This window comes from Chryseobacterium sp. UYP7 (assembly GCF_056279225.1).
Map to the genome: position 1 here is coordinate 632,348 of NZ_JBWBQW010000002.1, position 57,671 is coordinate 690,018.

The window sequence follows — 57,671 nt, forward strand, 5'->3', positions numbered from 1 at the left end:
AAAATTACACCAACTCAGATTTCCGTGCTTTCCTACGTCAATACTATTATTGCCATATTCCTCGGCTGGCTTATCCTTAATGAAGAGGTTTCCGCCGTATTTATCACGGCAACAGTCCTTATCATCTGTGGCGTCTTCATTACCAATTACAAACCCGGAATGTTTAAAAGAACGTGAATCTCTATTATTTGGGCGCCTTGATCCTCTCGTCTTACGGACGAGATTACTTCCTCACGATTTAGAATCGGGATCCGTTCAAGCTGGGGCGCGACTTCGTTTTCTTTGCCACAATTTCCTTCAAAACAAAATTCATCACTTTTGCCAATAGATAGAAAAATACATTGCTAATTTTAAGGATCACGTTTTACATTGTACCTTTGTACCATGCAAATTCTAGATATTCTCATCATCGGCGCCGGACCCATCGGACTTAACTGTGCGCTCGAAGCCAGTAAAAATAACCTCACTTATTTGATCGTAGAAAAAGGAACCATTGTGAATTCACTTTACAATTATCCTTTATACATGCGTTTTTTCTCTACTGCGGAAAAGCTGGAAATTGCGGAGATCCCTTTTATATCAACTGCCCCGAAACCTGGCCGACAGGAAGCTTTAGAATATTATCAGGGAATTGCAAGGCAGAGAAAACTTAACATTAATCTTTATGAAAAAGTTTTAAACGTCACCAAAACCGACGGCGTTTTTGAGATCACCACGACCAAATCAAAATATTGGGCAAAAAACGTTATTGTATCCACAGGATTTTATGACATCCCAAATATGATGAATATTCCGGGGGAAACTTTACCCAAGGTAAAACATTACTACACCGAACCTTATCCCTACGCACAGCAAAAGATAGTCGTCGTGGGTTCCAGCAATTCCGCGGTTGATGCTGCTTTAGAAACGTATCGCAAAGGTGCGGAAGTCACCATGATCATTCGCCATTCCGAAATATCAAAAAGTGTAAAATATTGGGTAAAACCTGATATCGAAAACAGAATTGCTGAAGGAAACATCACGGCGCATTTTAATTCTGAACTCGTAGAAATCAGGGAAAACTCCGTCATTTTTAAAGATGAAAATGGCCAAATTCAAGAAATCGAAAACGATTTTGTTTTAGCGATGACCGGTTATCTTCCGGACTTTAATTTTCTGGAAAAGATCGGGATCGATCTGCAGGGAGAATGCCTGAACCCTTTCTACGATCCTCAAACCATGGAAACCAATATCCCAGATCTCTATTTAGCGGGAGTGGTTTGTGGCGGAAAAGACACGCACCTCTGGTTCATCGAAACCTCCAGAATTCATGCTGAAATAATTATAAAAAACATTCTTTCAACTTCGACAATTCAAAATTAAATCTTTAGCTAAAAATTCACCGTTAAGCTTGAGGAAGAAATTAAGAGCATTAAGCTTTCCTGCGGAAATTACTAGTTAAGAAATTCCTAGAAGCTTTTTTGGTCTTTTGAAAAACTTAAACCTTTGTAACTCCTGCCTGTCGGCAGACAAGTTTGTGGGTTAAAAATTAAAACTCCACCTTCACTCCAAGACTATAATTCCGTCGAGCTGCAGGATTATAAAAGCGGTTTCCAAAAGCATTAATATCATATCCCAAAACATAATCCGTATTATAGAGATTCTGGATTTGAAATTGTAAACTCATTTTTGCTTTGTCGAAATAAAAAGGATATCTAAATTGAATATTTCCGATCAAACTTTCCTTAGAAAACACGGAATTAGCATCATTTAAAGGCATTTTTGAAGTATAAAAATGAGAATAATCTACCGACAATTTTTGTAGGAAAACAAAATTCAACAAACTATTAATTGTGGTTGCCGGAACACCTGTCAACTCATTTCCAGAAAAATCATTCTCATCCTGACGATAATTTTGAAATTTAAAATCATAAAAACTTCCGGAAAATCTAAATTTAAAGCGACTGAAAAAATTATCTTTCAAATTGAAGCTTTTAGATTCTAAAAGAACTTCCAAACCTTTTTGTACCGTATTTCCCTGATTCACAAAAAATTCTTGTCCACTCTCGTTTTGCCTTCTCACAATGGCATCTTTCATTCTGAAATCAAAATAACTCGCTTCCAAAAAAATAATATTTCCAAATTGTTTTCTAACACCGACTTCTTTATTCCAGCCATATTCCGGAACAAGATCAACATTAAATTCCTGCGTCGAGGAACGGATCTCTTCATTTGTGGGAGCGGAATTTCCCTTGCCAATTTTTCCCCGCACAGAAAAACCTTTGCCGATCAAATAAGTCAAGCCAAAATTAGGAAGAAGCTGATCTTTAAATTTTACATTTCCGTCTTCCAGCGTTGGAAAGATCCTTTTCCATTCATAGGAATTTGAATTTAAACTGAGAGAAATATCGGTAAAAAGCTTTTCATTAAAATTAAGTTTCTGAGAAAGAAAATAGAATCCGGAAGTGTTTTTAAGCCGGTCGAAATTCTGCTGCTTACCTTCTACTCCTTTACTATTATCAAAATTCCGGATATCTATATTATTGACTGCTCCTTCAAAACCGGCTCTCAACTCCAAAGCGATCTTTTCCCAATTTTTCTGGTAATTTAAATGTGTTCGCAGGGCAAAATTACTTTCGAAACGATTTTCGAAATTGGTGATAAAAGGGTTTTCAAAATCCACGTATGAACCCTGAACTAAAACAAAATGAGAAAAATCTGGACTGATCTTAAAATCATGAGAAAGGCCCGCCAAGATCATTTTATTTCGGATTCCGGCATCTTGTTCCAGCGCGCCAGGAAGGGTTTTTGTCGGCAATCGAGATTGCTTCCTTTCATTTTCCATTTGTGCCAAAGTCAGTCCGCCCGGCGTTTCATAAGCCAGATCGGAAAGCAAAACAATGGCTTTCAATTCCGCATTTTTTGAATAGTGAAATTGATCTTTCAAAAAAACCTGTTTTCGCTGAACCGCAGACTGTTGCCGATAAGAATCGGACTGATAATAATTCTCGAAAATCTGAACAAAATGTTTTCCTACCTGTTTTGAAAAATCGACGCTTTGATTAAAAGTTCCATAGCTTCCAATTGAAATATTTGCAGATAAGTTTTCTGAGGTTCTTGTTTTTAAAAGTAGCGTTCCTCCAGTAACTGCGCCAAAATCGCCACTTTCCGGACCTTTGTAAATCTCGATTCGGTTAATTAATTCGGGAGAAATCAGATTGAAATAAGTATTGCCAGACGCATCTGACAAAATAAAATCATCCAGATACACTTTTACATTTCTGACGCCAAAAGGCGACCGCAAAGAACTTCCGCGTACCGAGATCCGATAACTTCCGGGGGAACGCTCTTCCATTCGGCTGCCGGGATTTTGATTGATGGATTCCAGCATTCTTTCCGCCGTATTGAGACTGAGCAGATTTTCTGAGATCACTGATGCAGATTTCGTCGACGTAATTAACTGAGATGGTTTTTTATAAGCGTCAATTTTTACTTCTGAGATCAGCGTGGCAGAATCTTTTTCCTGCGCAGAAATTAAAAATGAAACATTAAATAAAATTAAAACGTAAAATTTTCTCATCAAAAGAAACTCAGCTTGTTGGATAGAATGAAGTAATTAATAAAAAAATTTATCTTAAAACATTATTCGGAAATCACTTTAACCAAAGATTTGATCTGAATCAACTGATCTAAAAGTTCCTCCCGCGAATTCGCTAAAACATTAATATGTCCCATTTTTCGTCCGGGTTTTGTTTCCGTTTTTCCGTAGAGGTGAACGTAGGTATTTGGTAAATTTAAGACATCTTCTAAACCTTCATATTTTACTTTTCCGCTATAATTTTCTTCGCCGACCAAATTCAACATTCCGGAAAAGCCTAAACTTTCTGTATTCGCGAGTGGTAGATTTTTTAAGACGCGGTAAAACTGTTCGAACTGGGAATTTGCATTTCCTTCCTGGGATTGATGGCCGGAATTATGCAATCGCGGCGCTGTTTCATTCACCCAAACTTTTCCGTTTTTATCCAGAAATAATTCGATGGCAAATAAACCTTCAGAATTGGCAGCATTCATAAACTGTTCCGCGATATGATCAATTTGATCTTGAACGTCGGCTGAAATCTGAGCCGGACAAATATTAAAATCGAGCAAATTCAATTTCGGATCTGCAACCATTTCTGTTACGGGAAAAGATCTAATTTCGCCACGCTCATTTTTAGCAATGATTAAAGACAGTTCTTTATCAATGTCTACAAGAGTTTCCAGCACAGAAGGTTCATCCCATAAATTATTGAAATCATTTTCATCGCGGATGATCTGAACGCCTTTTCCATCATAACCGCCTGTATTTAATTTCTGCACAAACGGGAAATCCATAATGATCTCCTCTTCTTTGGACAAAATAATTTGAAACTCCGGCGTCGGAATTTGAAACTCATCATAAAACTGCTTCTGCAAAATTTTCTGCTGAATAATTTTAATGATATTAGAATTCGGAATTACTTTAACACCTTGCTTTTCGAGCGCTTCTAAACCTTCGACATTTACATGCTCAATTTCTATGGAAACTACGTCTTTGTCTTTTCCAAAATCAATTACCGCTTGCTTATCGTTGAAATTTCCTTCTGTAAAATAAGAAATATTCGCGCAAGAGCAGTCTTTGTTGGGATCGAGAACGAAAAATTCGTCATCATATTTTAATGCTTCCTGAATTAACATTCTTCCGAGTTGTCCGCCACCTAAAATTCCGATTTTCATTTTTTATTTTAATTTGCTGATTGCTAAATAACCGATATGGCTAAAATTATCTTGATCTTCTTTTTTCGTTATTTCTAAAGTGACAGAATATTTCTCCTTCATATTCAAAGGCAAAATATCATTTACTTTAAAAACATCATCAATATCAACACCCAGTTTATCATCAATATGACTCACCGCATCCGGAAACCCCATCTTTCTGTAAAAGTCGGTTTTTTTGACTCTTCTGATGATCTTCGCCAAGGATTTATCTACCATTAAAAACTGTTCGTGAAGCTCCTCGAACTTCCCTCTTTCATAACCGCCAAGATTAATAAAGAAAAGATGGTCTTCGGAAATGGCCATATTTTTGAGCGTGATTTTAATTTCGTAACCATCTACAAACCGGACTTCTTTATAACAGTCGATGTGGATTTTGCCTTTCGCTTCGGGCCAAAAACGTTTCATATCCGGCACCAGATCTTTCAAAGATTCTGCGATGCCGAAAAACACATCGTGTTGCTCAATATTTCTACCAGCTGGAGTTGCGCCAAGAATTACGTAAAATAATTTCATTTCTTAAAAGAAACAAAAATACGGTTTAAATAAATTCTATAAAATTTAAATGTTTGCTTTTTTTATCTGAAGAATTTTTGTGAATTGTTCAAAATTCTTAAATTTGTAAAATGTCGGAAATATTAATTCTGTTCTTCGGAGCTGTTTCTGCCGGATTACTCGGATCTTTAACCGGATTGGGAGGCGGCGTAGTCATTATTCCTTTACTCACCCTCGGCTTTGGCGTTCCAATGCATTATGCGATCGGAGCTTCTTTGATATCGGTGATCGGTACCTCTTCCGGTGCTGCTGCAGCTTTTGTGAAAGAAGGGTTTACGAATGTGCGGATCGGAATGTTTTTAGAAATTGCCACGACCACCGGCGCCATCGTTGGTGCGCTAATTTCCGGACTACTTAATCCCAATACGATCGGAATTATTTTCGCAAGTATTCTGATCCTTACCGTTATTTTAAATTTAAGAAAAAAACCGGACCATCAGGAAGAATTAATAGAAGGCAGTTTAGAACACCGACTTCAGCTTTACGGAACTTTCCCCGATAAAGGCGTGATGAAAGCTTACTCTGCACGAAATACTTTCTCCGGATTTTTTATGATGTCGTTCGCAGGAGTGATGTCGGGACTTTTGGGAATCGGATCTGGCGCTTTGAAAGTTTTAGCCATGGATAATCTAATGAAGCTTCCTTTTAAAGTTTCTACCACAACGAGTAATTTTATGATCGGTGTAACTGCGGTTGCGAGTTCATTGATCTACTTTCAGCGTGGCGAAATTATTCCGGTGATCGTTGCTCCGGTTTTAATTGGAGTGGTTTTGGGAAGTTTTATCGGTTCCAAGACACTAATGGTTTCTCAGACTAAAAAACTAAAAGTAGTTTTCGGCGTCGTGGTTTCTATACTTTCGATTTATATGATGTACAACGGACTTAACCATAATTTTAAATAATGAAAAGACATTTTACAGATCTGGATTTGAACCGTTCCGTAGGAAATCTCCTTCGGTTGGGCGTTATTTTGTCGGTGGTGACATCTTTTATTGGATTCGTTAAATTGTATTTTGAAGGTTTTGAAATGCCAAAAGATTACGCCTCGCTGGAGATTCCGGAAGGTACGATCTGGCAAACCTTTTTTAACTCTTTAATGAAATTAGAAGGAATGGCGATCATTCAACTTGGGATTTTACTGCTGATCCTTACGCCTTTGGTACGCCTAATTTTTGCGTTGGTCGGTTATATTAAAGAGAAAGATTATACTTACGTGATCGTTTCTTCGATCGTTCTGGGCATTATGCTGGTAAGTTTTCTGATGGGATTTGCGCATTAAATTCTAATAATCCACAATCTCAAATTTTCGGAACAGTAAAAGGTTCTTATACGTTTTGAAGTCTGAGGTAAGTATGCAAAAAGTTGTATTCTTAATTCCACAATGAAATTTCCTGCCTAATTTATCATACGTGGTCTTTTTTTCACACATGAGTCACATGAGTTATTTTTGCTTTAAAAGTGCACATGAGTTGATTCCTTTTATTGAAAGATTTACTTAAAAGAAATGTTTTTTAAGATGGCGTCGGCTTTTAATTCGGTTTCATTCCATTCTTTTGCGGGAGAACTGTCTGCGGTAACTCCTCCTCCAACATAAATTAGGGCGGCATTTAAGAAAAATTCTGCACAACGCAGATTTACGAAATACTGAATATCATTTTCCGTTTCTACGCGAATATATCCGGCGTAAAATTTGCGTGGATGAGTTTCAAAACGGTCTATTGCAGTTCTACAAAAATCTTTCGGAATTCCACAAACTGCAGGAGTTGGATGAAGTTCTGATATCAAATTTTCTACCTTTTCCCTATCAATTTGAATCTTGAAGTCTGTTCTTAGATGTTTGATGTTGCCGGAAAGATGATCATAAGTTTTGGACTGATCGATTTCATCCGAATACTTTTCTAAGATATTCTTAATAAAATCGGTCACCGGCTTTTGCTCTTCAATTTCTTTGGAAGTCCAGTCTTCACCCACAGGAATGGTTCCGGCCAGACTCATGGTCTCGAATTGCGATGTTTTTTTATGGAATTTTCCCAGCACTTCAGAAAAAGCGCCCATCCAACATTTGCCATTTTTAATAAAAACGTAAACAAAGGCGTTTGGGTAAGATTCGCAGAGATTTAAAAAAGTCTGAGATAAGCTGACTTCTGAACCGTTGTAATTAAGTAATTTCCGTCTGGAAATAACCAATTTTGAAAGCCGATGTTTTTTTACAAAATCAATAACTTCTGTCAGCTTTTTTTCATACTGAATTTGATTTTCAGTGCGGAATTCCATCAAACTGGAAGATAGCGAATCGGTGAAAATTTCATGTTTCAAAAATTCCTCCTTTGAAATTTCATTGATATTGCCCTTAAAATCTAAGATCTCGGATTTATCAAAAGAAAAAAATGAGACTGGATTTTGCGCTGAAGCATCATCAGTAGAACAAATATTTTCTGAAAAGGGAAATCTGAAATACAGCATTTTGGATTTATCTCGGAATAATATTATTCGTCATTGTGGTATGATTGATGAGTTCCCCTTTTTCATCGCGAATTTCTATTTCGGAAACGTGCATGGTTCTGCCTTTCCGAATAAATCTGGCGGTTCCGGTTACGAGTCCGCTTTTTTTACTTCTAAGATGATTGGAGTTAATATTGGTTCCAACGGGTGCAAACTTTTCGGTGTCCACATTTAAAACGGAAAGCGTTGATCCTAAAGTCTCGGCCAAAACACAGCTTGCACCACCATGCATAATGCCGTAAGGTTGGTGAACTTTTGACGTAACAGGCATCGTTGCCGTAAGCGAGTCATCGGTAACATCTGTAAAAATAATATCTAATGTTTTTCCTAAAGTTTCGGCGCCCCAGGTATTTAGTTTTTCTAAAATTTGTTCTTTATTCTCCATTATTTTCTGGTAAGATTAAGATTGATTTATATGCTAATAAATTTTCGGATTCCATTTTTCAGGATATTTTGGCGTGATCTTTTTGTAATACTCCTCCATTTCTGCCATGATATCTTCGAACGTTCGCGTTTCCAGATCCTCCACAGAAATTTTGTAGGCAAGATGAATCTGTTTATTTTTGAAATCTCCGGCGGAAACCACAATCGGAACTTTGGCAGCCAATGCCATGTGATAAAAACCTTTGCGCCATTTTGCAACGCGACTTCTGGTTCCTTCGGGCGTAATTACGAGACTGAAACTGTCTTTCGCAAATTCATCAACTACAAACTTTACGAGATCATTTTTTTGGGAACGGTCGATGCCAATTCCACCCAAAGCTTTTACAATAAATCCGTACCAGGCTTTTGTATGTTCATCTTTAATAATAACCTTCAACGGTTTTTCTAAAGACCAAAAGGCAAGATTTCCCAAAATATATTCTTCGTTGGAGGTATGTGGCGCTACAACCAGGATGCAACGGTCAAGATTATCGACATCGCCTTCTAATACGACTTTCCAGCCGATTATTTTCAGGATTAAATTTGCTATAATTTTTTTCATATTAAAATGGTGAGGATGAAGAAATTTTTCGACTGACCTTAAACAAAAAAGTACAACCAAAAGACTTGGTTATACTTTACAAATATATTGAAATTATTTTTGTCTAGATTAAGCTGCTGATGAAATCCATGATTTTCATTGCGATTTCGAATACGAACTGTACCATGATTTTATTTTTTAATTGTTAAATGATTAAGGTATTCTTTAACACAACGAAATTACTCTATTTTTTAATCAGAAAAGAATCGCTAATGTTAAATTTTCTTTAAAGTTTTAGGATGATGAACAAGCGAAAAGACCCTCACTCCAACTCTTCCAAAGATGGAAAATTAATTTTGGAATTACTGATCTTTTGCTCGTCCACTCTCATTACTTGGTTTTGATGGAAATTTCTTTTTTGCCGTTTTTAATGGAAATATCAACGTTTTTGAGATCTTTGAAATCAACATTCATCGAGTCGATCATTTTATTACCAACTTCTTTGGATACTTTTTTACCATTTACGATAATGGAATCTTTGTTTCCAGAATAGGCAACAATAGAATTTTTACCAATGTTCATTGACACTTTATCAGATCCGTTCCCATAATCGTCATCATCATTTTCAACCGTACCATCGCCATTTAAATCACCTTCCAGCTGAAGAACATTATCTCTCACTTTGAAAATTTTGGTCTGTTTTGGAACTACCAGTTCATAATTTACACGGTAATCACGGAAACGCTGATCGTAAGGATATTTCATAAAATTTGGAAGCAAGATCCTATTCCCCTGAATTTCTACAGGAATCTCGAGCTGAACCGGAATATTATAACCTTTACCTTCTTTTTTAATGATCAAATAAGGTGTTGTAATATCTGATTTTCTGGTCACATCAACTGATGGATAATCTTCTTCGTAAACCATTTTCTTGTCTGAGAACATATCGTCGTCGTACGCAGTAAAGTTCTGTGGAATCGTTACCTGTTTCATATCGACATATAAACTGTCGGAAGTTGTGTTGATCTCAACATTTTGAGTATCTTCTTTATCTCCTTTTAAGAAAGCTTCTTTTTTCGCCATACTTAAGCCAAAGAAAACACCAAGTGCCATTAAAGTGACAAATAAAGCGCCGATCACCCAGCCGATATTTCGTAATTTGGTCTTTGGAGAAAAGATTTTGATGCTTAGTAAGCTGAAAAGAATGGCCGGAATTAATGATCCAATAATAATGATTGCAGATAACACTTTGTATAATCCATCATCATCAAAATAGAATTTCATTTCGTTTGCACCCGGAAAGTTAGAATCTACACCAAACATTCCGAAGAGTACAAATACCCCAATAATGCTGCTGACTGCCATTAAGGCTAAAATTCCACCGACGAAATATTTGATCACATTCCAAACTCCGCTTCCGGCATTGTTAATATAGGGTTTGTTTTCTGTATAAATTTCTCCAACTCTTTGCGTAGATTCATTGGCAAACTGAACTAATTTGTTGGATTCATTTTTCAGGTTATCGAAATTCATAGGCTTTCCCTGCATTTTCAAAAAATCGGTAGCCGTTTCTGCTTTAGGTAAAACCGCCCACAGAATTACGTAGATCAAACCGATCAAAGTGGTAGAGATCGCGGCAGTAAATATTCCTAAAATCGCAATTCCTAACCAAATGGCGCGCATCGCACTTACATCCATCCCAACATAATGTGCTAAACCTGCACAAACACCGGCAATTTTTTGTTTTTCCGGATCACGGAACAATTGTTTTGCACCGCTGTAATTTGCAGAAGTACGCTGTTCTTTTTTTGCAGGTTTTTCGGAGAAGTAGGCTTCTTCCTGTTCCTCGATCTGTTCTGGTCTCCCGATCTGAGAGATCACTCTTTCAACATCAATATCATTGATCACTTCACGTTTCCCTAAAGAATCTTTGAAGATCTCGACCATTCTGATCTCGATATCGTGCATTACTTCTTCTGCCTCATTGGCATCTAAAGAGCTACGGAGTGCAGCAAGATAATCACTAAGTTTAATATATGCGTGTTCCTCGATAGTGAATGAGAAACCGGCAAGTCCTATTGAGAGTGTCTTGTTCATGGTATTAAGGATTTGGTTGGAACGAGCTTTCAGGTGCGTTCGTCGGGTTATTGTTTTTAGTTATTTGATTTACAGAGTCTGTTAACTCATTCCAGGTATTACGAAGTTCTGCAAGAAATAAATTGCCTTTGTCTGTAATCTGGTAATATTTTCTTGGCGGTCCTCCTGTAGATTCTTCCCATCGGTAAGAAAGGAATTCGCCGTTTTTTAATCTTGTGAGAAGCGGATAAAGAGTCCCTTCCACCACATCCAGTTTTCCTTTTTTAAGTTCATCGATCAAATCGGAAACATACATTTCGCGCTGTTCGATCAAACTCAAAATACAGAATTCCAGAATTCCTTTTCGCATCTGCGCTTTGGTGTTTTCTGTGTTCATTATTATTTGGGTTATTAATTAGTTTAATTACTAAAGTATGTTTTTGAGAAATTGATAATCATCGATTCATTACTCCTTCTCAATCTTACTATGCAAAGATATAAAATAAATTTAGTATTATGCAATACAAAGTAGTAAATATTTATAATATTTTTTAAGATAAGTCATTGTCATTGATCTCAAATTCAAAAAAAACGAGTATTAAAAGGTGTTTTGAACGAAGTGCTTTCGATAAAAATTTTCAAAAAAAATCCGCCTCATTACTGAGACGGATCTATATTTAATTATAAATATTATGAAAATATTACTTTTTAATTGCTTTGATGGATTTAACAGTACCATCTTTCATGTGAAGTGTCACGATGTAAAGGCCGGTATTTAAATTTGAAAGGTTAAGTTCTGCAGTTGCTTTCATAGTTTTAACCAGGCGCCCGGAAACATCGCTGATGGAGATTGATTGAACTCCTTCAATACTTGATATTTTCAACACATCATGAAAAGGATTCGGATAAATGCTGATCGCATCTTTCGTAACTCCAGATGTTCCAGCAGTAGCGCTGTTTACGTTCAAGGTATAATCTTCGATCTGCCCATAATCCGACTCTTCTGTACTGCAAGCATTTGCGAAAAATGCAAGATCAGGATTAAATTGAGGACCATTTGCTCCATAGAAAGAAGATTTTACTCTCATTCTGGTTTGTCCCAGTTTTGCATCGTCCGGAACTGAAACCGTTCCTGTAGCCGGAGTTCCAAAACCGTCTGATCCTAAAACAAAAATGAAATTTTCTGGCGTGGTGAAATATTTTTCACCTGCATCATTAAAATCACCATCTTGATTCCAGTCGATAAACACTGCAAAGAAATGTCGGAATGTGCCGCCATCTGTATTAGCATTTAAGGAAACAGGATAATCAGCTCCCGTTAAAACGGTTCCTACTTTATCTAAGAAATATTCGTGAGAAGGTGTTCCATCTATCGTTGCGGAGGTGGTATTATTGATCCCTGCAAATGTGACATTCGTTATTGGCTCTACTGCACCATAAGTTAAAGGCCCACAATACACTAAATCCCCGGTCGTGAAGGTAATTTCTGTACAACCTGTTGCAGAACCCGCTAAATTATAAGGTACAACCTTCGCATATAATTTCGTGTTTACGGGCAGAATCGACTGGTAAAAATTTGTACTTACAGTCGTGCCATTTAAAATATCATAAACACCGGCAGAAGTTCCGACATATAATTTATATCCGGATGCGTTTGTTACCGCTGGCCAGGTAAAATTTGCATTTGCAGGAACATTGGTCGCATTATTTACGGGGTTAGTAAATGTAGTACATACAGGAACTACAGTTGGAGCGGTGATGGAAAGGGTATAATCTTCAACCTGTCCGTTGCCGACATCTGAGCAAGGATCTGCTAGAGCATCAACCAAAGTAGTTGTCGAGCTATTGAAATTATACTTGATCCTCATTCTCTTATTTCCAACAGCAGTATTTTCCGGAACTTTAAGTGAGCCTGTTAAATTATTGGTAGCAGCTGCTCCCTGAACAAAAGGTTCTGTTGTAAAGTATCTTTCATTAGCATCATTAAAATCACCATCGTTATTCCAGTCGATAAAAACAGTCATGCCAAATCTGTTGGTTCCAGCTCCTTTTCCGGTAACCTTTAAAGGATATGTTAAACCTTGATTTAAAGTAATTACTGTACCCGTAAAATCTTCGTAAGCCGGCGAACCAACCACAGCCGATGATGTTTTAGTAATCCCACCTAAATTTACAGATGAAATTGGGTAAGTGGCATTAGGTGCAGTAGAGTTAATAGGACCACAATAATTAATGGTATTATTAGTCGTGAAAGAAATCGCTGTGCATCCTGAAGCGTCTCCGTTTAAGTTGCTTGGTATTATCTGTAAATAGTATGTTGTATTTGGCGCTAAAGCAATATCGGTACTCGTACCTACAATAGTAGTATTGATCACATTTGACGATCCTGCAGTAGTTCCTACTTTTAATTTAAAATTGACCGCAGTAGGTTCATCATTCCACGAAACTTTAAGATTTCCGGCAGAAACTGTAGTTCCGGCGACAGGACTAATGATCGTTGTACAAGATGGAGGATTAACTACACTCGCATCCTGATTTATAATGATGTCATCTACAGAAATAGATCCGTTATTGGTTCCGCTTTTTTCAAACCAAACTCCAATTCCATATATTTTGCCAGGCTGCAGAATTCCGTTAGGAATGTTTCCCGTTAAAGAAGAACAGGTTGTAATGGCGTCTGCTGCTAAATCGAGTTCCGTTCCAAAAGGAAAAACTGACCATAAACTGGTTTCAGTATCAAACTCAAAATACGCCAGACTAAGATAACCCGTAAGCGCAGATGATTTTTTGTAGCTTACACTTACATCGATCTGTTGTCCGTTACCACTTTGAGAAATCGTATTCAGGTCGACCATAAAACCAGTCTGCGGAATCGCATCGCTGATCATTAGTTGTCCACCATTCGCTCCGGTACACGCTGCAGAGGTTGTTCGGGAACCACCACCGAATTGTTTGTAAATTACGGCGGAGTAATTTGGGTCTTCAAAATTGCCGTTATAAGAATACTGGGCCTTTGCATTTATTCCAAATACCAGTAAACAAGCAAGTATAAAATTCTTCATAATATTTTTTGTTAAAGGCGCAAAACTAATAAATTTCTATAAGAGGAGATGCATAATTTAATAAAAATTAATCATAAAATCAAATTTTATTTCTCAATTTTACAAACCGAATAGCATTGAAAATCAGCAGCAAAGGTGTTTTCAAGGAATTTTGTAACCTTCATTTACAAATTATGGTCAAGAGTCGAAAATCGGGATAATTTTCTATTCTCTTCTCTCAGGATTTCCATCTTTTGCAGCAGGTGATGAATAATCTCCATACCGGGCAAATTCACCTCCAGATCGTAATGCCAGGTTGCGAACCGTTCGAAAGCCGGCAGTTCGTCATAAAGCAGATATTTCACCTCATTGTCCTGTTCGGTTTTCAGTAATCCAGATTCTTCTAAAGAATCGAAAAAAGTGATTTCAATATTATAAATTTTTACGAGTTCTTCGCGGGATATTCTTTCACTCATGTTCTTAGATCTTTTAATTGTTGAAATAATTCTTTCTCTTTCTCGGTTATGTTGGTAGGAATTTTAATAAGATAGGTCACAAAAAGATCCCCAAATTCACCTTCTTTTTTGTAAACAGGAAAACCTTTTCCTTTCAGCCGAACTTTAGTTCCGCTCTCGGTTTCGGGTTTTACTTTTAAATTCACCGTTCCGTCTAACGTCTTAATCGGAACTTCGCCGCCTAAAACAGCCGTGTAAAAATCAATTTCTACCTCAGAAGTCAAATTGTCTCCATTTCTTTTAAAATGAGCATCTTCTTTAATATTGAAAGTGATAAACAAATCGCCGCTTGGTCCGCCATTCACTCCTGGATTTCCGTGGCCTTTTAATTTAATTTTCTGCCCATCGGAAACACCGGCAGGAATTGTAATTCTTACTTTTTTCCCATTGATATCAAAAGTTTGCTGATGCGTTTTTGCAGCTTCTCTTAAGTGAAGGTTGAGTTCTGCCGAAACATCCTGACCTTTAAATTTCCCCGAAGCACTGCCTCTGGAACTTTGTCCAAATCCGGAATTTCCGCCTCCGCCGCCAAACATACTCTGAAAAAAGTCCGAAAAATCTGCACCTTCGCCGAAATCTGCACCACCGAAACCTCCGTAACCGCCGCCCTGTTGACCTTGGTATTGCCGTTGTTGCTGCTGTTGCGCTTTTTCATACTGTTCACCGTGTTTCCAGTTTTCTCCATATTTATCGTACTTCTCGCGATTTTCCGGATGACTTAAAACTTCGTTGGCTTCGTTGATCTCCTTGAATTTTTTTTCGGATTCTTTATCACCCGGATTCACATCTGGATGATATTTACGAGCCAGCTTTCGGTAAGCTTTTTTTATTTGATCGGGAGTAGATTTCTTATCAATTCCCAGAGATTTATAATAATCGATATAGGCCATAAAAAAAATGATTTATTCAAATTTAACAAAACAATTAAAGATTCTGTTTTAAAGTTATGTTAAATATTAAATCTCCTTTCTTTAAATCTGAATAAAAACGCTATTTTTATCTGGTTCAAAGTTCAAAAAACACCTTTAATACAACTACTGAATTTAAAATCTGATGAAAAATTTCCTTTTAATTTTAGCTTTAGTAACCTTGTTTCACTGCCAGAAAGAAAGTTCTGATAAAGCAACAACTTCCAGTAAAGATTCCAGTTTAAAAACTGTGGACTCTGCGAATATTGTTTCGGATCCGGTTAGGGTCGAAAGCAAAGACCAAGTTTTCAAAGAGCTTAACAGCCAAATTCTCGCCACTTTGAAAGATAAAAACTACAGAGAATTCGCCGCCTACATTCATCCGAAAAAAGGAATTAGTTTTGCGATGTATTCTTATTTAAATCCTCAAAAAGATAAACATTTCACGCGCAAAGATTTTTTGGACTACCTGAATAAAAATACACAATTTACCTGGGGCGAAAAAGACGGAACCGGCGACCTATATGTTTTACCTATTAAAGATTATCTGAAAGAATGGGTTTTTCAGAGAGATTTTACAGATGCGAAATTTTCTTTAAATCAATTTAAGGAGAAAGGAAACACCATCAATAACATCAAGAAAATTTATCCAAATTCACAAATTGTAGAAAATTATCTTCCCGGCACAGAAATTTACAGCGGTATGGACTGGAACTCTTTGATTTTTGTTTTTGATGAATTTGAGGTAAACTATTACCTTATCGCAGTCGTCAACAATTCCTGGACTACATAATGAAGTGGACCATCTTTCGAAATTATTTTTAAAAATTCCGTTTACCTTTGAATAAAAATAAATAAATGAAAGCCATTCTGAAAAATTATTCCGGAATTATTTTACTTCTGGGTGGAATTATGATCGGCAGCCTTGTAGGAATATTTTTTCCAAATGTTGTAAGTTACCTGAAGCCGCTCGGTGATGTTTTTCTGAATTTACTTTTTGTAAGTGTTGTTCCGCTCGTTTATTTTGCGGTTGCCAATTCCATTGCAAGCGTTGAAAAAGGCGGAAAATTCGGCAAGATTATCTTCTCTATGATTATCACTTTTCTTCTTTTCATTGTTATAGCGGCACTTTTCACCATAGCTGCGGTCTATTTATTCCCTACCGAAGCTTTACCTTCTACTTCTGCAGCAATTATCGACAGCGGTGCAAATGATACGTGGGGCGATAGAATTGTACGCTTTTTTACGGTCGGTGAATTCTCCGAATTATTCTCCAGAAAAAATATGCTCGCTTTATTGATCTTTGCTTTTCTCACGGGAACATCAGCACGAAAAGCGGGTGAAGCGGGCGAAGTTTTCCGAAACTTCTTAGCCTCCGGTTACGAAGTAATGAAGGAGCTTTTGCTTTTGGTTATGAAAGCCGCTCCCATTGGTTTAGGCGCTTATTTTGCTTTTCAGGTTGCCACAATTGGGCCGCAGCTTTTCGGGTTTTATGCGAAACCGCTTGGTTTATATTACACTTCGGGCATTGTTTATTTCTTCGTCTTCTTCACGATTTATGCTTTTTTAGCGAAAGGAAAGATCGGTGTTCAACAATTCTGGACAAACAATATTTACCCCAGTTTAACTGCAATTTCCACGTGCAGCAGTTTTGCTACGATGCCCGCAAATCTACAGGCTGCTGCCAAAATTGGAGTGCCGGATTCCATCGCAAATATTGTGATCCCAATTGGCAGCACACTTCACAAAAATGGCTCGTCGATGTCTTCTATCATTAAAATATACGTCGCGTTTCTGATCATTGGAAAGGATTTTTTTGATCCTATGAATTTACTTTTAGCTTTAGGAATTACTATTTTCGTTAGTATTGTTGCGGGCGGAATTCCAAATGGTGGATATATCGGTGAAATGTTGATGATCTCTGTTTATCAACTTCCACAGGAAGCAATTCCCGCAGTAATGATCATTGGAACGTTGGTGGATCCTTTAGCAACGGTGCTTAATGCGACGGGCGACACGGTTGCCGCAATGTTTGTAACGAAGATTTCCGGGGAAAAATTTAAACCACCGAAAGAGTTTGCTCCATAAATTTCAAAAAAAAAGGGCTTCCAAAATCGGAAGTCCTTTCTAATTAAAGTCGAAAATTTAAATCTTATTTGTAAACTTCAATCGTTTTATTAATCAAATCGATCTGCTTATTAATGGTTGGACTTGAAGGATTTGCTTTTAACACAATCATTTTTTTAGCCAAGCCTTCTTTCAGGATTTGAACGATCATCATTTTCGCTTGTGGATTACTCCCGATCTGACCTTTAACCTGCGTTAAAACTTTGGTCACATTTTCTGTCGCTTTTAAATTATCGGAGCTCATGATCCAGTTGAAGCCTTCTTCGGCAACCGTTCCCAGTTCTGGATTTTGAAACTTTAAGAAAGGATAAAATGCAGCAGTAGAAGCAATTGCAGACATTTGCTTTTCGATCTTATTTTTCACGATCGTCGGCATTAACTCGGCAATTAATTCATCACCGGCTCCTTCCAAATCAATCTTATCCGCCAAAGCAGCAACTCGGGAAGGATCAACTGCGGCGATTCCGGAAAGTGAATTCGCTTTTACAGAATTGGAAACGGCGTTCATTCCTTTTTCAAAAAGCGGCAAATATTTTTTATCTTTCGTTTTACCTAAAGCCGAAATTGCGGCACCCTGAACTAAAGTTTTAGGATCATTAGAAGCCATTTTTTCAACTTCAGCAAGAGCTGCTTTTGCGTGATCAGGTTTAGATAAATCGATTCCGCTCAAAGCTTTCATACGAATTCTAAAATTCGGATCTTTTAAAGCGGCCACTAAAGTTTTTAAAGAAGCTGGATTTTTCGCAACCGTTTCCGCTGCATTATCAACGGCTTTGTACCGGCTTAAAAACTCTTTGGAACCTGCATATTGCATGAAATATTGTTCCGGGGTTTTATCGTCTGTAAATTCTGCCACCAAAACTCCATCTGCATTAATATTCACCAATTCCGGATTTTTTGAAACTGAAAAAGTGAAATCATTTTTCTCTTTTGCATCTACCCAAACATTTTTTCTGGTAGGTTTTCCGTTTTCAAAAACATCCATCGCTAACGGAAACTGGAAATTTTTGCCGATCTGAGTTTGATTAACAGAAACAGTCACTTGCTTTTTTACAGGTTCATAAGTTGTAGTGTAGGAAATTTTCGGATGACCGCTATCGAAATACCACTGATTGAAGAACCAGTTCAGATCTTTCCCGGAGACTTTTTCTAAAGAAAGTCTTAACTGATGCGCTTCGCCTGTACCATATTCATTGGTTTTTAAATAATCCGTGAGTCCGCCGAAGAATGCGTCATCCCCTAAATAATTTCGCAGCATATTCAAAATGGAGCCGCCTTTATTGTAAGAAACACCATCGAACATATCTTCGCGCGAATGATAATTAAAGCGCACCAGATCTTTTGTAGGATTTGATGGATCCATGAAATATCCTTTCAAATTTTTCATTAAACCATAATCGGCGTAGTCTTTTCCGTATTTATGCTCGTTCCAGAGATATTCTGAATAGTTGGCAAAAGATTCATTAACGGTAAGATTGCTCCAGCTTTCGGCAGTGACTAAATCACCGAACCAGTGGTGAAACAATTCATGAGAAATCACGTCTTCCCATTTATTTTCGTCGATCAAGTCACCGGGTTTTTGTTGTGCAGATTCCTGGTGAAGCGTCGCAGTGGTGTTTTCCATGGCGCCAGAAACATAATCTCTACCGGTAATCTGCGAATATTTAGACCATGGATAATCGTAATTCAATCGTTTAGAAAAGAATTCGATCATCTCCGGAGTATTACCGAAAATCTGTTTTGCGTAAGGTTCATATTCTTTTTCTACGTAGTAATTAACCTCGATATTCCGCCATTTATCTTTTACGACAGCATAATCACCAATTCCCATAAAGAAGAGATAGGGCGCATGTTTTTTGTCCATTACCCAATGATCGGTTCGCAAATCTTTGCCTTCTTTTGTTGATGATTTCATGATACCGTTAGATAAAGTCACATATTTATCGGGAACGGTCATGTAAATTTCTTCGGTTGTTTTCTGGTTGGTTTTATCGATGGTCGGGAACCAAACCGAACTCGATTCCGTTTCACCCTGCGTCCAGATCTGCGTCGGTTTATCGGCATCTGTACCTTGTGCATTAATGAAGTAAAGTCCTTTTGCATCGGTAATTGCAGCGCTGCCTTTTTGAGTTACCTCGTTCGGACGTGCGGTATATTTGATGTAAACCGTATAATCCTGAGTCCTGTTATACGTTTTGTCGAGATTAATTTTGAGCATGTCGTTTTTATACTCATATTTCAAAGGGGTTTTGCTGCCGTTTTTATCCAGCGCCACTTCGTGAATCAACATGGCTTTGGCATTTAAAACCAAAGAATCGGTGGGATAAAAATAGGGTGAAACAGTAAGCCATTCTTCGCCGCCCATTTGCTCTTTCTGGTAATCGAAATTTACTTTTAGTTTGGTGTGTTTCAGTTCAGTCATTTTGGTGTGTGACGGTCTGTACACTTCCGTTCTGCCAGAAGTTTCAGTTTGTGCAAAAACATTTCCCGAGAACATGATCCCGAGTAAACTAATGGAGATAATTAGTTTTTTCATATTTATTTAAGTAATTTTTTAGTAAAATTTTCCAATGAAGAATCTATGATTTTTTATTAACAAAAGTTTCAAACAAGTCATTCACAAACGATTCATAGTCGCCAGTTTTTAGTTGTTCTTTACTTTTCGTCACGGCTTTTTTAAGATCACTGTCTTTATTATCTTCATCGATAATTTCGACCGATTTGATGCCTTTAATTTGAATTAAAAGCTCTGCGATCTTGCCTAGATCAGAATTTTCGTCGAGGTTGATTTTTAATGATTTCATTATGTGATTGGTAGAGAATTTAAAAGAAAAGTTACAAAAAAAAGTGAAGCATTAACTTCACTTTTATTTTTCATGCTCTGTTCACTTTCAGAAGGCTTTTTTTACGAATCAGTTGCAGCCCGGCTTGAACGGAGCTCTTTTTGTGGAGCAAAGCGAAACAAAAAAGCGAGAGTGGAAGACGGAAAAAGCTGCCCAAATAATAAATACTAATCTAAAATTAAATCGCAACAGGCGCCTTAATTCCCGGATCCGGAGCATAATTTTCTAAAATGAAATCTTCAAAATCGAAATCGAAAATATCTTTAATTTCTGGATTTAGTTTCATTGTTGGTAAAGATTTTGGCGTGCGGGAAAGTTGTTTATGAACCTGCTCAAAGTGATTGTTATAAATATGAACGTCCCCAAAAGTGTGCACATAATCGCCGACTTTTAAATCACAAACTTGCGCTACCATCATCAATAACAGAGCATAACTCGCAATATTAAAAGGCACGCCTAAAAATACATCAGCACTTCTTTGATAAAGTTGCAAAGACAATTTTCCATCGGCTACATAAAACTGAAACAAAGCGTGACAGGGTGCTAAAGCCATATCTGGAATTTCGGAAGCGTTCCAGGCGGAAACAATTAATCGGCGGGAATCTGGATTTTTTTTGATCTGGTCGATAACGTCGGTGATCTGATCGACAACTTTTCCGTTTGCCCCCGTCCAGCTTCGCCATTGAGCGCCATAAACCGGACCGAGATCGCCATTTTCATCTGCCCATTCATTCCAGATAGAAACGCCATTATCATTCAGATATTTAACATTGGTATCGCCTTTCAAAAACCAAAGCAGTTCATAAATAATGGACTTTAAATGAACTTTTTTGGTGGTGACCATGGGGAAACCTTCGGATAGATCGTAGCGCAACTGATATCCGAAAACGCTTCTTGTTCCGGTTCCGGTCCGGTCGGTTTTATCGGTTCCTTTGTCTAAAATATGTTGAAGAAGGTCGAGGTAGTTTTGCATTTTTTTTAAATGAGTAATTGGTAATCAGCAATAAGTACTATTGAAAATATATTTAGTGATTTACAAAAATAGTAATTTTTACCAAAGGTTCTGAATGATTTGTTTGGTGTTATTCAGCGAAATTTCTTCGCCTTTTTTCTTGCCGAATAATATTTTACCCAACGGACTTTCTGTAGAAATGACGAAAATTTTCTTTTCATCGAAAATGATCTCGCCGAGTGATACTGCAATATAAAAAAATCCTTTTTCGGTCTGCACCAAACTTCCTAAACCTATTGTTTGATGAAGACTGGTATTGAGAAAAGTCAAAGAATTTTTAGCCCGAACATTTTCATTCAGCTGAATCTGGAGATTATTGATTTCCTGCTGAACCATTTCGCGCGTCGTTTCATATTTGTCTCCCATCGAACTTTTGGTTTCGTTGTTGGAAGCGCGGGTTTCGGAAATCATTTTTTCTAAAACTGCAATCTTTTCTGACAATTTTGCCTGGATGATTTTGAGGATTTCGGATTTGTTCATTTACATGCTGTAATAAGTTTTGGCTAACCATAGTTTTGATTAAAAACGGGCTAAAGCCCATTCCTATTAATTGCTGATTGAAATTATGATAACAATTTCCTGCGTTTACAGTGCTTCGATCTTTCAAACAAAATCGCTATTTCTCAAAAACCGAATAATCGCCAGGTTTCATTTCGAAATTTTTGCCGGTAGAAAAATCACGTTTTGTTTGATTGAAAACATTTTTATATTTACCAGAAACATTTGCATCATTAATGTTGAAATTCACCGCATCCTTCGACATATTTAAAACAACTAAAACCTCATCTTTTCCATTTTTTCTTAAATAAGCTAAGATCTTATCGTCGGCAGAAGTTTGTAAAAGAAAAGTCGTAACCGCTGGATCGCCGCCACGCAAAGCAGGATTGGAAGATTTTAAATTCAACAACGTTTTATAGAACGGCGCCATTTTATTGTCACCATTCCAGTCGATGACATTTTTTTCAAAAAATTCCAGACGTTTCATATTAGGTAATTCCTGTCCAGAATACAAGAGCGGAATGCCATTCCAGGTTGCAGAAAAAACGGCTAAAGGTTTCGCAATAAGTCCATATTTCTCGTACTCGGTTCCGTTCCAGGTATTTTCGTCGTGATTGCTTGTGAACCAGGCACGCATTGAGGAATCTCCAATTGCAGAATATTTTTGAAGCAGATCTTTTAAGTCAGAAAGCGGCAGATTTTTTTTGTAGTAATCTTCGGTTTTGTGCATCCAGGTCCAGGAATAACTGGCATCAAAAACTTTTCCATATTCCGGATTATCGAGTTCATCAAATTCACCGATGAAGAACAGAGGTTTTATTTCTTCTACCTCGGGTCTTGCCTGTTCCCAGAAATCAACTTCGACCCAACTTGCCAAATCACAACGGAAACCATCGATATTGGTTTCTTTTACCCAAAACTTCATGGCATCGATCATCGCCTGTCTCATTGCCGGATTTTTATAATCCAATTCAATGATATCATCCATTCCGGAAGCGATATGAAACTTCCCATCTGCGTCGTGAAGGTAATATTCTGGATGAGAAACCGTCCATACATGATCCCAACCGGTGTGATTGGCAACCCAATCAATGATTACTTTGAAACCCATTTTGTGCGCTTCATCAACCATATGTTTAAAATCTTCCATATTCCCGAATTCAGGATTTATGGAAACATAATCGTGCGCTGCATACTGACTTCCCATACTTCCCTTTTTTACCTTTTGGGAAATGGGCGTTACGGGCATGAACCACAAAGTTTTTACTCCCATTTCTTTTAAACGCGGCATTTCTTTTTCGAAAGCGCGAAAGGTTCCTTCTTTGGTATATTGTCTTACGTTAACTTCGTAAATATTGGTATCGTGTTTCCACTCGCTGGAAGAATCGGTCATTTTTGAATTTTTTTGGGTCGTACAGGAAAGAATTCCCAAACTGATGAGGGTTAAAAGAAAAAGTTTTTTCATTCTGAATGATTTGTGACAAATATATTCATTTTTTATCTTAATTATTAAGAATCATCCTTTGAAAAACCTCACTTTCAGACCAAAAAAAACCTCTGAAATTCAGAGGCTGTATTTTTAAATATCTTCGTTGTCGCCTTCATCGCTGAAGTCGTCTCCAAAGCCATCGTCTTCATCGTCATCAAAACTTTCGTCATCTTCATCTGCAAAACTCGTTGCATTAAATTCGTCTTCAAAACTTCCGAATTCATCATCCATTAAAGGTATGGCTGCACTTTTCCCATTTTTCTTTACAGTTTTACTCGGTGCTTTCAAAGGCATGTTTCCGAAACGGAAAACGGTGATCGGATAATTTACAGCATGTTTCTCCTCAAGTTCTTCCACCTTCTCGCAGAAAAATTCCCAGAGATCCATAAATCCGTATTGAAACTGCAGTTTAGCACCGTCTTCTTCAAAAGCTTCTGTAAGATAAACATCGCTCATAATTTCGCCGTCGCCATCATCGCTCATATCTTCCATCGGCACCGTTTTTATAATGACGCCATCTTTATCAAGAATATTAAAAAGAGACAAATCATCGCCCATAAGACTAAATGCACTTTTGATTCCCAAGTGCAGATTCCAAAGAGTCTGCTTTGCTTTGATATCGATATCTCTGAAGATATCATCTTTAGCGTCTAAAATTACACGTATCTTATAAATCATTTTTCCTTTAAAATTTGGTATTGTTTTACTTAGATTTACTTGCGGGTACAAATATAAAACAATTGATTTTTCACAAAAAAGAATATGACCTCTTTTTTTCTGAAAAGTTTTGCTTACATTTTGCCGCCCTCTAAATGCTTTTTTCGAGCAGAAAACTAAACTTGGTCCCTTCCAGATATTTGCTTTCTACCATAATGTTTTGGCCATGCGCCTCCAGGATATGTTTTACGATGGCCAGACCAAGACCGGAGCCGCCGTCTTTTCGATTTCTGCTCGTTTCTACACGATAAAATCTTTCGAAAATTCTTGGTAAAACTTCAGGCTTAATTCCCATTCCATTATCGGTAACTTCAACCAGAACTTTATTTCGCAGGACATTTGTTTTGATGGTGATCTGCGCTTTATCCCGATTCGCATAATGAATCGCGTTGGAGATTAAATTGATCAAAACCTGGGAAATTTTATGCTTATCGGCATTTACAAAAATCTGTGCAGAAGAGGTTTGAAGTTGAACTTTGGAGTCTTTTCTCTGCGCCTCCAGATCCAGAAGATCAATAATCTCTTTGATCAGAATATTGATGTCGAAGTTTGTAATATTTAAAGTGATCTCGCCGGATTCGTACTGGTTGATCATATCCAGATCTTTTACGATCGTGAGCAGCCGTTCTACGGACTTATCGATTCTTTCTAAATATTTATCACGAACGGTAAGATCATCAACGCCGCCATCAATCAAAGTTTCTACATAACCCTGAATCGAGAAGAGAGGCGTTTTGAGTTCATGAGAAACATTGCCGATATATTCTTTCCGATAGGTTTCCATTCCTTTCATCGTGTCTAATTCGGTTGCATTTTTTTGACTGTATTGAGAGAACTTCTCTCCTAATTCCTGAAAATTTAAATCAGCATCATCTTCCTGACCAAATTCTTGTGGAAGAATGGTGGAAATTCGGCGGATCTGTTTTTTTCCATAAAAATTAAAAAGATAGTCGAGAATGATATAGTTGAGCCCAAAAATGATGACCACGCACCAGAAAAATGCGAGATAAAAAGTCTTTTCGTCGTGAACGATCCTGTCTTTCGTATAATCAAAAACCAACGCGATTATGGACATTGCGATGGTTAAAAAAACGGAGGCGAGTAAAGTTAGTTTGTGAAACCTCATCTCACAAATCTACACAACTAATTTATAACCGATCCCCTTTAAAGTTTGAATGGTATTGATACCAAGCTTTTCGCGCAGTCTTCGAATATGAACATCAATGGTTCGTTCACCAACGATGACATCATTTCCCCAAACTTTTTCGAGAATTTCGTCGCGTTTAAAAACTTTATCGGTATTGGAAGCGAGCAGATAAAGCAAGTCGAATTCTTTTTTCGGCAGCATAAATAATTGTCCGCCCTTTGAAACCCGGAAGTTATCTTTATCGATAATTAAATCACCGATCTCTATATTTTTTGAAGAATCTGAAACTTGAGAAGTCAATTGCAGAAGCGCATTAACTTTAGAAATTAAAACTTTCGGTTTAATGATCTTTACCACATAGTCGTTGGCGCCTGCCTGAAATCCAGCCAGCTGAGAAAACTCTTCGCTTCGGGCAGAAAGAAATACGATAAGCGTTTTTTGAAGTTCCTTGATCTTTCGCAGATCCTGACAGGTTTCAATCCCATCTTTTTCAGGCATCATTACATCTAAAAGGATCAAATCGGGAATGATCTGCCGGGCTTTTTCGATGCCTTCATTTCCGTTTGTAGCCGTAGAAACTTCGTAACCTTCCTTTTCTAAATTATAGGAAAGCATTTCCAAAATATCTTGTTCATCATCTATTAAAAGAATTTTTTTCTGTTTCATTGTAAGTTTTTACCTCTCAAAATTAATCAAATTTAACATTGAAAATCAGGGCAATTTAAATGTTCATAATTATTTAACACAGATGCCGATCTGTTCAAAATTTCTTAAACTAAAATTAAAACTGAGGCAACACCAAACCGTAACGCAATTTCGTCCTTTGCAAAGAAATAGAAATCTAACAAAGAAAGAAATGAAAATCAGAAAACTGAGCGTTGCGGTTTTATTCTTAATATCCTCCTCCAGTCTATATTACGGACAAGAAATAAAGAAGGATTCGGTACGGAACGAAAAGAAGATCGAAGGCATCGAATTAAGAGGTTCTTTAAAAAAAGGCTCTGAAAACAATATCATCAGTCTCCAGAGAAAATCTGTAGAAGTGATCGAACGGGTTGGTTCTGTTCAACTAGAAAAGCAGGGAATCAGCGACGCAGCAACTGCTGTTACGAAAGCTTCCGGAACACAGAAACAGGAAGGAAGCGGACAAATTATCATTCGTGGTTTGGGTGACCGATATAATGCGACAACATTGAACGGACTTCCGATCCCATCGGATAATCCGGAATTTAAAAATATTAATCTGGGCATCTTTAAAACTTCGATCATCGAATATATTTCTTTGGATAAAGTGTACAACCCGAAATTCTCCGGTGATTTTGGAGGCGCCAATATTAATATTGTTTCGAAAGAGCATTCCGGAAAACCTTACTTTAAAGTAGGCATCGGAAGCAGCGTTAATCTGCAAACTTTCGACAAAAATGATTTTAAGTTACAGGATGGCGGTCCGGGATTTTTCGGATATAAGGAATCGACTTTTAGAAAAGGAGATCCGAAAGTTCAGTATCCTTTCACGACAAGCTGGAATTTTAAAAACGCGGAAAACCCTTTCAATTCTAATATGGAGTTTGAAGGTGGCGCAAGACTCGGAAAATTTTCTGTTTTTGGATATGCCGGATTTGAGAATAACTACACCTACAGCGCAGGAAAAGAAGGGTTTTATGATTCTACCGGAGATGCGATCAAAGATCTGAATGTAGAAAGATACGTGTACAGCACAAATTCTACAGCTTTAGTAAATGTTGCCTATAAGATCAACTCCAAAAACAAGATTAGTTTAACTTCTAATTTCATTCATTCTTCGGATCAGGACGCAAGATTTTTCAAAGGATATATGCGGGAGATCGGAACGAATATCATTATTAACAGAGGCGATAACAAAATCACTTCTACCATGATTAATCAATTGTACGGAAACCATAAAGTAACCGACACCTGGACCGCAGATTGGGGCGTTAGTTACAACATGATGAACAGCAAAAGACCGGATCGTCTTCAGAACACCTTTGATGCAAATACTTTGAATCTTATCACCGGAAGCACGATCAATAACCACCGTTATTTCGATGAGCTTGTTGATAACACGGCAAACGGGTTTTTAAATATCACGAAGGAGATCAATAATCTGAAAATTAATTTCGGCTACAACGGATCTTACAAAGACCGACAGTTCGACAACACTACGATCGGACTGAACTTCGCGATTCAGGCGCCGGTAGATCCTAATAATGTTGATGCCTTTATTAATCCTTCCAACAACGGAATCATCCAATACAATACTTTCCGGAATGACAGTGAGCGATATGTTCCTTTTAATTACAGCTTCAAACAAAATATTCAGGCGGGATTTGTAAATCTTGATTATAAATTCAGTGACCGGTTTATCTTACAAGTAGGGGGAAGATTCGATTACGTGGATATGAAAAGCAATTGGGACGATGCTATTTTCGGAAAAGATAAAAGCAATAAAACGTACAATAAATTCTTACCTGCTTTGAATGCCAAATACAGCATTAATGACAGACAAAATTTAAGATTTTCTGCTTCAAAAACGTACACACTTCCACAGGCAAAAGAGTTGGTTCCAACCGGATATTATGATGTTACGACCAATGTTTACGGGAATCCCTTCCTTTTTCCCTCCGATAATTACAATATGGATCTAAAATGGGAGCTTTTCAGCAAACCGGGCGAAGTACTTTCAGTTACAGCATTTGGCAAGTACATCGAAAATCCGATCGCCAGAACAACTTATTCAACGGCGGCTTCCAGTGATATGACTTATTTCAATATCGCCAATTCGGGATATGTTGCAGGCGCGGAAATAGAATTCAGAAAAGATATTTACAAAACGGAAAACTCCAAACTCTATACTTTTCTGAATGCAACTTACATGAAATCTGAGCAAAAATTAAAATCTGAGGCAGAATTTGCGAAAGAAAATGGTGGCAAGATCGTGCAGTTTAATGGTCAAAAGACCGATGATATACAAGGTGTTGCTGATTTCTTAGCTAACGTAAACTTAGGTTACAATCAAAAACTTAACTCCAGCAATACCGTAGATTTCGTGGTTTCTTACTCTTATGTGGGGAAAAGCTTATTCTCTTTAGGAACAAATAAAGTCGGGAATTTTTACGAAAATCCTATCCATCTTTTAGATGCTAATCTGAAATTCAATTTCAACCAAATTGGGATCGGAATTAATGCAAAAAACCTCATCAACTCCGAAAATAAAATAGAACAGGTGATCAACAATGTTGGTTACACGCATCGCAGCTATACGCAAGGGCGACAAATCGGTTTGAACTTATCTTATAAATTTTAAAAATCTAATAAAAATTATCCTATGAAAAAGAATTTTTTAAATGCAGCATTTTGCTTAACATTACTGGCTTCGGCAACAGTTGCAGTATCCTGCAGTTCCAATGAAGATGATGTGGTAGAAGTTTCCTCATCAACCATCGACCCGGCGAACTTCAAAGGTTCTATCGCAACCGGTACAACCGTAACTTTGGATCCGACAAAAACGTACAAACTTAACGGGAAACTTTTGGTTGAAAACGGCGCAACATTAATTATTCCGGCAGGAACAAAAATCGTAGCAGAACAAGGAGCAAACTATCTGATCGTTGATCGTGGCGGAAAAATATTTGCGAACGGAACCGAGACAAATCCTGTAATTTTGGAAGGTGCACAGCATAATCAGGGTTACTGGGGCGGAATTGTAATTCTAGGAAACGCACCTTCTAACAGAAGTGCATCCGGAACTTCGTCATCAGAATTAGGTGATCTTGTTTATGGTGGTACCAATAAAATGGACAATTCTGGATCGCTAAAATATTTGGTAATCAAAGACAGTGGATTTAAATATAATCCAGATAAAGAATTTAACGGACTTTCTCTTTTCGGCGTGGGCAGCGGAACTACCGTTTCCTATGTATCGATCATCAACGGTGCAGATGATGGTGTAGAATTTTTCGGTGGAAACGTAAATGCAGATCACTTAGTGGTAATTGGTAATGGCGATGATTCTGTAGACTGGACGGAAGGATGGCAGGGAAGCGCAAACTATGTTTACGCGGCAAGAAGCAAAGAGTTTTTAAACGCTGCAGAACCTGGAAACAGAGGTGTAGAAGCGGATACTCAAGATAACGATCCCAATACCACCAATGGGAACGGCGTATCTAACCCAACGATCAGCAATATGACTTTGATCGGAAACACTAAAGGTTCAGAATCTCAGGGAATGAAGATCAGAGCAGGATCTAACGGAAAGTTTGACAATGTGGTGATCGCCAATTTCGCAACCGGACTTGACTTTGAAACAGACCGAACTCAAAACTGGTTCTTAGCCGGAAATTACATGACGAATTTTAAATTTGTAAATGTTCCTACCCTTTGGAAAGCAAAAGCAACTGCCGCAATGCCGACTCCAAATCTTTCAGGAGTATTTAGTGTAAATGATGCCGCAATAGGTGCCGGTAACGGAACTGCGCTACCAACTTGGGCAAAAACTTGGTCTGGCTACACGACTTATGATGTTGCCGATGCAGGAAACTAAGCAGTAAAATATCAAAATAAATTTTTCATTAAACAAACCATTTTTATTGATGGTTTGTTTTTTTATTCCTCATCTTCATATTGAAGCAAATAGTAGGAAAAACTAAAATCCTCCAATTCTTCATCTGCGTCTTCTAAAGTCACCAACAGATCCTCGAAAATTTCAAGCTGTTCTACACTCAAATTTACAAATTCGATATGCAGCGGAAGTTCTGTAAATCCGGTAATAGAATCGTAAAGTGCATCTAAATTGTCACCAAACGTTTCCGGCAAGTTCATTTTTTCTTTTAATTGCGTATAAAAATCTTCGTAGTCCCCAAGATCTGTAAAGTCGATGTATATTGTTTTCATAGTTTGAATGTTTGGTGTTGGATGTTGGATGTTGGATGTTGTTTAAGGAAAATCTAAGTTTTATTAGGGTTTAAAACAATATTCACTTTGCTCTTTTTACTTTTTCCCTGGCTCTTCTTCCCTTTTTCCTGGCTCTTTCTTCCTCTCCTTACTTCTTCTCAAAAGTCTTATAATGATCTTTGGTTAAAAACACCTCGCCATTTTGGGTGTAAACGATTCGGTCTGCATTTCGGTTACCGCAGTTATAATTGACGTCGGCTTCATAATACTGTTCTTTTTCGGGAAGTTGTTTTTCTCTGTTGCTAAAATGGTCGCCGCCAATTGCTTTTCCGGGTAAAACGTCGCAAAGATTTCCTTTAGTGGGAACCCAGCCACTTTTCTTCGCTTCAGATTTTGTTATATAGTAATCGGGTAAATGTCGGGTAGCTTTCACGTAATTGATGACTTTATCTTCATTGGTCAGTTCATCAATATTCTCCGGATTTTTCGAAGTAGAAGGATTTGAAGTTGCTTCTTTGCCATCGTTTGATTGATTATTTGAAGCAACTTCTGTAGTTTGAGTTTCATTATTTTTTTTCTCCAGTTTATAATTTTGAAAAAAATACATGACGAGGAAAGCAGTCAACAATCCAATGATAAAAAAAAGTCCGAGTTTGATATTTTGTCTGTTCATAGTTTAGTTGGTAGTTGGTACTTAATAATTTCCGATTAAATAAAATCTTAATTCACCATTTACTTGGCTCTTTTTACTTTTTACTTGGCTCCTTATTCCCGCCATTCTTCCGGGATATCGCAAACCGGAATGGGCTGAATTTTATGTTGAGCTGCTTTGTTCATTCGACTGAAGATCTTGAAAACCTCCAGATCTCTTCCGGAATAATCGGCTTCTGATTTGCTGCCCCATTCTTTCTGAATTTTCTCCAGTTCCGGATAAGTCGCGCCGATCTGCTGTTCATCCGTCCGTTCCGTATCCCATAAACCGTCGGTTGGAATGGCATTTTGAATAGATTCTACAAGATCCAGTGATTTTGCCAAAGCGTAAACTTCCGTTTTGTACAAATCGGCAATCGGGGAAACATCTACTCCACCGTCGCCATATTTCGTGTAAAAACCGACCCCAAAATCTTCCACTTTATTTCCGGTTCCACACACCAGTAGTCCGTTGATTTGTCCGTAATAATATAAAGTCAGCATGCGTAATCGAGATCTGGTGTTTGCAAAAGCCAGTTTTTCTGCCGGAAATTCTGCATCGCTAACATCGAAGGTTTTATAGAGTTCTTCAAAAGCCGGTGTTAAATTGACAGATGTTGCTTCGACATTCGGGAAACGCGATTTCAAATGATTCATATGTTCCCAGGCACGGTTTACTTCCTCTTCTTTTTGCCGAATTGGCATTTCGATAAGTAGCGTTTTTAATCCGGTCATTGCACAAAGCGTGGAAACTACTGCAGAATCAACACCACCGGAAACTCCGATAACGTACCCTTTTACATGTGCGTTTTCGGCATAATCTTTCAGCCAGGAAACTATTTTTTCTGTTATTTTTTCTGTTTGCATTTAATTTTTACTAAAGTTATTTTTATCCAGTTCGTACCAATAACAGGTTGCATTGTCTAATTCATCGATGAAGATTCCTTTGCACTCAAAACCTAATTTATCTTTTAATATCTTATTAGAATCAATATTCTTAATGTCAGCACAGGCATAAATTCTATCTAAATTCATCTTGTTGAAACCATATTCTAAAACTGCAATTGCCGATTCTGTTGCAAATCCTTTTCCCCAGGATTCGGGTAGAAAGCGATAGCCTAATTCATAAACATTTTTGAAACCATTCAGAGGTTCAGTCAATAATTTTAAACCACTCCAACCAATTAAAAGATCAGATTCTTTTTCGATCACCGCCCATCTTGCAATACCATTTTCGGAGTACTGTTTTCTGATTTTCCGGATGGTATCGACGGATTCTTCTAATTTTTTGACTGGTTGAACGCCAATATATTTCATCACTTCCGGATTACTGTCGAGCAGAAAAATTCGGTCTACATCATCAGAAATAATTTCTCTTAAAATAAGTCTTGGTGTTTGGATGAAGATTTTTGCCATTAATTTTCCTTATTTTTGCATTTCTTAAATCTGATGTAAAAATAATGAAGTTTTTTAGATATTTAACAGTCACAGCGATTTTCCTTCTCGGATTCATTTCCTGTAAAAAATCCACCGAAAATCTTTGGAAAGTGGAGATCACAAATCCCGCTCAAAAAGTAGAAGTGGTTGATATTTCTAAAGAATTTTATGCTGTTAATGTTCCTTTAGAAAATTTTAAGAAGCAATATCCCTGGTTTCAGGGCACGGTTTCTAACGAAGATTATGCGATAAGAAGAACGGATCCCGAGGAAACGAAAATTTATAAAGAAGCTATCGCAAAAATTGATATTCCAAAACTGAATACCGAACTCACCGATCTGTTTTCGCATATTAAATATTATTTTCCCAATTTTAAAGAACCCAAAGTTTTTCTTTATTCCTCGGTCTTACAAGGCGTAATGGAACCCATTTTTTATCAGCCAAAAGAAAACATGATCTTTATTGATATTACGGGTTTCATGGGTGAAAACAATCCGAACTACAAAGGTTTAGAGCAGTATTTCCAGAACTCTATGAATCCAACCAATATTGTACCGAAAGTTTCTCAGATCATGGCTGAAAATTTTGTAGAACCCAATACTGATCATCAAAAATTTATCGATGAACTGGTTTACAATGGAAAAATAATGACGCTGCAGGATGCTTTCCTTCCGGACTTTCCGGATTATCTGAAAATGAATTATACTCAGAAACAGTACGATTGGGCAAAAGAAAACGAAGTAAATATCTGGAATTTCTTTGTAGAAAACAATCTGGTTTTTAGTGATGATATTCGGTTGAATGAGCGGTTCATTAAACCCGGACCTTTTTCAAAATTCTACACCGAGATTGATAATGAATCTTCGCCGCAAGTTGGAATTTTCGAGGGTTGGCAAATCTGCAGAAAATTCTTTCAGGAAAAACCTGAGGTGAAACTTTTGGATTTCTTAAAACTGAACGCACAGGAAATCTTTAATCAAAGCAATTACAAACCGAAAAATTAATTGAAAATCTAAATTTTGGAAAGCAAAACACTTTCCAGCCCGACTTGAGCGGATACCGATGTAAAATCGGGAGGGAGCGGAAGGCGGAAATGCTGGCCAAAAAAAAATTAAAAATATTATGAAAAAGACTCAAATTACAATAGACATCGAACTGGATGAGAATCATGTTCCGGAAAAAATGATGTGGAATGCGCAGGATGGCGGCATTGAAAAAGAAGAAACCAAAGCAACTATGATCTCCGTGTGGGATGATAAAAAAATGGAAGCTTTAAGAATTGATCTCTGGACAAAAGAAATGCCTGTAGATCAAATGAAAATGTTTATTCACCAGATCTTTGTTTCTTTAGGAAGTACTTATGAAAGAGCGACGGGCGAAGAAGATGTTGCGGCCTGGATCGTAGAAATGGCGGAAGAATTTGCGACCAGATCAGCAATCAGAATGTAATTCAATTACACCAAATCAGACCAAAAAAAACGTCGTTCCCAATTGGAAACGACGTTTACTTTTATATTAAATTCAATTTATTTCTTCATGAATTTAATGCTTTTGCTTCCTTTTTCGGTTTTTACATTGATGATGTAAATTCCTTTTTTCAGGTTCGCAACATTAACTTCTTTCTGAGTTCCTTTGGTCGTCATTTTTCCAGACATTTCTATGATCTCGTAAGAAACGTTGTTTGCAGAAGTAATGATCTTCAGGTAAGAATTCGCATTAGTTGGACTCACCTGAATATCTACATTATTTGATTTTACGTCGGCTGCGGCCAATAAAGGTTGTGTATTTAAATACGGATAACCATCGTTAATCGCAGGATCAACAGACCAAACTCCAGCAGAATTACCGGCGTTTAAAGTTGTTTTAAAAGCATCCGTTTTCATTTCTGAAGTTGGATGCCCCGTAATATCCAGCGTTAATGGCGCTCCCATATAAGCTCCAACCGCGTCGTAAGGTGCATTTGTAGAATCAAAATGCGCATTAGCAACCGTAAGATTCCCCACGGTTCCTACAAATCCACCTGTTGTTGCAAGTAAATTTACCGTTCCTGTAGAATATACATTTTTGAAATTTCCGGTACTTTGCGCAGAACCGTAAAAACCACCAACCTGTTCAGCACTGGCCGTTACATTGGAGCGACTGTAAGAATCTTCAATTCTATTTACTGTTGCAGGTCCAAAAGCGAACGTTACAAATCCCGAAAATCCACCGATGATGTATTGTCCTGAAACAGTACCCTCACAATATGATTTTGAAATTAGTGAGTTATTCCAGGATGTTCCTGCAAATCCACCCACTTGATTTACGCCGACAACGCTGCCCGAAGCGGAACAGTTCGTTACTTCCGAATTGGTAAGAACACCACCCGTAAATCCACCTACATTGTAAGAGGTTAATACAAGATCTACATTTTTAACATGGCAGTTTTCAGCTTTACTGTTCGTTGAAATATTTCCGATAAATCCACCGGAAGTATCGCTTCCGTAAATTTGAGACCCGTCCAGCGTTAAATTTTTAACGGTTGCTGTAATGAACTGCCCAAATAATCCTAACCAATCGCCGCCTGGTCTGTTAATCTGCAGTTGACTGATCGTTTTAAAATTACCATCTACATTTCCTGAAAATGGATTGTTGTTGTTGTAACCAATTGGATCCCAGAGGTGTGCAGATAGGTCGATATCGGCCATCACTTTAAAATTCTTGCCGATCATTTTATTTCCGGCTTTCACCAATTTCGCAAGTCCTGCCAATTCTTCGGCGGTAGAGATCTGAAAATTAACATCGGTAGCATTGTACCAGCTTGTATCTGCAAAATCGCTCCAGTTTGTTGTTGGAAATGCTGCTAAAAAAGCAGGCTTTGCAATACTCTGTACCACTGCTCCTTTGGGGAGTTCATTTGGTGACTTTGCTTCCTGTGCATTAAAAAATGAAGTGGTGATTACTGCGATCGCCATAATAGTAATTCTTCTTTTCATAAAACTTTTTTAAATTAGATGCATAAATACAAATTATTTGGCGACTGAACCTGTGAAAAATAGCTTTTAGTTTGCAAAATGCATGAATTTCACAAAGATTAAAATCAAAAAAGCCCACCAGTAAGCAGTTTCAGATTTTTAGAAAGAATTACCTTTGTATCTTTGCACTTTATAATTTAATTCAAATTTTAAGATCATGAACTTCAATACCAAAGTAATACACGGTGGCCAACACCACGAATCAGCAACAGGATCTGTGAATGTTCCAGTATTTTTAACCTCCACATTTGCTCAAAAATCTCCGGGAATTCATTCCGGGTATGAATATTCCAGAGCGGCGAATCCGACAAGACAGGCTTTGGAAGACAGCTTAGCTTCTATCGAAAACGGAGCAAGAGGTCTGGCTTTTGGTTCTGGATTGGCAGCGATCGACTGTGTTCTAAAATTATTAAATCCGGGCGACGAAATTGTGGCTGTTGATGATTTATATGGTGGAACTTACAGAATGTTCACCAGACTTTTTGAAAAATATCAATTGAAATTTACGTTTGTAAGTTTTGATGACGTTTCAAAAATCTCCGATGTTATTACTGACAAAACAAAATTGATCTGGCTGGAAACTCCAACAAATCCACTAATGAAACTGGTTGATATAAAAGCAGTGACCGATCTGGTAAAAGGAAAAGGAATTTTGGTTGCGGTTGATAATACCTTTGCCACGCCTTACCTTCAACGTCCTTTGGATCTGGGAGCCGATATCGTGATGCATTCTGCTACGAAATATTTAGGTGGACATTCCGATGTTATCGCAGGAGCTCTGGTTGCAAAAACTGCGGAATTAGGTGAGCAATTGCATTTTATTCAGTTTGCAAGTGGTGGAATTTTAGGTCCGCACGATTCCTACTTAGTTTTAAGAGGAATTAAAACATTGGCTTTAAGAGTTCAGAGACATTCTGAAAACGGACTGGAAGTTGCGAAATATCTGGAAAAACATCCAGCAGTAGAAAAAGTTTTTTATCCCGGTTTAAAATCTCATCCACAATATGATCTGGCTGTAAAACAAATGCGTGATTTCGGAGGAATGGTTTCCTTCACCTTTAAATCCGGTAAAAAAGAAGACTCCATCAAATTTTTAGAAAAGTTAAAAGTTTTCACTTTGGCAGAATCTTTAGGTGGTGTAGAATCTTTAGCAAATCATCCGGCATTAATGACACACGCTTCTATACCTGCAGAAAAGCGGGCAGAATTAGGAATTACCGATGATCTTGTTCGGTTGAGTGTTGGAATTGAAGACCAGGCAGATTTGATCGCAGATTTGGAAAAAGCGTTCAGTTAATCGGAAAATTTTTAAAAAAACAAACCTTCAAGTTTCGAAAAGCTTGAAGGTTTTTTTATACTTTTGAATATGACAGAATTTCAAAAATATATTCGAAGATATCTCGATCTGGTTCCGAGTGAGAATTGGTTGGGCGAATTGAAAAATTCCGCAGATCAAACATTGGAATTGTATGGAAAACTTTCAGAAGAACAATCTAATTTCGCTTATGCAGCAGGAAAATGGACGTTGAAAGAATTGCTTCAACATTTGATTGATGCAGAACGAATTTTCATTTATCGTGCCTTAAGATTTTCGAGAAATGATCAAACTGAATTGGCTGGTTGGGATGAAGAATCATACGCGAAAGAATATTTTCTGGATCAAGTTTCATTGAAATATTTAATGGAAGAATTTGACTTTTTGAGAAGATGTAATATTCAATTTTTCAGAAATTTAAATCAAGAAATCTTTTCCAGAACAGGAGTTGCAAATAAGAATGCAATTTCTGTAGAAACAATTGGGAAATTAATTGTCGGACATAATATTCACCACCTCAACATTATTGAGGAAAGATATTTACCAAAACTATAAAGATGCAAAGGATAAGAAAAGCTGTTATTGATGATTGCTCTGAATTAAGTATTTTATTTGATGAATACCGAGTTTTTTATCATAAAGAAAGTGACGTAAAAAGCGCAGAAATCTTCCTGAAAGAAAGAATTCAAAATAAAGACTCCGAAATCTTTGTCGCTGAATTCGAGGGGAAACTCGCGGGATTCGTTCAACTTTATCCGATTTTTTCTTCTACAAGAATGAAAAAATATTGGCTTTTAAATGATTTATATGTGAACGAAAATTTTCGCGGAAAAGGTTTTTCAAAACAATTAATTGAGGAGGCAAAAAATTTGTGTCGTGCAACTTCTGCTTGTGGAATGTTTTTGGAAACGGGAAAAAACAATGACATTGGAAATCAGCTCTACCCCAGTTGTGGCTTCGAATTATATGATAGCACGAATTTTTACGAATGGTCAAACATCGAAGAACAGGAAACTGTAAAAAATAGTTTTTGAAGATGAATTGTCCCTGCTGTTCCGGAAAATCTTACGAAGAATGTTGCAAACCTTATCACATTGGGGAAAAACATGCGCCAACTGCGGAAACTTTAATGCGTTCAAGATTTTCTGCTTTCGCCATTCCGAACGGGGAATATTTAATGGAGACGACTTTACCGGCAAAAAGAAAACTTCACAACAAAGAAGATTTGCAGGAATGGGGAGAAATCAATAAATGGAAAAAACTGGAAATTGTTCAAAAACCAACTCTAAACCAGGTAGAATTCAAAGCGCATTATCAAGATGAAAAAGGAAAGATGCAAATTCATCACGAACTTTCAGATTTTCAGCAAATCAATGCCCGGTGGTATTATGTTTCCGGGGAATTTCTTGACTAGAATTTAGATGAAAATTACTCATTTAACTTCTCCGCTTTCTTTTTCTGTCTTAATACATAAACATACAAGCTTTCAACTTTCGTTCTTGCCCAATCTGTTTTGCGTAGAAATTTCAAAGATGATTTGATGCTGGGATTATCTGTAAAACATTTGATGTTGATTTGCTTTCCCAACTCTTCAAAACCATTGTAATAATCAACCAGTTCTTCTAAAATCGTATCGAGGCGTTTTCCATGAAGCGGGTCTATTGCTTTTTCGTACATAATGGGTAAAAGTAGGAAATTTCATTTTGAATTAAAAAAATTCCATCGAAAAATTTCTGATAGAATAATAATTATCTCACTTCCGGCGCAACTTTCTCTCCAAACAATTCAATCGATTTCATCATTACGTCATTTTCCGGTGCTCCGACATCCATGTGATCAATAAATCTTGTAATTCCGAAGATCTCTTTCATATAAGAAATCTTCTCAGCAACTTCTGAAGTATTTCCAATGAACAATGCGCCGGCTTTTGCTTTGCCGGCTTCGTACTGCATTTTTGTGTAAGGCGACCAACCTCTCGTCGCACCTATTCTGTCCATCTGAGATTGATAGTTGTGAAAATATCCGTCGATCACTTTCTGATCCTCGCTTACAAAAGTGTGAGAATGAATGGCGATCTGCATTTTAGCCTTATCGTGACCGGCAGCAAGATATTCTTGTTTGTAAAAATCAACGAGACTTTTAAACTGAATTGGCATTCCGCCAATGATGGCCACAACTAAAGGCAATCCCAGTTTTGCGGCACTTAAAAAGGATTGTGGCGTTCCACCAACCGCTCTCCAGATGGGAATTTTTCCTTTGTTTTTGGCTCTTGGATAAACAGTTTGATTTTTCATGGGAGCACGAAGTTTTCCTGTCCAGGAGACATTCACACCGGAATTTATTTTTAATAACAAGTCTAATTTTTCTTCGAAAAGCTGTTCGTAATCATTTAAAGAATAGCCATACAAAGGAAATGATTCTATAAAACTTCCGCGACCGATAAAGATCTCGGCTCTTCCGTCTGAAATTAAATCTAACGTAGCGAAATCTTCATAGACTTTTACAGGTTCGGAGGAACTTAAAACCGTTACGCCACTGGCCAGTTTAATACTCTTTGTGATGCTTGCAGCCGCCGCCAATACTATTTCCGGAGAAGAAACGGCATAATCCGCACGATGATGTTCACCTATTGCAAAAACATCAATTCCAACCTCATCCATTAATTTAATCTGCTGAAGAATTTCCCGGAGTTTGATCCCGGCTTCTTTATATTTGCCGGTATTTTGGTCGAACGCTAAATCGCCAAACATTCCTATTCCCAATTCCATTTTTTTTGATTTTTTGATGAAACAAAATTACGGTAATTGGTATTTAAAAGTATTGATGAATGGTAAGAACGGCTAGAAAATTCACAGAAGAAGGATCTAGAAATATTTCTATATTTTCTAAGCATAGTAAAAGATCAATAGGAACGGGCTTTAGCCCGTTTAAATTAAAATAAAACGAAATTGGCTTCAGCCAAAACTTAAAATTGATTATTTTTGAAATCAATACGTCATTCATCAAAATCTATATCCATTTAGTTTTCTCAACTCTTGAAAAAAAACCCTTTCTTATTTCAAAAGATTTAAGAGTGAAAGTATGGAAACATATCAAAGAAAATGCGACCGAAAAAGGGATTTTTATTGATATGGTTAATGGATATTCAGATCATTGTCATTGTTTGATTTCTCTCAGCTCAGACCAAAATATTGAAAAAGTGGTTCAGTTAATCAAAGGAGAATCATCGTATTGGATTAATAAAAATAATTAATAAGTGAGAAATTTCATTGGCAGGATAAATATTTTGCGGTTTCTGTTTCGGAGTCTATGATTGAAAAAGTTAGAAATTATATTAAAAATCAGGAAACGCATCATTTGAGAAAAACGTTTTCAGATGAATATTTAGAATTTATGGAGAGCTATAAATTTTCGAATTCTGGCAAATAGGTTTTGGCTAAAGCCAATTGAAATAAATTTCTTATTGAACGGACTAAAGCCCGTTCCTATTGATAGAACTACCATTTTAAAAAATCGTTTTAGGATGAAAATTTATAGTATATGAAAAATATAATTTTACGAATTCTTTATAATAGGTTTTGGCTAAAGCCAATTTACATATCAAAATTAAAGCGGGACAAAGCCCGCACCTATTGATGAATGGTAAGAACGTTGGTAATAATTACTTTCTATTTTTAATTACTTTTGCAATAGACAATTTTTTTTTAAAATTATTCATGGAAAAAATCATAGGGACTTTAAAATCAGGCGGAACCATTCTTTATCCTACGGATACAATTTGGGGAATAGGATGCGACGCAACAAATATCGAGGCCATCAACAAAATTTTTGAAATTAAAAAACGTGAAAAAAATAAATCGATGATCATTTTGGTTGAAAATGAAAAGCGATTGCAGGATCTGGTGGAAGTTCCCGAAATGGCCTGGGAAATTATGGAACTTTCGGAAAAACCGGTGACTTTAATTTATGACAGTCCGAAAGGTTTGCCGAAAGAATTACTCGCAGAAGATGGAAGCATTGGAATTAGACTGGTCAATGATCTGTTTCTGAAAAAAATTATCACGAAACTGAATAAACCTTTGGTTTCTACCTCAGCGAATTTTAGCGGAGAGAAATCACCGATGAAATTTTCTGAGGTTTCGCAGGAATTAGTTGCGGCGGTAGATTTTGTGGCGGAAGAAGATCATGATAAAGTTTCAGAATATTCGGGATCTTCTGTGATCAGAATCTGGAGTGATGGACGGATTAAAGTGCTGCGGGAATAATTTTAATTAAAACTTATATATTGATGTTCTGCACTTATAGTTTGAACTCCGTTATTATATTGGCCACGAATGCTTTTAACGTAAAGACGCAAAGATTTTGGGACTATCATTGTAAATATTAAGAGCGCAAAGGCGTTTTACTTAGCGAAGGTTGGGAATTTATTTTAATGATTTTTGAAATTTTATAACGAAAAATAAGAATTCCGGAAAATGCTTTTCCGGAATTTTTGTTTCTGATATCAACTTTTTCTTATGAGCGGAACTTGCAGCCCAACTTGAGCGGATCCCGATGTAAAATCGGGAGGGAGCGGAAGGCGGAATTGTCTGCCCAAATAATATTACTTCTTCAAATATTCGTCAAAATAATCGGTCACTTTTTGCATCAAATGAACACGGTCTTTGCCCAAAACGTTGTGCTCGTGGCCAGGATAAACGAAATAATCCATCTGCACTCCATTGTCAACAGCCGCTCTTAAAAACTTGATGGAATGTTGCCAAACCACGACATTATCCTGCGCACCGTGGATCATTAGTAAATGTCCTTTTAAGTTCTGCACTTTATCCAGAAGATTTGCTTGTTTGTAACCTTCGGGATTGTTTTGCGGAGAATCCATATATCTTTCGGTGTACATAATTTCGTACATCTTCCAGTCGATCACGGGACCACCGGCAACGCCAGCTTTAAAAATTTCGGGATATTTCAACATAAAACTCGTGGTCATAAATCCACCGAAACTCCAGCCGTGAATCCCCAATTTATCTGCATTTACATAAGGCAGAGATTTTAAATATTCTACGCCTTTGATCTGATCTCTCATTTCTACGTCACCCAAATGCCGGAAAACGGCTTGCTCAAATTTGAGTCCACGATTGGAAGAACCGCGACCGTCCATGGTAAAAATAATGTATCCTTTCTGTGCCATAAATTCGTACCATAAATTCCCTGATGCCGGAAAACTATCTGTAACCAGTTGTGCATGAGGACCATTATACAAATAAACGATGACAGGATATTTTCGGTTCGCATCGAAATCGGTGGGCAAAATAATTTTTCCGTAAAGTGGTGTTCCGTCGTCTGCGCGAAGCGTCACATTCTTAATTTCCGGACGTTGATATTTTTGCAAAGGATTTTCAGCGGTCAGAATATTTTTAGATTTCTCCGTCGCTGTATTAATTAAATTGATAACTCGCGGCGTAGAAGCGTTGCTGTACACATCGTAAATATGCGACCCGTCTTTGCTTAAGATTCCGGTATGCATTCCAGGAGCAGCATCTAATTTCTGGGTTTTAAAATCGACCCAATTTACTTTGTAAAGATGTCTTTCTAAAGGTGAATCCTGGGTAGAAGTATAATAAATTTCTTTCTTTTTCTCATTGAATCCTAAAATATCGGTCACCAGCCAATTGCCTTTTGTTATTTGAGCAACCAAACCTTTTTCCAGATTATAATGGAATAAATGGTTGTAACCTGTGCGTTGACTTTGATAAATAAAATCGGTGTTGGAGTTTGGGAAGAATGTTAACTGCGTTTGTGGTTCCACATATTCCGCAGACTTTTCCTCGAAAATAGTTTTCATTAAATTTCCGGTAGAAACACTGTATTGATTCATCTGCAAATCATTTTGATCACGATTCAGAACGCCAACAAAGATCGATTTCGAATCGGGATTCCAGGTAATCGAAGTGAGATACTGCTCCGGATCACCTTCAACATTCAGAAACAATTCTTTATTCGTTTTTATATCATAAATTCCCAAAGTAACATGGTGCGACGGCGTTCCAGCCATTGGATATTTAATATTGTGATTTACGGCGGGAGTGACGCTCCAGTCGATGATCGGATAAGAAGTGACCATGCTTTGATCCATTCGGTAAAAAGCAATCTGGGAATGATCAGGTGAAATAAAAATTCCTTTTGTAATGCCGAATTCTCTTTGATGAACGGCTTGTCCGTTTACGATGTCTTCATTCTTATCATCGGTAATCGCAGTAATTTTACCGTTTTTATTTAGATAAAGGTTGTTTTTAATAGTATAAACAAAACCCTGATTATTACTGAACATTTCGGTATTTTCTGCATTTTCATCCAGGGAAATCCAGTCTTTTATTTTCCAGTCTTTTCCACTTTTCTCGATCCAGAAATATTTTGAATCCCGAGTGAAATATCCTTTATCTTTATTAATGAAAGTAATTCGGGGAAAGGTTTTCAGAATTTGATCTCCGGAAAGATTTTTATTTAACTGAGAAAGAGAAACCAAAGTATCCTGTTTTAAACTCGGAACTTCTGTGATCAGATATCCGTTTTTAACGCTTTGATAAAATGATTTGTTATCGTCACTCCAGGAAAACTGGGAGATATTTTTTACGGCCAGATTACTGCGGAGACCGTTTACGGCTTCGGCGATGGTAAATTTCTGGGTCTGCGAGAAGAGAAAACTTCCCGTGAAGAGGAAAAACAGGGTATATTTTGAAAATTTCATTGCTTAAAATTAGATCGCTAAAATAGGAAATTAAAATTACCTGTTAAAAAATGTTAATTCGTTTTGGAGATACGACTTTTAATGGAGGTGGAATAATGGTCACGAATGCAAGAATTTGTTTGGTTGGGAAGTTAATTTGACTTTAAGATTGATAAGTCGAAGATCTCATTTTACAATTTGAAACTTTTATGGTGGAAAGAAGATTGTTATAATTTCTGAATTCATGGCAAAGAAATGGAGATCACCAAATTTATTTTTGATAGATCACTCCGGCGAACGGATCCTGCTCCGATTTTGTTTGATTCCATTGGTATTGATGCGTCCAGTAGGCGACTTTCATGGAGAGAATTCCGAGACCAGCACCGAAAATCACATCTGAAATATAATGTTTGTTATTTGCCATTCGCATGACACCAACTCCGGTTGCAAGGCCGTAAGAAACGTAAGGAACCCATTTATATTCCTCGCCATATTCGATCGAAAGCATGGTCGCTCCTGCAAAAGCATTCGCAGTGTGGCCAGAAGGGAAAGAATACGCAGTTCCATCGGGACGGGTTTCCTTCAACGTTTTCTTCAGAATATAAACCATTCCAAGATTGATGATCTGACCCTTAATTAAAATGGCTGTCCGATTTTGCCAGTCTGTTCTCGGTTTCATTCCCAACCACTCCAATCCATAGATCGCTACAAAAGGCGCAAACTGAGCGTAATCGTCTAAATGATTTTCAAAGCCAAAAAGATGTTCATTTCTTTCTTCTACCACTTCTTTCTTCAACGATTCTTTACCACGACCATCGGCAATAACGCCGGAAACCATTAATCCTACAGGAACATAAAGCTTTTTATACTGGAAACCGAACCGTTTGTTATCCGGCTGTAAACTGTCTTTTACCTGCGCAAAATTCCAGCAGAACAGATTAGAAATCATCAAAAAAAGTAGGGCTTTTCTCATCGTCATAGTTTCCTTCAAATGTAGGAAAATGAAAATCGTTTGTGTTAAACCTTATTAGGTATAACGAAGTGAGTTTTTTAATGAAGTAAATTCGAAAAAAAATGCGAATTGTTCATTTCTTAACTTACATCAAGGTACAAAAACTGTAATCGAAGGTATCTTTGTACCATCAAATTTAATAACAACAATTAAATAAAAATTTATGAGCACAAAATGGAACCTAGACCCGACTCACAGTGAAATTACTTTTAAAGTAAGACACATGATGATTTCTAACGTAAAAGGTAACTTCAATAGTTTTAATGCAACTTTGGAAAGTACTGATGAAGATTTTAAAAATGCAAAAGTTCACGCAGTAATCAAAACCGATTCTGTAAATACAAACAATAATGATCGCGATGTTCACTTAAAAAGTCCGGATTTTTTCAACGCTGAAGTAAATCCTGAAATTACTTTCGAATCCAGCGCTCTTAACGACGGAATTACGGGAAATTTAACTTTGAACGGCGTTACAAAACCGATTGATTTAGCTGTTGATTTTGGTGGGATCAACGTAGATCCGTGGGGAAATACAAAAGCAGGTTTCTCTTTTGAAGGTAAGATCAACAGAAAAGATTTCAACCTCAACTGGAACACCGCGTTGGAAACTGGCGGCGTAATGGTTTCTGATGAAGTAAAGATCGCCGGAGAATTACAGTTTGTAAAAGGATAAAAACTTCTCTATCAAAAATAAAAAAGTTCACCTCATTCGGGTGAACTTTGTTTTTTATTACGTTTTCAGTTTAAAAAAAATACCAGAAATTAGTATCATAAGATTTAGAAATTTTCTTGGTGCAGCGGTCAAACATGACTTGCAGTTCGACATTATCGATGACATTTCCATTTGAGAAATCGAACTGCGGTTTCTGATCAGATGAAACTTTTTTCGCACCGCCTCTGTAAGTCACGGTCCATAAATAAGTATATTTCTTTTCCGTAGTTTCCGGTTCGAAAACCACTTTGTCGTTGGCTACACGAATTTCTTTAAAAGCTTCTACCGGAATGTCGCATTTCAAAATGTCACCGGCGAGAATATTAGTAGTTGGCGCAATCACCTTTACCGCTTTTTTACATTTTAACTTTCCATTTTTATTGTCTATTTCCAGAGCGAGAACTGCCTCGCCGGGCACGGCACCTTTTAAGGTAATTTCGCTTTGATGCGTATCATTTTCCAGAAGAACTTTTTGATCCTGATACATCCATTGATAACAATCGGTACAGGAATCTTCATTCCCCGTTGCTGTGTAAACCTGCCGTTCCCCGACCTGAAGCTGATCCGCACCAGTGATGAAACATTGAGAAAAAGCAAAACTGAAATTCAGCAGTGCGATGATTAATAGAATTTTTTTCATGATTGTGTGTTTTAATATATTAAACCTGAATAACTCCTAAATTAAATTTTTCCGTGATCGGGGCATGATTCGCCGCTTCAATTCCCATAGAGATCCATTTTCTTGTATCGATCGGATTAATGATCGCATCCGTCCACAATCTTGCCGCCGCATAAGTAGGTTCGGTTTGTTTGCGATATTTTTTAGAAATGGTATCTAAGATTTCCTGGTGTTCTTCTTCCGAGATTACCTTTCCCTGTTTTTTCATTGTTGAAGTTTGAATCTGGGCTAAAACTTTCGCAGCCTGACTTCCGCCCATTACTGCAAGTTCTGACCACGGCCAGGCAACAATTAATCTTGGATCATAGGCTTTTCCGCACATGGCGTAATTTCCGGCACCGTAAGAATTTCCGGTGATCACGGTAAATTTCGGAACCACAGAATTCGCAACAGCATTTACCATTTTTGCACCGTCTTTAATAATTCCACCCTGTTCAGATTTAGAACCCACCATAAATCCGGTAACATCCTGTAAGAAAAGCAACGGAATTTTTCGTTGATTACAGTTCGCAATAAATCGCGTGGACTTATCCGCAGAATCAGAATAGATCACGCCGCCAAACTGCATTTCTCCTTTTCCGTTCTTCACGAGTTTTCTTTGATTTGCTACAATCCCTACACTCCAGCCATCGATTCTTGCCGTAGCGCAAATAATAGATTTACCGTAATCACCTTTGTATTCTTCATATTCGGACTTATCGACCAAACATTTTATAATGTTAAAAGTGTCGTATTGATCGCCTCTTGAAACCGGCATGTGTCCAAAAATATCTTCAATGCTTTCTTTGGGTGGAAAACTTTCGGTGCGGTCGAAACCTGCCTTGTCATAATCCCCAATAGATTTCATGATATTTTTAATGCGATCGAGCGCATCTTTGTCGTCTTTCGCTTTATAATCTGTTACCCCGGAAATTTCGCAGTGCGTTGTGGCACCACCTAAGGTTTCATTGTCAACAGATTCACCAATAGCAGCTTTCACCAAATAACTTCCGGCTAAAAATATAGAACCGGTCTGATCCACGATCATCGCCTCATCACTCATGATCGGCAAATAAGCGCCACCTGCAACACAACTTCCCATCACCGCAGAAATCTGAATAATTCCCATCGAACTCATTTTCGCGTTATTTCGAAAAATACGTCCAAAATGTTCTTTATCTGGGAAAATTTCATCCTGCATCGGAAGAAAAACTCCAGCAGAATCAACGAGATAAATAATTGGCAATTTATTTTCCATGGAAATTTCCTGAGCGCGAAGATTTTTCTTGGCTGTTATTGGAAACCACGCTCCAGCTTTTACGGAAGCATCATTCGCAACGACCAAACATTGCTTTCCAGAAACATATCCCATTACCACCACGACCCCTCCACTGGGACAACCCCCTTCTTCCTCATACATTTCATAGCCGGCAAACGCACCTATTTCTATGGATTCGGACTTTTTATCTAGCAAATATTCTACTCTTTCGCGGGCGGTTAGTTTACCTTCATCCCGCTGTTTTTGCAAACGCTTTTCGCCGCCACCTTTTTTTATTTCGGTCAGCAAGCCGTTGATCGCGCTTAATTTTAATTTATTTTGATCTTCTCTTTTATTAAATTCTAAATCCATCGTTAAAAAAAATTTGTCTAAAGATAAGTTTTTTAAAATTATTTCCTGTAGCGCCAATGGCTTGTGATAACGATTTGAATGACAGAAAATTAATTAAGAATATTTAACGTTACTAAGAGGTTTTAGGTAAAATATATTTTCTGTTTTTGCGTTACTTAAATAGAAACCTAAAATAGATCTTGAATTTTATATTCAGTTCCTAGTTTATTTTTTTAATAGTTTATTATTTGAAGGCCCCAAAAGTTGAAAAGACTTTTGGGGTTTTTGGTAAAATTCCTTAGAAAAGCATCCTTTCTTTTAGCTTTAATCTAAAACGGAATTGTAGATTTGCACAAATTTAAAAAAGATAAAGCAGTGTTTCAAAAATCCGCACTTTTCCGATTGCATCTCATCGTTTTTTTGTGGGGTTTCACCGCAATTTTAGGTAAATTAATCCATGCCAACGCCCACGTTCTGGTTTTTTACAGAATGGCTTTTGCCGCTTTTTTCCTTTATATTTTCATTCGTGTGGTGAAAAAAGAAAGTTTGTATGTTCCGCGGAAACTTCTTTTGCAACTCGCGCTGATTGGTGGAGCAATGGCATTTCACTGGTTTTGCTTCTTCTATTCTATTAAAGTTTCGAATGTTGCCATTGCCTTAAGCTGTCTTTCCCTATCTACTCTTTTCGCTGCAATATTGGAGCCTATCGTTTTCAAAAGAAAAGTTGACCTCTCCGAAGTGATCATGGGAGTCATCATCGTCATTTGTATGGCACTCATTTTTAAAACCGAGTTTCATTATAAAGAAGGAATTTTCTATGGCATTCTTACCGCATTGTTCGGAACTATATTCTCTGTTTTTAATGGAAAGATCTTCGGGAAAACCAGTTCTGGAAATATTATTTTTTATGAAATATTTTCGGGCTTTCTTATTCTGACCGTATTTTATTTGGTTACCGGCCAAATTTCGCAGATCAATGAAATAAGTTATCGCGATTTAGCGTTAATCATATTATTGGCCAGTTTCTTTACGGCATTCCCAATGTTAGAATCCGTAAACCTGATGAAGTATATTTCGCCTTTTACTTTGATATTAACGGTAAATCTAGAGCCTGTTTACGGGATAATTCTAGCTTTTTTTATCTTCGGAGAATCAGAAAAAATGAGTCCAATATTTTATTTTGCGTCAATTATTATGATTCTGGCAATTGTTGCTAATGGCATTATTAAAACACGAAAAGCCACTAAAAAAGTAGAAATTTGATGAAAAAAATATTCTTTGCTCTTTTTATCTTTTACGGAATTTTTTCGGAGGCGCAGATCGTTCGAAAATACTCCAACGAATTTCTAAACATTGGAGCCGGCGCCAGAGGTCTCGCAATGGGCGGTGCAGTAATTTCTAATCAAAGCGATGTTTATTCTCCCATGTGGAATCCCGCAGGTTTAATAGGAATTGACCGCGATTGGCAAGGCGCTGCAATGCACGCCGAGTATTTTGAATCCATTGCAAAGTATGATTACCTCGCTTATGCAAAACCCCTTGATAATAATGGAGGCGTTTTTGCGATTTCTATAGTTCGTCTTGGTGTTGATAATATTTTAAATACGACGCAGCTTATCGATGCAGAAGGGAATATCGACTACGACAAAATAACAAGTTTCTCTCAATCTGATTATGCTGCTTTACTTTCTTACGCTTTTCGTCCCGGCGGCGATCATCGTTTAGCAGTTGGTGTGAACGCAAAACTGGTTTATAGAAATGTTGGAAAATTCGCAAGTGGTTACGGTTTTGGTTTCGATCTGGGCGTTTTATATAATGCTGATAATGGGTTCAGTTACGGCGCGATGTTGCGCGATGCAACAACAACCGTAAATTTCTGGACAGTAAATCAGAAGGAACTTTCTGCAGTCGTAAATGGAGAAGAATTTAATCCTGCACCCAAAGATAAATTAGAGATCACCATGCCGAAACTGAATCTCGGTATGAGCAAAAATTTTGAGATCAACCGCGATCTCGAATTACTTCCAGAAGCAGGTTTAAACATCGACTTCGCAAAAACGGCGGCTTTAATATCAACCGATTTCGCCAGTATAACGCCTTACGCCGGTGCAGAACTTAAATTTCAGGATATGATCTTTGTACGAGTTGGTATTAACAGGTTTCAAACCATCACCGATATTGAAGATCTAAAACGAAAAGTTTCTTTTCAGCCCAGTGCTGGAATCGGTATTAAATATCAAGGTTTAACTTTAGATTACGCCATTACCAATTCGGGAATCGGCGGTTCTAACTTTTACTCCAATTTCTTTTCTTTGAAACTGGATATGGGAGATTTCCGGAATTAACTAACACTTTTTCTATGACAAAAATTTACATTTTACTTTTCGCTTTCATTTATTCCCTCAATTTTTCACAACAACTCGATGCGGAATTATACGAAATTAATTACCAGTTAGGTCTTGATTCCCGCAATCTCATCAAATTTAATGACCAGCTAATTTTTGCGGGTGCCGAAACTTATGAATCTGCAGGAAATCAGAATTTTGAACTTTGGGGATATAATTTCAGTACCAAAAAGACTGCCTTAATTAAAGAATTAATTCCATACGCAAATACACCATTTTCCAGCAATCCACAATTTACCCGTTTTCAAAACAAAGTTTATTTCATTGCAGAAATGAGCAGTAACAATGAACTTTGGTTGACAGATGGAACGACTTCAGGTACGATGAAAATTTTCTCATTTCCTGAAAAATTCCAAATGGACATGACCGTAAATGATTCAAAACTGTTGATCTTAAGTAATAAAAAAGCGTTTATCTCCGATGGTACGACGGAAGGAACAAGACTTCTTAAGGAATTTGGAGGTCAGGTTATGGAAGGGAAAGCATTTCCTTTTGGTTCTAAATTTATATTCGCTGCGAAAAATGCTAATTACAGCAATGAACTCTGGATCACCGACGGTGAAAATGCAACCATCCAAATAATAAATAACGGTGACAATGCACCTTTAGGAGTTCATACTGATTTAGAATTTCACAATTTGAATGGAACTCTACTTTTCTATGCACAAAGTACCACTTCGAATGAAAAAGGATTGTACTCCCTGGATCCTGTTACAAAAAAAGGAAAATTTATTTATCAAACCAACGGGATCTCTTCTGGACAGATCTTAAATAATAAATTAATTTTTAAAGGTTGGGAACAGCCTCTTGGCGGAAATTTATATGCAACGGATGGAACTGCGCAAAATACAGTACGACTTAGCAACACTAATAATTTCGTCGTTTCCCTTTCAAATCAAAATCATCTTCAGAAAGTAGGCAATTATGTTTATTTTTTTACAAATACTTCCGATGTAAACCGATTATGGAAAACTGATGGAACCGTGGCCGGAACAATAGCAACCAGCACATCCATACCCGCAACATCGCGACCGGATATTATTAAATATTTTCCGGAAAATGACGTTATGATGATCGAAAATGGAACTCATAATTTATTTTGGCTGGTTGATCAGTCAGAAACCGTAACATCTTTAGGCGAAAATGCTTTGTACGAAGGTATTGAAGTTGAGCAAAAAATTATTTTCCCATATACGAATTCAAAATATGGGCGCGAACTTTTTCAATATGAATTTGCCACGAACAACACCTCTATTTTTAAAGATAGCAAACATCAATTAGGAAGTACGCCTCAAAATATAAAAAACCTAGATGGAAATTCATTAATTTTTAGCGCATTTAATTACGAGTACGGAAATCAATTTTACACCATTAAAAATAAAGGAGAAATACCAAAATTGGTGAAAGCTTTTCCTTATTCTGAAGGTCAAATTGTTGATGGAAATCTTTTTAAAGTAGGAGATTATTTTTATGTAAAACCAAAATCGTACACCGGAAATTTATCAAAAACCAACGGCGAAGAAGCAAATACAAAAATTCTCAAAATGCCGCCTAATAATATGGTGGATCTGAGCAGCATTTTTATTAATTTAAATGATCAGTCCTTAATTTTTACTACTATTAATACAGAAGATCTTCGAAAAATTCGATTATGGAAAAATGATAAAAACAGTGATGCCATTGAGTTAATCAGGGATATTACAACGGGAGAAAGTGTAGCAACACCAAACCCTGTACTTTATAATGGATATGCTTATTTTACTGTTAGAACTAAAGCAAATACGTATGAAATCTGGAAAACCGACGGAACTTCTACAGGAACAGCACCTGATTTTCAAATTCCGAATGATCAAACTCCTGATCTCAACGCAAATATTTTGATCGTTTATAATGACCGTCTTTTAATCAATAAAGATGGCAAATTGTGGAGTTATAACAGTTTAAACAATGAACTGTTAGAAATTCCTTTTCCAGAGGCAAGTCCAGGATTTGGTGGCTGGAATATTTCTGAAAATCCAGAAGTAATCGACGGTAAATTATATGTATTATCTCAATACGGTTATGGCAGCATTTACCGGTTTGATGATCTGCAATCTCCACCAGTAAAAATATTGAGTGATAATGATATGGCTCATTTTTCTGCCTTTAAAAAATGTGGAAATCAGATCTATTTTGGCACCGGAAACTTCGAAAATAAACACACTACTTTATGGAGCATTAATTCCGCAACTACTATTTCTAATAAAATTTTCGGTAACGGCTTTAATTCGGAAGGTTCAGATTTAACGTGTATCAACAATTATCTCTACTTTTTGCGGGGAAATAGCAATCAAATCTTCCGCACGAACGGAATTCCATCCAGCACAATTTCTATCCCAACAAACATTACGAATGAGGAGCAAATTTTGCCAGCAGATAAGCTTCTAACATTACTGGAATTTAAGAATAGTCTTTATTTTGTGGCTAAAACACAAACTTCTGGGGAAGAATTATATATTGTAAATACAGAATTACCTGTTTTTCTTAGCACCAATGAATCTGGTTTAAGTCCCCAATTAATGAAGTTGATTTTATATCCAAATCCGGCTTCATCTTTTATTAAAATTAAAGCAATTGCTTCTTCAGAAGTAGAAACTTATCAGGTTTATGATATGACTGGAAAACTAATCCTGAGCGGAAAGTACAAAGACGAAAATCAGTCGATCGACATTTCTAAATTGACAACCGGAAATTACATTATTGAAATTACAACCAAAAACGGAAATCGTTTCTCCCAAAAATTCATTAAAAAATAGATTGCTTTAGCATCAATCTCTAACTTTTCTCTAATACCGACGTTTATGAAAAAATTTCTGCAGATTCTTTCTCTATTTTTAGTTGCGTTTACTTACGGACAGCAAATTTCTGAGTACCAATATATTCAGGTACCGCAAAAATTTAAAGATGCTAAAACGAACAGGTTCGGGTTAAATGATCTTTTAACTTCGAAACTGAAAGCCAAAAACTTTATCGTTTTTAATGAAACGCTGGAACAACAACCGGAGCAGATCATTGAACCCTGCGAAATTTTAAAAGCGGAAGTTTCTGATGCGAGTAATTTTCTAACCAATAAATCCAGGATCACTTTCAGGGATTGCGATGATAAAGTCCTGGCAACTTTCGAAGGAAAATCAAATATCAAAGATTTTGAGCCGGGAATGCGCGAAGCCTTGCAAAATGCGCTGAAAAACCTTTCACCTTCAATGCAAATCAAAAAAGATATCGCCGTTCAAAAAGAAGTCATGCCGGAAATTATCCAGAAAGTAGAAATCAAGAAACAGATTCAGCCGGTTGTGTCGCAAAAAGAAGTTGTTGCTCCGGCTCCTTCAAAAACAGAGAAAAAGACTGTTCACAAAGCCGAAATTTATACGAACGGAACGCTCATTTTAAATAAAGTCTTGCTGTCAAATGGAGAATTCATTCTCGTAAATCCAAACAATTCTGTTCTTTATGGAATTTTTAAACCTTCTACGAAAAAAGATACTTACCGCGTACAGATGAGCGACGGAACTTTAACGTTAGGTTATTTGGAAAATGAAAAGATCATTGTAGAAATAACCAATTCGGACGGAAGTTTGAAGACGGAAGTTTTTGAGAGAAAGTAAATTCCGACAAAAATCCGCGAATGAGAATTAATACTATATTTGTTTCCTAATTTCAAAAAAAACTATATGAAAAAAATTTATTTTTTATTTTTCTATCTTTTTCTACACTTATCATCCATCTGTTCTGGACAGTTTACTGTAAATACTACTCTCAAAGATATTAATATTTTCCCAGGCAGCGAACCTAAAGGTATGTCATCCTTTGGAAATGAAATAATCCTTTCGTTAAAAAGCCCTGGAATTGGTGTAGAACCTTATAAATACAATATTAATGATCAATCATTTGAGCTGATTAAGAATCTTGATAATAATTTTTGGGACAGTTTGGAAAGACACGATTTTTATCTGAACGGCAACAAATTTTATTATTTTGCCACAGCAGGTTCCAATATTCAACTTTGGGTGACCGATATGGAAACGAAGGTTACTACGAAAATTAAGGAGTTCGACGAATATTTTTCGTCTTCTGATTTTCTGACCGCCAAAGTGGTAAATAATAAATTGATTTTCAAATTTAAAAACAAACTGTATTCAACTGATGGCACAACAGAAGGAACGATTCTATTAACGACGATGAGTACTACTGAAACCAGCCTTGCGGACCTCAACGGAGAAGTTTATTTTTTAAAGTCAACCTCGGAGACGGGAACAGAATTATGGAAATCTAACGGAACAATTACTGGGACAAAAATCGTAAAAGATTTAAACCCTGGTTCTTCTTCTTCCGGCTATATTTATGAGGAAAAAATATACACTGTTAATAATAAAATCCTTTATTATGCTAATGGTTTCGGCAGCAACAATGGTATTTATGTTACAGACGGAACATCTGAGGGAACAACACTCTTAAACAAAACTTTCGCCCTCTTTTCAAAAAACCTGTCAGCGGATCAAACCGGTAAAATAATATTTACCATCGGTGATGATTTATGGATCTCTGATGCGGTCACAACACATTCCTTAAATTATACATTACCGGGGATTACGGGTTTTATGCAATTCCAAAATAAAATAATCTTGAATGCAAATTCTGGCACTTATGTGGTGGATGAAAATGAGATAATTTCGAAATTGACGGACAGTGAAAATGTTACTTTACAGGCAGCAGCAAAATCGAGTGCAGGAAATTATTTGATTTTAACAGAACGTGGTAATGTAGATTCCAAAACTTACATTTTTGATGACAGCGAACTCAAAAAATTGGATATCTTTTATGGTGGAGATAAAAATTTTGTAGAAACCGACAACCGTTTAATTTTTAATGGTTACACTGAATCTTCTAAAAACGGATATGATTCTCAAAAAAATACAGAACTATTTTACTATAAAGAGGATGGCACAAATGGTTTGGAGAAAGAATTTTTCACAGGCGCGTCTTCCTATCCACGGTTTTTCACAAGTCATAAGGATAAAGTTTATTTTGTAGCGACAATTGGATTTTTTGATCAAATATTTACCATTAACAGCAGTAATCATGTTCAGCAAATGGGAAAAATAAATGAAGTACAGTCGCCCAATAACTGGGGTGGTTACAATCCAATGATTACTTCTGGTGATTATATTTATTTTAGAGGCTCTTCTTTGATCAGATTAAACGGAACAACACAGATCCCGCAGCAAATTCCAATGCCTTTAAATGAAAATTTACTGGAAATTTATCCTTTATCAGACGATGCTGTTTTGTTAAAATCACACAATACTCAACACCAATTTATGAGATTGTGGAAATTACAAACTAATTCTACAGTTCCAGAGTTGCTAGTAGAAATGCCGACAAACTACAGCAGTGGCGAATATGGAGAATTTCGAAAATTGGGAAATTACATCTATTTTAAGATGCAAAATATTGATAAAACGGAATTATGGACATCTGATGGAAGCATTGCCAATACTATAAAATTACGAGATTTGCCTTCTATGTATTTTATGAAAATCCTCATGCAGCCTGTAGGTCAGAAATTATTCTTTGTAGAAACTTCCAATGATTACACCCAAGATGATAAGCTTTACTATCTCGACCCGAACATGGACGAGTTCCATTTGGTAGGCTCACAGAATCGCTATAATGTAGAGTCATCATTTGTTATGAATGACGAACTTTATTTTATGTCTTCCTTTTACAATCCTTCCGGCAATTTTCATCTTAATAAGATCAATAGTACTACAGATGGATCTGATTTCGTTGCCGCCTTCCCAAGTGCTTCCAGCAGCAATATGAAGTGTGGTAATTATTATTATCTCAATATAAGAAACAGCGCTCTGGGTCATGATGACATTTACCGCACAGATGGTACCGCTACAGGAACTTTTGCGGTTGCACCGGATCTTTATTACTCAACTACTCTGGGTTGCGTGCAAAGCGAAATGTATTTTAAAAGCGATAACAATATTTATTTTACCAATGGACAGCAAGGAAATAGAAACATTGTAAATTTTAAAGTTGACGGAGAAAACACTAGTAGTAGTTTTTATACTTTCGGCAATATTGGAGACCGTCTTTTTATTTCGAAGGACTATTCAAATAAAGGTTATGAACTTATTGTCTCCGATATTTTCACCTCTCCTCTGGCAACACAAAATATACGAACCAAACTTGGAGATCACAGTATCATCGTATTTCCAAATCCCGCAACAAGTGAAGTCAATATTAAAATTCCAAGTGGTGAAAAAATTCTTAGTGTTGAATTTTTAGATGCAGCAGGAAGAACCGTTGCGACTGGAACTCACGAAAAAATTAATGTGGAGAAACTTATAAAAGGTATTTATTTTATTAAAGTAAAAACAAAACATAAAGTATATAGCGGAAAAGTAATTAAAAAATAATCTAGTTCCTAAATTGACTTTGTACAACTTAATAAAATCTCATGAAAAATAAATCTACTGGTTTACTATTTATTCTTGTGCTTTCCAGCCAATCCGTACAATCACAAAATTTCAATCCTTATATAGAAATTCCGGCGACCGATGAAATTATCGGGGTTAAGATTGCTGATGTTAATAATGACGGCTTAAATGACGTTATCACAAGTTATGGAAATTCTGCGAATATCAAAATACAGTTTCAGAATGTTAATCACACTTTAAACTCCTTTGTCACTTTACCGGTAGCAGGATATAAAGTTACCTCGTTCGACGTCGGCGATCTTAATCAGGACGGCCTGAACGATATTTTTTTAACCTTTGAAAATTATTACGGCATTTTCTATCAAAAGAGTTCGGGTGGCTTTGAAGCTTTGCAAAAATTTGATACAGGCAGACAAACTGGAGTTGTGCGGATTGCTGACGTAAACAACGACAATATAAACGATGTTGTTTTTACAAACTATAACAACGTAAATATACTTTACCAAAAGGCTACAGGAAATTTCACGAGAGAAATGATTCCTCTGACGCATTATTTTGGGGAATTACGAATTGCCGACCTTAATAATGACCAGAGAAACGATCTTGTTTTTACTTCCTGGCCAACAAAAGAAATTGTGACCTTTTTACAAAAAGATTCGGGAGGCTTTTTTAGTCCTGTAAAAACTTTTGTAAACGCCGCAATGGCAGGATTAGCGGTAGGAGATCTGAATAATGATGGACTGACAGATGCGGTCACCACACAATACGAAAATAGTTCCTCATCGCTGAAAGTCTTATATCCCAGTTTAAACAGCTACATATTTTACAGTTATATCGAGTATCCTGCGGAAAACAGAGCAGATACAGTAGAAATCGCGGACTTTAATAATGATGGTAAAAATGAAATTATAACAGGAAGCTATGGTTACAATACCTGTAGTATCTACGGTAGCTCTTACAATAATTTTACGCTTTTGAAAACGATCGAGATTCCTTATTATTATCACAGTGACTATCAAAGTTTGGCGGTTGGAGACCTAAACAATGATGGTTTTAAAGATATAATATTCACCAAACAAAACGGCATCATCATTTTATATAATTCAGGGAACTATCTTAATACCTCACCAAAAAATATTGAAGTGGCAATTGGTCTTTTCCCAAATCCTGCAACTCACCATCTGAACTTTACAAGTAATTTTAAAGGCAACTCTTTTTTTATTCATGACGTTTTGGGGAAACTCCTTAAAAAAGGAAACGTCGATCTCAACAATCAAATCGACGTTTCAACACTAAGTTCCGGAAATTATGTGCTCTCTATTACAAATCGATCGGCAAAAAACCATTCACAAAAATTTATAAAAAAATAAATATGAAAAAATTTTATTTCTTCGCTGCAATATTCACAATGCAGTTGTTTTTTGCGCAGGAAAACATGGTCGACGTGAAGCTTAACATCTATAACTATTCTTCTTCCGGGCGACCAACCCGACTGACCGAAGTCAACGGAAAAATTCTGTTTTCAGGAA

Annotated in this window: 53 protein-coding genes and 1 pseudogene (2 of these 54 running past the window's edge); 24 read left to right on the forward strand and 30 right to left on the reverse strand. The window is 36.9% G+C overall.

Annotated elements, in window-relative coordinates:
• Positions 1–177, forward strand: partial view of a DMT family transporter gene (locus ACZ9HT_RS07240; RefSeq protein ID WP_476039794.1) — the end only. Its footprint begins 723 nt before the window's first position; 177 of the gene's 900 nt are visible here — the last part of the coding sequence; its start codon lies off the left edge, out of view; its stop codon occupies positions 175–177.
• A 207-nt stretch (positions 178–384) separates the two neighbouring features.
• A complete protein-coding gene (locus tag ACZ9HT_RS07245; protein ID WP_476039795.1) occupies positions 385–1,362 on the forward strand; it encodes a YpdA family putative bacillithiol disulfide reductase in 978 nt (325 codons plus the stop codon).
• 166 nt (positions 1,363–1,528) lie between these two features.
• On the opposite strand, the gene ACZ9HT_RS07250 is transcribed toward ACZ9HT_RS07245, so the two are convergent.
• The 3 genes from ACZ9HT_RS07250 to ACZ9HT_RS07260 all read right to left on the reverse strand — a co-directional run bounded on the left by ACZ9HT_RS07250 (position 1,529) and on the right by ACZ9HT_RS07260 (position 5,289).
• Positions 1,529–3,559 carry a TonB-dependent receptor gene (locus ACZ9HT_RS07250; RefSeq protein ID WP_476039796.1) on the reverse strand — a complete coding sequence of 677 codons (2,031 nt, stop codon included), beginning with the start codon at positions 3,557–3,559 and terminating at the stop codon, positions 1,529–1,531.
• Between the two features lie 62 nt (positions 3,560–3,621).
• A complete protein-coding gene (locus tag ACZ9HT_RS07255) occupies positions 3,622–4,734 on the reverse strand; it encodes a 5-(carboxyamino)imidazole ribonucleotide synthase (RefSeq protein ID WP_476039797.1) in 1,113 nt (370 codons plus the stop codon).
• A gap of 3 nt (positions 4,735–4,737) precedes the next feature.
• Entirely contained in the window at positions 4,738–5,289 is a 552-nt protein-coding gene (locus ACZ9HT_RS07260; protein WP_476039798.1) for a DUF1543 domain-containing protein, read from the reverse strand.
• A 110-nt stretch (positions 5,290–5,399) separates the two neighbouring features.
• Here ACZ9HT_RS07260 and ACZ9HT_RS07265 point away from each other — a divergent pair, with 110 nt between their 5' ends.
• Positions 5,400–6,230, forward strand: a complete 831-nt coding sequence (locus ACZ9HT_RS07265; protein ID WP_476039799.1) for a sulfite exporter TauE/SafE family protein — start codon at positions 5,400–5,402, stop codon at positions 6,228–6,230.
• Positions 6,230–6,607, forward strand: a complete 378-nt coding sequence (locus ACZ9HT_RS07270) for a DUF1634 domain-containing protein (RefSeq protein WP_476039800.1) — start codon at positions 6,230–6,232, stop codon at positions 6,605–6,607. Before ACZ9HT_RS07265 ends, ACZ9HT_RS07270 begins: the two co-directional genes overlap by 1 nt.
• A gap of 212 nt (positions 6,608–6,819) precedes the next feature.
• On the opposite strand, the gene ACZ9HT_RS07275 is transcribed toward ACZ9HT_RS07270, so the two are convergent.
• From ACZ9HT_RS07275 to ACZ9HT_RS07310, 8 genes are all read right to left on the reverse strand, one after another.
• Positions 6,820–7,791 carry a chorismate-binding protein gene (locus ACZ9HT_RS07275; RefSeq protein WP_476039801.1) on the reverse strand — a complete coding sequence of 324 codons (972 nt, stop codon included), beginning with the start codon at positions 7,789–7,791 and terminating at the stop codon, positions 6,820–6,822.
• Positions 7,792–7,798: 7 nt separating this feature from the next.
• A complete protein-coding gene (locus ACZ9HT_RS07280; protein ID WP_476039802.1) occupies positions 7,799–8,215 on the reverse strand; it encodes a PaaI family thioesterase in 417 nt (138 codons plus the stop codon).
• 33 nt (positions 8,216–8,248) lie between these two features.
• Positions 8,249–8,815, reverse strand: a complete 567-nt coding sequence (locus ACZ9HT_RS07285) for a 1-acyl-sn-glycerol-3-phosphate acyltransferase (RefSeq protein WP_476039803.1) — start codon at positions 8,813–8,815, stop codon at positions 8,249–8,251.
• Positions 8,816–9,184: 369 nt separating this feature from the next.
• Positions 9,185–10,891 carry a PspC domain-containing protein gene (locus ACZ9HT_RS07290; protein WP_476039804.1) on the reverse strand — a complete coding sequence of 569 codons (1,707 nt, stop codon included), beginning with the start codon at positions 10,889–10,891 and terminating at the stop codon, positions 9,185–9,187.
• A 4-nt stretch (positions 10,892–10,895) separates the two neighbouring features.
• The gene (locus ACZ9HT_RS07295) at positions 10,896–11,267 is read right to left on the reverse strand and encodes a PadR family transcriptional regulator (RefSeq protein ID WP_476039805.1); all 372 of its coding nucleotides are present in this window, start codon (positions 11,265–11,267) and stop codon (positions 10,896–10,898) included.
• Positions 11,268–11,571: 304 nt separating this feature from the next.
• Entirely contained in the window at positions 11,572–13,932 is a 2,361-nt protein-coding gene (locus ACZ9HT_RS07300) for a GEVED domain-containing protein (protein WP_476039806.1), read from the reverse strand.
• A 164-nt stretch (positions 13,933–14,096) separates the two neighbouring features.
• Positions 14,097–14,387, reverse strand: a complete 291-nt coding sequence (locus ACZ9HT_RS07305; protein ID WP_476039807.1) for a chaperone modulator CbpM — start codon at positions 14,385–14,387, stop codon at positions 14,097–14,099.
• Complete coding sequence (locus ACZ9HT_RS07310; protein ID WP_476039808.1) at positions 14,384–15,316, reverse strand: DnaJ C-terminal domain-containing protein; 933 nt, start codon at positions 15,314–15,316, stop codon at positions 14,384–14,386. The genes ACZ9HT_RS07305 and ACZ9HT_RS07310 overlap by 4 nt, the downstream gene beginning before the upstream one ends.
• Positions 15,317–15,479: 163 nt before the next feature.
• Between ACZ9HT_RS07310 and ACZ9HT_RS07315 the strand changes: the two genes are divergently transcribed.
• Positions 15,480–16,127, forward strand: a complete 648-nt coding sequence (locus tag ACZ9HT_RS07315; RefSeq protein WP_476039809.1) for a hypothetical protein — start codon at positions 15,480–15,482, stop codon at positions 16,125–16,127.
• Between the two features lie 65 nt (positions 16,128–16,192).
• A complete protein-coding gene (locus tag ACZ9HT_RS07320) occupies positions 16,193–17,422 on the forward strand; it encodes a dicarboxylate/amino acid:cation symporter (RefSeq protein WP_476039810.1) in 1,230 nt (409 codons plus the stop codon).
• A gap of 64 nt (positions 17,423–17,486) precedes the next feature.
• On the opposite strand, the gene ACZ9HT_RS07325 is transcribed toward ACZ9HT_RS07320, so the two are convergent.
• From ACZ9HT_RS07325 to ACZ9HT_RS07360, 8 genes are all read right to left on the reverse strand, one after another.
• Positions 17,487–19,997, reverse strand: coding sequence for a M1 family metallopeptidase (locus tag ACZ9HT_RS07325; protein WP_476039811.1), 2,511 nt, complete (start codon positions 19,995–19,997; stop codon positions 17,487–17,489).
• A gap of 43 nt (positions 19,998–20,040) precedes the next feature.
• Positions 20,041–20,265: a hypothetical protein gene (locus tag ACZ9HT_RS07330; protein WP_476039812.1), complete on the reverse strand. Its 225-nt coding sequence runs from the start codon at positions 20,263–20,265 to the stop codon at positions 20,041–20,043.
• A 217-nt stretch (positions 20,266–20,482) separates the two neighbouring features.
• Positions 20,483–21,277 carry a thymidylate synthase gene (locus tag ACZ9HT_RS07335; RefSeq protein ID WP_476039813.1) on the reverse strand — a complete coding sequence of 265 codons (795 nt, stop codon included), beginning with the start codon at positions 21,275–21,277 and terminating at the stop codon, positions 20,483–20,485.
• Between the two features lie 78 nt (positions 21,278–21,355).
• A complete protein-coding gene (locus ACZ9HT_RS07340; protein WP_476039814.1) occupies positions 21,356–21,796 on the reverse strand; it encodes a hypothetical protein in 441 nt (146 codons plus the stop codon).
• A 136-nt stretch (positions 21,797–21,932) separates the two neighbouring features.
• A complete protein-coding gene (locus ACZ9HT_RS07345; RefSeq protein ID WP_476039815.1) occupies positions 21,933–23,279 on the reverse strand; it encodes an alpha-amylase family glycosyl hydrolase in 1,347 nt (448 codons plus the stop codon).
• A gap of 114 nt (positions 23,280–23,393) precedes the next feature.
• The gene (locus ACZ9HT_RS07350; RefSeq protein WP_476039816.1) at positions 23,394–23,981 is read right to left on the reverse strand and encodes an IS1096 element passenger TnpR family protein; all 588 of its coding nucleotides are present in this window, start codon (positions 23,979–23,981) and stop codon (positions 23,394–23,396) included.
• Between the two features lie 130 nt (positions 23,982–24,111).
• On the reverse strand, positions 24,112–25,146 hold the full coding sequence (locus tag ACZ9HT_RS07355) for a sensor histidine kinase (protein WP_476039817.1): 1,035 nt from the start codon (positions 25,144–25,146) through the stop codon (positions 24,112–24,114).
• A 9-nt stretch (positions 25,147–25,155) separates the two neighbouring features.
• Entirely contained in the window at positions 25,156–25,833 is a 678-nt protein-coding gene (locus ACZ9HT_RS07360) for a response regulator transcription factor (RefSeq protein WP_476039818.1), read from the reverse strand.
• A 190-nt stretch (positions 25,834–26,023) separates the two neighbouring features.
• Between ACZ9HT_RS07360 and ACZ9HT_RS07365 the strand changes: the two genes are divergently transcribed.
• Positions 26,024–28,492 (forward strand): TonB-dependent receptor domain-containing protein, encoded by a 2,469-nt coding sequence (locus ACZ9HT_RS07365; RefSeq protein ID WP_476039819.1) that lies wholly within the window; start codon positions 26,024–26,026, stop codon positions 28,490–28,492.
• A 21-nt stretch (positions 28,493–28,513) separates the two neighbouring features.
• Positions 28,514–29,728 carry a hypothetical protein gene (locus tag ACZ9HT_RS07370; protein WP_476039820.1) on the forward strand — a complete coding sequence of 405 codons (1,215 nt, stop codon included), beginning with the start codon at positions 28,514–28,516 and terminating at the stop codon, positions 29,726–29,728.
• A gap of 62 nt (positions 29,729–29,790) precedes the next feature.
• Here the strand turns inward: ACZ9HT_RS07370 and ACZ9HT_RS07375 are convergent, their stop codons facing one another.
• The 4 genes from ACZ9HT_RS07375 to ACZ9HT_RS07390 form a co-directional block, all read right to left on the reverse strand.
• Entirely contained in the window at positions 29,791–30,078 is a 288-nt protein-coding gene (locus tag ACZ9HT_RS07375; protein ID WP_476039821.1) for a barstar family protein, read from the reverse strand.
• A 148-nt stretch (positions 30,079–30,226) separates the two neighbouring features.
• The gene (locus ACZ9HT_RS07380; protein WP_476039822.1) at positions 30,227–30,751 is read right to left on the reverse strand and encodes a ribonuclease domain-containing protein; all 525 of its coding nucleotides are present in this window, start codon (positions 30,749–30,751) and stop codon (positions 30,227–30,229) included.
• A 92-nt stretch (positions 30,752–30,843) separates the two neighbouring features.
• Complete coding sequence (nadE, locus tag ACZ9HT_RS07385; protein ID WP_476039823.1) at positions 30,844–31,635, reverse strand: NAD(+) synthase; 792 nt, start codon at positions 31,633–31,635, stop codon at positions 30,844–30,846.
• Positions 31,636–32,184 carry a GNAT family N-acetyltransferase gene (locus tag ACZ9HT_RS07390; RefSeq protein WP_476039824.1) on the reverse strand — a complete coding sequence of 183 codons (549 nt, stop codon included), beginning with the start codon at positions 32,182–32,184 and terminating at the stop codon, positions 31,636–31,638.
• A gap of 44 nt (positions 32,185–32,228) precedes the next feature.
• Between ACZ9HT_RS07390 and gldB the strand changes: the two genes are divergently transcribed.
• On the forward strand, positions 32,229–33,209 hold the full coding sequence (gene gldB, locus ACZ9HT_RS07395; protein ID WP_476039825.1) for a gliding motility lipoprotein GldB: 981 nt from the start codon (positions 32,229–32,231) through the stop codon (positions 33,207–33,209).
• A gap of 118 nt (positions 33,210–33,327) precedes the next feature.
• Positions 33,328–33,654, forward strand: coding sequence for a gliding motility protein GldC (gene gldC, locus ACZ9HT_RS07400; protein ID WP_476039826.1), 327 nt, complete (start codon positions 33,328–33,330; stop codon positions 33,652–33,654).
• 77 nt (positions 33,655–33,731) lie between these two features.
• Here the strand turns inward: gldC and ACZ9HT_RS07405 are convergent, their stop codons facing one another.
• Positions 33,732–35,180 (reverse strand): GLUG motif-containing protein, encoded by a 1,449-nt coding sequence (locus ACZ9HT_RS07405; RefSeq protein WP_476039827.1) that lies wholly within the window; start codon positions 35,178–35,180, stop codon positions 33,732–33,734.
• A 196-nt stretch (positions 35,181–35,376) separates the two neighbouring features.
• Between ACZ9HT_RS07405 and ACZ9HT_RS07410 the strand changes: the two genes are divergently transcribed.
• The 4 genes from ACZ9HT_RS07410 (at position 35,377) to ACZ9HT_RS07425 (ending at position 37,948) form a co-directional block, all read left to right on the forward strand.
• On the forward strand, positions 35,377–36,516 hold the full coding sequence (locus ACZ9HT_RS07410) for a cystathionine gamma-synthase (protein ID WP_476039828.1): 1,140 nt from the start codon (positions 35,377–35,379) through the stop codon (positions 36,514–36,516).
• Positions 36,517–36,585: 69 nt separating this feature from the next.
• The gene (locus ACZ9HT_RS07415; protein WP_476039829.1) at positions 36,586–37,089 is read left to right on the forward strand and encodes a DinB family protein; all 504 of its coding nucleotides are present in this window, start codon (positions 36,586–36,588) and stop codon (positions 37,087–37,089) included.
• A gap of 2 nt (positions 37,090–37,091) precedes the next feature.
• Positions 37,092–37,568, forward strand: coding sequence for a GNAT family N-acetyltransferase (locus ACZ9HT_RS07420; RefSeq protein WP_476039830.1), 477 nt, complete (start codon positions 37,092–37,094; stop codon positions 37,566–37,568).
• A 2-nt stretch (positions 37,569–37,570) separates the two neighbouring features.
• Positions 37,571–37,948 carry a YchJ family protein gene (locus ACZ9HT_RS07425; RefSeq protein WP_476039831.1) on the forward strand — a complete coding sequence of 126 codons (378 nt, stop codon included), beginning with the start codon at positions 37,571–37,573 and terminating at the stop codon, positions 37,946–37,948.
• A gap of 14 nt (positions 37,949–37,962) precedes the next feature.
• On the opposite strand, the gene ACZ9HT_RS07430 is transcribed toward ACZ9HT_RS07425, so the two are convergent.
• Both ACZ9HT_RS07430 and ACZ9HT_RS07435 read right to left on the reverse strand, forming a co-directional pair.
• Positions 37,963–38,211 (reverse strand): VF530 family protein, encoded by a 249-nt coding sequence (locus ACZ9HT_RS07430; protein ID WP_476039832.1) that lies wholly within the window; start codon positions 38,209–38,211, stop codon positions 37,963–37,965.
• Positions 38,212–38,282: 71 nt separating this feature from the next.
• A complete protein-coding gene (locus tag ACZ9HT_RS07435; RefSeq protein WP_476039833.1) occupies positions 38,283–39,302 on the reverse strand; it encodes an LLM class flavin-dependent oxidoreductase in 1,020 nt (339 codons plus the stop codon).
• Positions 39,303–39,520: 218 nt separating this feature from the next.
• Between ACZ9HT_RS07435 and tnpA the strand changes: the two are divergent.
• Positions 39,521–39,963 (forward strand): annotated as a pseudogene (gene tnpA / locus ACZ9HT_RS07440) (IS200/IS605 family transposase).
• 287 nt (positions 39,964–40,250) lie between these two features.
• Complete coding sequence (locus tag ACZ9HT_RS07445) at positions 40,251–40,799, forward strand: L-threonylcarbamoyladenylate synthase (RefSeq protein ID WP_476039834.1); 549 nt, start codon at positions 40,251–40,253, stop codon at positions 40,797–40,799.
• A gap of 338 nt (positions 40,800–41,137) precedes the next feature.
• On the opposite strand, the gene ACZ9HT_RS07450 is transcribed toward ACZ9HT_RS07445, so the two are convergent.
• Positions 41,138–43,279 carry a S9 family peptidase gene (locus ACZ9HT_RS07450; RefSeq protein ID WP_476039835.1) on the reverse strand — a complete coding sequence of 714 codons (2,142 nt, stop codon included), beginning with the start codon at positions 43,277–43,279 and terminating at the stop codon, positions 41,138–41,140.
• Positions 43,280–43,529: 250 nt separating this feature from the next.
• Positions 43,530–44,231, reverse strand: a complete 702-nt coding sequence (locus tag ACZ9HT_RS07455) for a phosphatase PAP2 family protein (RefSeq protein WP_476039836.1) — start codon at positions 44,229–44,231, stop codon at positions 43,530–43,532.
• A gap of 202 nt (positions 44,232–44,433) precedes the next feature.
• On the opposite strand from ACZ9HT_RS07455, the gene ACZ9HT_RS07460 reads away from it, so the two are divergent.
• Positions 44,434–44,943: a YceI family protein gene (locus ACZ9HT_RS07460; protein ID WP_476039837.1), complete on the forward strand. Its 510-nt coding sequence runs from the start codon at positions 44,434–44,436 to the stop codon at positions 44,941–44,943.
• A 70-nt stretch (positions 44,944–45,013) separates the two neighbouring features.
• On the opposite strand, the gene ACZ9HT_RS07465 is transcribed toward ACZ9HT_RS07460, so the two are convergent.
• Entirely contained in the window at positions 45,014–45,622 is a 609-nt protein-coding gene (locus ACZ9HT_RS07465; RefSeq protein ID WP_476039838.1) for a hypothetical protein, read from the reverse strand.
• Between the two features lie 19 nt (positions 45,623–45,641).
• Positions 45,642–47,270 carry an acyl-CoA carboxylase subunit beta gene (locus ACZ9HT_RS07470; RefSeq protein ID WP_476039839.1) on the reverse strand — a complete coding sequence of 543 codons (1,629 nt, stop codon included), beginning with the start codon at positions 47,268–47,270 and terminating at the stop codon, positions 45,642–45,644.
• A gap of 354 nt (positions 47,271–47,624) precedes the next feature.
• Between ACZ9HT_RS07470 and ACZ9HT_RS07475 the strand changes: the two genes are divergently transcribed.
• The 7 genes from ACZ9HT_RS07475 to ACZ9HT_RS07505 all read left to right on the forward strand — a co-directional run.
• Positions 47,625–48,512 (forward strand): DMT family transporter, encoded by an 888-nt coding sequence (locus tag ACZ9HT_RS07475; RefSeq protein ID WP_476039840.1) that lies wholly within the window; start codon positions 47,625–47,627, stop codon positions 48,510–48,512.
• Complete coding sequence (locus ACZ9HT_RS07480) at positions 48,512–49,594, forward strand: putative type IX sorting system protein PorV2 (RefSeq protein WP_476039841.1); 1,083 nt, start codon at positions 48,512–48,514, stop codon at positions 49,592–49,594. The genes ACZ9HT_RS07475 and ACZ9HT_RS07480 overlap by 1 nt, the downstream gene beginning before the upstream one ends.
• A gap of 14 nt (positions 49,595–49,608) precedes the next feature.
• A complete protein-coding gene (locus ACZ9HT_RS07485; RefSeq protein WP_476039842.1) occupies positions 49,609–52,449 on the forward strand; it encodes a T9SS type A sorting domain-containing protein in 2,841 nt (946 codons plus the stop codon).
• Positions 52,450–52,494: 45 nt separating this feature from the next.
• Positions 52,495–53,298 (forward strand): hypothetical protein, encoded by an 804-nt coding sequence (locus ACZ9HT_RS07490; RefSeq protein WP_476039843.1) that lies wholly within the window; start codon positions 52,495–52,497, stop codon positions 53,296–53,298.
• Positions 53,299–53,364: 66 nt separating this feature from the next.
• Entirely contained in the window at positions 53,365–56,121 is a 2,757-nt protein-coding gene (locus ACZ9HT_RS07495) for a T9SS type A sorting domain-containing protein (protein WP_476039844.1), read from the forward strand.
• Positions 56,122–56,162: 41 nt separating this feature from the next.
• The gene (locus ACZ9HT_RS07500) at positions 56,163–57,512 is read left to right on the forward strand and encodes a T9SS type A sorting domain-containing protein (protein ID WP_476039845.1); all 1,350 of its coding nucleotides are present in this window, start codon (positions 56,163–56,165) and stop codon (positions 57,510–57,512) included.
• A 2-nt stretch (positions 57,513–57,514) separates the two neighbouring features.
• Positions 57,515–57,671 carry the beginning of a T9SS type A sorting domain-containing protein gene (locus ACZ9HT_RS07505; RefSeq protein WP_476039846.1) on the forward strand. Its footprint extends 2,603 nt past the window's final position, so only the first 157 of its 2,760 coding nucleotides appear in the window; the start codon lies at positions 57,515–57,517; the stop codon falls past the right edge of the window.

Bases quoted from the DNA above. Each gene is read 5' to 3' on its own strand.
- ACZ9HT_RS07245 (WP_476039795.1), top strand. From the start codon at position 385: ATGCAAATTCTAGATATTCTCATCATCGGCGCCGGACCCATCGGACTT.
- ACZ9HT_RS07250 (WP_476039796.1), bottom strand. From the start codon at position 3,559: ATGAGAAAATTTTACGTTTTAATTTTATTTAATGTTTCATTTTTAATT.
- ACZ9HT_RS07255 (WP_476039797.1), bottom strand. From the start codon at position 4,734: ATGAAAATCGGAATTTTAGGTGGCGGACAACTCGGAAGAATGTTAATT.
- ACZ9HT_RS07260 (WP_476039798.1), bottom strand. From the start codon at position 5,289: ATGAAATTATTTTACGTAATTCTTGGCGCAACTCCAGCTGGTAGAAAT.
- ACZ9HT_RS07265 (WP_476039799.1), top strand. From the start codon at position 5,400: ATGTCGGAAATATTAATTCTGTTCTTCGGAGCTGTTTCTGCCGGATTA.
- ACZ9HT_RS07270 (WP_476039800.1), top strand. From the start codon at position 6,230: ATGAAAAGACATTTTACAGATCTGGATTTGAACCGTTCCGTAGGAAAT.
- ACZ9HT_RS07275 (WP_476039801.1), bottom strand. From the start codon at position 7,791: ATGCTGTATTTCAGATTTCCCTTTTCAGAAAATATTTGTTCTACTGAT.
- ACZ9HT_RS07280 (WP_476039802.1), bottom strand. From the start codon at position 8,215: ATGGAGAATAAAGAACAAATTTTAGAAAAACTAAATACCTGGGGCGCC.
- ACZ9HT_RS07285 (WP_476039803.1), bottom strand. From the start codon at position 8,815: ATGAAAAAAATTATAGCAAATTTAATCCTGAAAATAATCGGCTGGAAA.
- ACZ9HT_RS07290 (WP_476039804.1), bottom strand. From the start codon at position 10,891: ATGAACAAGACACTCTCAATAGGACTTGCCGGTTTCTCATTCACTATC.
- ACZ9HT_RS07295 (WP_476039805.1), bottom strand. From the start codon at position 11,267: ATGAACACAGAAAACACCAAAGCGCAGATGCGAAAAGGAATTCTGGAA.
- ACZ9HT_RS07300 (WP_476039806.1), bottom strand. From the start codon at position 13,932: ATGAAGAATTTTATACTTGCTTGTTTACTGGTATTTGGAATAAATGCA.
- ACZ9HT_RS07305 (WP_476039807.1), bottom strand. From the start codon at position 14,387: ATGAGTGAAAGAATATCCCGCGAAGAACTCGTAAAAATTTATAATATT.
- ACZ9HT_RS07310 (WP_476039808.1), bottom strand. From the start codon at position 15,316: ATGGCCTATATCGATTATTATAAATCTCTGGGAATTGATAAGAAATCT.
- ACZ9HT_RS07315 (WP_476039809.1), top strand. From the start codon at position 15,480: ATGAAAAATTTCCTTTTAATTTTAGCTTTAGTAACCTTGTTTCACTGC.
- ACZ9HT_RS07320 (WP_476039810.1), top strand. From the start codon at position 16,193: ATGAAAGCCATTCTGAAAAATTATTCCGGAATTATTTTACTTCTGGGT.
- ACZ9HT_RS07325 (WP_476039811.1), bottom strand. From the start codon at position 19,997: ATGAAAAAACTAATTATCTCCATTAGTTTACTCGGGATCATGTTCTCG.
- ACZ9HT_RS07330 (WP_476039812.1), bottom strand. From the start codon at position 20,265: ATGAAATCATTAAAAATCAACCTCGACGAAAATTCTGATCTAGGCAAG.
- ACZ9HT_RS07335 (WP_476039813.1), bottom strand. From the start codon at position 21,277: ATGCAAAACTACCTCGACCTTCTTCAACATATTTTAGACAAAGGAACC.
- ACZ9HT_RS07340 (WP_476039814.1), bottom strand. From the start codon at position 21,796: ATGAACAAATCCGAAATCCTCAAAATCATCCAGGCAAAATTGTCAGAA.
- ACZ9HT_RS07345 (WP_476039815.1), bottom strand. From the start codon at position 23,279: ATGAAAAAACTTTTTCTTTTAACCCTCATCAGTTTGGGAATTCTTTCC.
- ACZ9HT_RS07350 (WP_476039816.1), bottom strand. From the start codon at position 23,981: ATGATTTATAAGATACGTGTAATTTTAGACGCTAAAGATGATATCTTC.
- ACZ9HT_RS07355 (WP_476039817.1), bottom strand. From the start codon at position 25,146: ATGAGGTTTCACAAACTAACTTTACTCGCCTCCGTTTTTTTAACCATC.
- ACZ9HT_RS07360 (WP_476039818.1), bottom strand. From the start codon at position 25,833: ATGAAACAGAAAAAAATTCTTTTAATAGATGATGAACAAGATATTTTG.
- ACZ9HT_RS07365 (WP_476039819.1), top strand. From the start codon at position 26,024: ATGAAAATCAGAAAACTGAGCGTTGCGGTTTTATTCTTAATATCCTCC.
- ACZ9HT_RS07370 (WP_476039820.1), top strand. From the start codon at position 28,514: ATGAAAAAGAATTTTTTAAATGCAGCATTTTGCTTAACATTACTGGCT.
- ACZ9HT_RS07375 (WP_476039821.1), bottom strand. From the start codon at position 30,078: ATGAAAACAATATACATCGACTTTACAGATCTTGGGGACTACGAAGAT.
- ACZ9HT_RS07380 (WP_476039822.1), bottom strand. From the start codon at position 30,751: ATGAACAGACAAAATATCAAACTCGGACTTTTTTTTATCATTGGATTG.
- nadE (WP_476039823.1), bottom strand. From the start codon at position 31,635: ATGCAAACAGAAAAAATAACAGAAAAAATAGTTTCCTGGCTGAAAGAT.
- ACZ9HT_RS07390 (WP_476039824.1), bottom strand. From the start codon at position 32,184: ATGGCAAAAATCTTCATCCAAACACCAAGACTTATTTTAAGAGAAATT.
- gldB (WP_476039825.1), top strand. From the start codon at position 32,229: ATGAAGTTTTTTAGATATTTAACAGTCACAGCGATTTTCCTTCTCGGA.
- gldC (WP_476039826.1), top strand. From the start codon at position 33,328: ATGAAAAAGACTCAAATTACAATAGACATCGAACTGGATGAGAATCAT.
- ACZ9HT_RS07405 (WP_476039827.1), bottom strand. From the start codon at position 35,180: ATGAAAAGAAGAATTACTATTATGGCGATCGCAGTAATCACCACTTCA.
- ACZ9HT_RS07410 (WP_476039828.1), top strand. From the start codon at position 35,377: ATGAACTTCAATACCAAAGTAATACACGGTGGCCAACACCACGAATCA.
- ACZ9HT_RS07415 (WP_476039829.1), top strand. From the start codon at position 36,586: ATGACAGAATTTCAAAAATATATTCGAAGATATCTCGATCTGGTTCCG.
- ACZ9HT_RS07420 (WP_476039830.1), top strand. From the start codon at position 37,092: ATGCAAAGGATAAGAAAAGCTGTTATTGATGATTGCTCTGAATTAAGT.
- ACZ9HT_RS07425 (WP_476039831.1), top strand. From the start codon at position 37,571: ATGAATTGTCCCTGCTGTTCCGGAAAATCTTACGAAGAATGTTGCAAA.
- ACZ9HT_RS07430 (WP_476039832.1), bottom strand. From the start codon at position 38,211: ATGTACGAAAAAGCAATAGACCCGCTTCATGGAAAACGCCTCGATACG.
- ACZ9HT_RS07435 (WP_476039833.1), bottom strand. From the start codon at position 39,302: ATGGAATTGGGAATAGGAATGTTTGGCGATTTAGCGTTCGACCAAAAT.
- ACZ9HT_RS07445 (WP_476039834.1), top strand. From the start codon at position 40,251: ATGGAAAAAATCATAGGGACTTTAAAATCAGGCGGAACCATTCTTTAT.
- ACZ9HT_RS07450 (WP_476039835.1), bottom strand. From the start codon at position 43,279: ATGAAATTTTCAAAATATACCCTGTTTTTCCTCTTCACGGGAAGTTTT.
- ACZ9HT_RS07455 (WP_476039836.1), bottom strand. From the start codon at position 44,231: ATGAGAAAAGCCCTACTTTTTTTGATGATTTCTAATCTGTTCTGCTGG.
- ACZ9HT_RS07460 (WP_476039837.1), top strand. From the start codon at position 44,434: ATGAGCACAAAATGGAACCTAGACCCGACTCACAGTGAAATTACTTTT.
- ACZ9HT_RS07465 (WP_476039838.1), bottom strand. From the start codon at position 45,622: ATGAAAAAAATTCTATTAATCATCGCACTGCTGAATTTCAGTTTTGCT.
- ACZ9HT_RS07470 (WP_476039839.1), bottom strand. From the start codon at position 47,270: ATGGATTTAGAATTTAATAAAAGAGAAGATCAAAATAAATTAAAATTA.
- ACZ9HT_RS07480 (WP_476039841.1), top strand. From the start codon at position 48,512: ATGAAAAAAATATTCTTTGCTCTTTTTATCTTTTACGGAATTTTTTCG.
- ACZ9HT_RS07485 (WP_476039842.1), top strand. From the start codon at position 49,609: ATGACAAAAATTTACATTTTACTTTTCGCTTTCATTTATTCCCTCAAT.
- ACZ9HT_RS07490 (WP_476039843.1), top strand. From the start codon at position 52,495: ATGAAAAAATTTCTGCAGATTCTTTCTCTATTTTTAGTTGCGTTTACT.
- ACZ9HT_RS07495 (WP_476039844.1), top strand. From the start codon at position 53,365: ATGAAAAAAATTTATTTTTTATTTTTCTATCTTTTTCTACACTTATCA.
- ACZ9HT_RS07500 (WP_476039845.1), top strand. From the start codon at position 56,163: ATGAAAAATAAATCTACTGGTTTACTATTTATTCTTGTGCTTTCCAGC.